51 protein-coding genes, 1 tRNA gene, 2 rRNA genes and 1 pseudogene (2 of these 55 only partly in view) are annotated in these 57011 nt (G+C 58.3%); 20 read left to right on the forward strand and 35 right to left on the reverse strand.

The annotated features are described in order from the left end of the window. Together KQP88_RS08695 and rrf are read left to right on the forward strand one after the other, a co-directional pair. A 23S ribosomal RNA gene (locus KQP88_RS08695) occupies positions 1 to 1402 on the forward strand; it begins 1491 nt to the left of the window's first position. 152 nt (positions 1403 to 1554) lie between these two features. After that, positions 1555 to 1670: ribosomal RNA gene (gene rrf, locus KQP88_RS08700) — 5S ribosomal RNA — on the forward strand. Between the two features lie 188 nt (positions 1671 to 1858). Here the strand turns inward: rrf and queD are convergent. Next, complete coding sequence (gene queD / locus KQP88_RS08705; protein WP_122316063.1) at positions 1859 to 2215, reverse strand: 6-carboxytetrahydropterin synthase QueD; 357 nt, start codon at positions 2213 to 2215, stop codon at positions 1859 to 1861. A 196-nt stretch (positions 2216 to 2411) separates the two neighbouring features. On the opposite strand from queD, the gene KQP88_RS08710 reads away from it, so the two are divergent. The 6 genes and pseudogenes from KQP88_RS08710 (at position 2412) to KQP88_RS25570 (ending at position 6812) form a co-directional block, all read left to right on the forward strand. Beyond that, entirely contained in the window at positions 2412 to 2720 is a 309-nt protein-coding gene (locus KQP88_RS08710) for a PepSY domain-containing protein (RefSeq protein WP_200993187.1), read from the forward strand. Further along, a complete protein-coding gene (locus KQP88_RS08715; protein ID WP_200993186.1) occupies positions 2720 to 3028 on the forward strand; it encodes a PepSY domain-containing protein in 309 nt (102 codons plus the stop codon). The genes KQP88_RS08710 and KQP88_RS08715 overlap by 1 nt, the downstream gene beginning before the upstream one ends. Further along, entirely contained in the window at positions 3028 to 3696 is a 669-nt protein-coding gene (locus tag KQP88_RS08720) for a response regulator transcription factor (RefSeq protein WP_200993185.1), read from the forward strand. The genes KQP88_RS08715 and KQP88_RS08720 overlap by 1 nt, the downstream gene beginning before the upstream one ends. Then, positions 3693 to 5015, forward strand: a complete 1323-nt coding sequence (locus KQP88_RS08725; RefSeq protein WP_200993184.1) for an ATP-binding protein — start codon at positions 3693 to 3695, stop codon at positions 5013 to 5015. Before KQP88_RS08720 ends, KQP88_RS08725 begins: the two co-directional genes overlap by 4 nt. 117 nt (positions 5016 to 5132) lie before the next feature. Then, a pseudogene (locus tag KQP88_RS25565) lies at positions 5133 to 5954 on the forward strand (cache domain-containing protein); the annotation flags it as partial. Between the two features lie 102 nt (positions 5955 to 6056). Continuing rightward, complete coding sequence (locus KQP88_RS25570; RefSeq protein ID WP_407681831.1) at positions 6057 to 6812, forward strand: methyl-accepting chemotaxis protein; 756 nt, start codon at positions 6057 to 6059, stop codon at positions 6810 to 6812. A gap of 225 nt (positions 6813 to 7037) precedes the next feature. Here KQP88_RS25570 and nuoN read toward each other — a convergent pair whose 3' ends face one another. The 22 genes from nuoN to KQP88_RS08840 form a co-directional block, all read right to left on the reverse strand. After that, positions 7038 to 8501 carry an NADH-quinone oxidoreductase subunit NuoN gene (gene nuoN, locus KQP88_RS08735; protein ID WP_200993182.1) on the reverse strand — a complete coding sequence of 488 codons (1464 nt, stop codon included), beginning with the start codon at positions 8499 to 8501 and terminating at the stop codon, positions 7038 to 7040. A 7-nt stretch (positions 8502 to 8508) separates the two neighbouring features. Then, positions 8509 to 10041: an NADH-quinone oxidoreductase subunit M gene (nuoM, locus tag KQP88_RS08740; protein ID WP_095068636.1), complete on the reverse strand. Its 1533-nt coding sequence runs from the start codon at positions 10039 to 10041 to the stop codon at positions 8509 to 8511. Positions 10042 to 10080: 39 nt separating this feature from the next. Then, complete coding sequence (nuoL, locus tag KQP88_RS08745) at positions 10081 to 11934, reverse strand: NADH-quinone oxidoreductase subunit L (protein WP_095068637.1); 1854 nt, start codon at positions 11932 to 11934, stop codon at positions 10081 to 10083. After that, complete coding sequence (gene nuoK / locus KQP88_RS08750; RefSeq protein ID WP_025259471.1) at positions 11931 to 12239, reverse strand: NADH-quinone oxidoreductase subunit NuoK; 309 nt, start codon at positions 12237 to 12239, stop codon at positions 11931 to 11933. Before nuoK ends, nuoL begins: the two co-directional genes overlap by 4 nt. After that, positions 12236 to 12745, reverse strand: coding sequence for an NADH-quinone oxidoreductase subunit J (nuoJ, locus tag KQP88_RS08755; RefSeq protein ID WP_025259472.1), 510 nt, complete (start codon positions 12743 to 12745; stop codon positions 12236 to 12238). Before nuoJ ends, nuoK begins: the two co-directional genes overlap by 4 nt. A gap of 10 nt (positions 12746 to 12755) precedes the next feature. Further along, on the reverse strand, positions 12756 to 13304 hold the full coding sequence (gene nuoI / locus KQP88_RS08760) for an NADH-quinone oxidoreductase subunit NuoI (RefSeq protein WP_003223795.1): 549 nt from the start codon (positions 13302 to 13304) through the stop codon (positions 12756 to 12758). Positions 13305 to 13315: 11 nt separating this feature from the next. After that, positions 13316 to 14323 carry an NADH-quinone oxidoreductase subunit NuoH gene (nuoH, locus tag KQP88_RS08765; RefSeq protein WP_198729177.1) on the reverse strand — a complete coding sequence of 336 codons (1008 nt, stop codon included), beginning with the start codon at positions 14321 to 14323 and terminating at the stop codon, positions 13316 to 13318. Beyond that, a complete protein-coding gene (gene nuoG, locus KQP88_RS08770; protein ID WP_216705406.1) occupies positions 14320 to 17034 on the reverse strand; it encodes an NADH-quinone oxidoreductase subunit NuoG in 2715 nt (904 codons plus the stop codon). The genes nuoH and nuoG overlap by 4 nt, the downstream gene beginning before the upstream one ends. Positions 17035 to 17167: 133 nt before the next feature. Beyond that, positions 17168 to 18523, reverse strand: coding sequence for an NADH-quinone oxidoreductase subunit NuoF (gene nuoF / locus KQP88_RS08775; RefSeq protein ID WP_216705407.1), 1356 nt, complete (start codon positions 18521 to 18523; stop codon positions 17168 to 17170). Then, positions 18520 to 19017: an NADH-quinone oxidoreductase subunit NuoE gene (gene nuoE, locus KQP88_RS08780; RefSeq protein WP_025259477.1), complete on the reverse strand. Its 498-nt coding sequence runs from the start codon at positions 19015 to 19017 to the stop codon at positions 18520 to 18522. Before nuoE ends, nuoF begins: the two co-directional genes overlap by 4 nt. A gap of 2 nt (positions 19018 to 19019) precedes the next feature. After that, positions 19020 to 20801 (reverse strand): NADH-quinone oxidoreductase subunit C/D, encoded by a 1782-nt coding sequence (gene nuoC, locus KQP88_RS08785; protein WP_200993179.1) that lies wholly within the window; start codon positions 20799 to 20801, stop codon positions 19020 to 19022. Between the two features lie 72 nt (positions 20802 to 20873). After that, positions 20874 to 21548, reverse strand: coding sequence for a NuoB/complex I 20 kDa subunit family protein (locus KQP88_RS08790; protein ID WP_025259479.1), 675 nt, complete (start codon positions 21546 to 21548; stop codon positions 20874 to 20876). 10 nt (positions 21549 to 21558) lie between these two features. Continuing rightward, positions 21559 to 21972 (reverse strand): NADH-quinone oxidoreductase subunit A, encoded by a 414-nt coding sequence (locus KQP88_RS08795; RefSeq protein WP_216705408.1) that lies wholly within the window; start codon positions 21970 to 21972, stop codon positions 21559 to 21561. 455 nt (positions 21973 to 22427) lie between these two features. Then, on the reverse strand, positions 22428 to 23753 hold the full coding sequence (aceA, locus tag KQP88_RS08800) for an isocitrate lyase (protein WP_025259481.1): 1326 nt from the start codon (positions 23751 to 23753) through the stop codon (positions 22428 to 22430). Positions 23754 to 24260: 507 nt separating this feature from the next. Further along, a complete protein-coding gene (locus KQP88_RS08805; RefSeq protein WP_216705409.1) occupies positions 24261 to 25001 on the reverse strand; it encodes a secretin N-terminal domain-containing protein in 741 nt (246 codons plus the stop codon). 187 nt (positions 25002 to 25188) lie between these two features. Beyond that, a complete protein-coding gene (locus KQP88_RS08810) occupies positions 25189 to 25611 on the reverse strand; it encodes a GNAT family N-acetyltransferase (protein WP_216705410.1) in 423 nt (140 codons plus the stop codon). Continuing rightward, the gene (locus KQP88_RS08815) at positions 25604 to 26770 is read right to left on the reverse strand and encodes a ribosomal protein uL16 3-hydroxylase (protein WP_198728215.1); all 1167 of its coding nucleotides are present in this window, start codon (positions 26768 to 26770) and stop codon (positions 25604 to 25606) included. The genes KQP88_RS08810 and KQP88_RS08815 overlap by 8 nt, the downstream gene beginning before the upstream one ends. A gap of 61 nt (positions 26771 to 26831) precedes the next feature. Beyond that, positions 26832 to 28202 carry an adenylosuccinate lyase gene (purB, locus tag KQP88_RS08820; RefSeq protein ID WP_200993175.1) on the reverse strand — a complete coding sequence of 457 codons (1371 nt, stop codon included), beginning with the start codon at positions 28200 to 28202 and terminating at the stop codon, positions 26832 to 26834. A gap of 131 nt (positions 28203 to 28333) precedes the next feature. Next, positions 28334 to 28954: a high frequency lysogenization protein HflD gene (hflD, locus tag KQP88_RS08825; RefSeq protein ID WP_198728217.1), complete on the reverse strand. Its 621-nt coding sequence runs from the start codon at positions 28952 to 28954 to the stop codon at positions 28334 to 28336. After that, positions 28954 to 30084: a tRNA 2-thiouridine(34) synthase MnmA gene (gene mnmA, locus KQP88_RS08830; RefSeq protein WP_025259487.1), complete on the reverse strand. Its 1131-nt coding sequence runs from the start codon at positions 30082 to 30084 to the stop codon at positions 28954 to 28956. Before mnmA ends, hflD begins: the two co-directional genes overlap by 1 nt. Before the next feature lie 60 nt (positions 30085 to 30144). Continuing rightward, complete coding sequence (locus KQP88_RS08835; RefSeq protein ID WP_216705411.1) at positions 30145 to 30591, reverse strand: NUDIX hydrolase; 447 nt, start codon at positions 30589 to 30591, stop codon at positions 30145 to 30147. A 252-nt stretch (positions 30592 to 30843) separates the two neighbouring features. Next, on the reverse strand, positions 30844 to 33069 hold the full coding sequence (locus KQP88_RS08840) for an NADP-dependent isocitrate dehydrogenase (protein WP_200993173.1): 2226 nt from the start codon (positions 33067 to 33069) through the stop codon (positions 30844 to 30846). A gap of 442 nt (positions 33070 to 33511) precedes the next feature. Here KQP88_RS08840 and icd point away from each other — a divergent pair, with 442 nt between their 5' ends. Then, positions 33512 to 34768 (forward strand): NADP-dependent isocitrate dehydrogenase, encoded by a 1257-nt coding sequence (gene icd / locus KQP88_RS08845; protein ID WP_216705412.1) that lies wholly within the window; start codon positions 33512 to 33514, stop codon positions 34766 to 34768. Between the two features lie 80 nt (positions 34769 to 34848). On the opposite strand, the gene cspD is transcribed toward icd, so the two are convergent. Further along, the gene (gene cspD / locus KQP88_RS08850; protein ID WP_216705413.1) at positions 34849 to 35121 is read right to left on the reverse strand and encodes a cold shock domain-containing protein CspD; all 273 of its coding nucleotides are present in this window, start codon (positions 35119 to 35121) and stop codon (positions 34849 to 34851) included. Between the two features lie 225 nt (positions 35122 to 35346). On the opposite strand from cspD, the gene clpS reads away from it, so the two are divergent. Both clpS and clpA read left to right on the forward strand, forming a co-directional pair. After that, positions 35347 to 35709 carry an ATP-dependent Clp protease adapter ClpS gene (clpS, locus tag KQP88_RS08855; protein WP_025259492.1) on the forward strand — a complete coding sequence of 121 codons (363 nt, stop codon included), beginning with the start codon at positions 35347 to 35349 and terminating at the stop codon, positions 35707 to 35709. A gap of 30 nt (positions 35710 to 35739) precedes the next feature. Then, a complete protein-coding gene (gene clpA / locus KQP88_RS08860) occupies positions 35740 to 38013 on the forward strand; it encodes an ATP-dependent Clp protease ATP-binding subunit ClpA (protein ID WP_200993171.1) in 2274 nt (757 codons plus the stop codon). A 92-nt stretch (positions 38014 to 38105) separates the two neighbouring features. Here the strand turns inward: clpA and infA are convergent, their stop codons facing one another. The 3 genes from infA to aat form a co-directional block, all read right to left on the reverse strand. Next, positions 38106 to 38324, reverse strand: coding sequence for a translation initiation factor IF-1 (gene infA, locus KQP88_RS08865; RefSeq protein ID WP_002553999.1), 219 nt, complete (start codon positions 38322 to 38324; stop codon positions 38106 to 38108). Positions 38325 to 38425: 101 nt separating this feature from the next. After that, positions 38426 to 39133, reverse strand: a complete 708-nt coding sequence (locus KQP88_RS08870; protein WP_216705414.1) for an arginyltransferase — start codon at positions 39131 to 39133, stop codon at positions 38426 to 38428. A gap of 49 nt (positions 39134 to 39182) precedes the next feature. Then, positions 39183 to 39872 (reverse strand): leucyl/phenylalanyl-tRNA--protein transferase, encoded by a 690-nt coding sequence (gene aat / locus KQP88_RS08875; protein WP_216705415.1) that lies wholly within the window; start codon positions 39870 to 39872, stop codon positions 39183 to 39185. Between the two features lie 492 nt (positions 39873 to 40364). Between aat and ftsK the strand changes: the two genes are divergently transcribed. From ftsK to cysG, 6 genes are all read left to right on the forward strand, one after another. After that, positions 40365 to 42767 (forward strand): DNA translocase FtsK, encoded by a 2403-nt coding sequence (gene ftsK / locus KQP88_RS08880; protein WP_200993168.1) that lies wholly within the window; start codon positions 40365 to 40367, stop codon positions 42765 to 42767. Between the two features lie 69 nt (positions 42768 to 42836). Continuing rightward, positions 42837 to 43460 carry an outer membrane lipoprotein chaperone LolA gene (lolA, locus tag KQP88_RS08885; protein WP_200993167.1) on the forward strand — a complete coding sequence of 208 codons (624 nt, stop codon included), beginning with the start codon at positions 42837 to 42839 and terminating at the stop codon, positions 43458 to 43460. 19 nt (positions 43461 to 43479) lie between these two features. After that, on the forward strand, positions 43480 to 44802 hold the full coding sequence (locus KQP88_RS08890; RefSeq protein ID WP_200993166.1) for a replication-associated recombination protein A: 1323 nt from the start codon (positions 43480 to 43482) through the stop codon (positions 44800 to 44802). Beyond that, the gene (gene crcB / locus KQP88_RS08895; protein WP_025259500.1) at positions 44802 to 45176 is read left to right on the forward strand and encodes a fluoride efflux transporter CrcB; all 375 of its coding nucleotides are present in this window, start codon (positions 44802 to 44804) and stop codon (positions 45174 to 45176) included. The genes KQP88_RS08890 and crcB overlap by 1 nt, the downstream gene beginning before the upstream one ends. A gap of 16 nt (positions 45177 to 45192) precedes the next feature. Then, on the forward strand, positions 45193 to 46473 hold the full coding sequence (serS, locus tag KQP88_RS08900) for a serine--tRNA ligase (protein ID WP_200993165.1): 1281 nt from the start codon (positions 45193 to 45195) through the stop codon (positions 46471 to 46473). Continuing rightward, complete coding sequence (gene cysG / locus KQP88_RS08905) at positions 46474 to 47868, forward strand: siroheme synthase CysG (RefSeq protein ID WP_216705416.1); 1395 nt, start codon at positions 46474 to 46476, stop codon at positions 47866 to 47868. A gap of 121 nt (positions 47869 to 47989) precedes the next feature. Here the strand turns inward: cysG and KQP88_RS08910 are convergent, their stop codons facing one another. The 7 genes from KQP88_RS08910 to KQP88_RS08940 all read right to left on the reverse strand — a co-directional run bounded on the left by KQP88_RS08910 (position 47990) and on the right by KQP88_RS08940 (position 52267). Then, positions 47990 to 49000, reverse strand: coding sequence for a glutathione S-transferase family protein (locus KQP88_RS08910; RefSeq protein WP_216705417.1), 1011 nt, complete (start codon positions 48998 to 49000; stop codon positions 47990 to 47992). A 107-nt stretch (positions 49001 to 49107) separates the two neighbouring features. Then, on the reverse strand, positions 49108 to 50109 hold the full coding sequence (locus KQP88_RS08915) for a glycosyl transferase family protein (RefSeq protein WP_216705418.1): 1002 nt from the start codon (positions 50107 to 50109) through the stop codon (positions 49108 to 49110). Continuing rightward, positions 50106 to 50441: a TusE/DsrC/DsvC family sulfur relay protein gene (locus KQP88_RS08920; RefSeq protein ID WP_216705419.1), complete on the reverse strand. Its 336-nt coding sequence runs from the start codon at positions 50439 to 50441 to the stop codon at positions 50106 to 50108. The genes KQP88_RS08915 and KQP88_RS08920 overlap by 4 nt, the downstream gene beginning before the upstream one ends. Further along, on the reverse strand, positions 50438 to 50737 hold the full coding sequence (tusB, locus tag KQP88_RS08925) for a sulfurtransferase complex subunit TusB (protein ID WP_216705420.1): 300 nt from the start codon (positions 50735 to 50737) through the stop codon (positions 50438 to 50440). Before tusB ends, KQP88_RS08920 begins: the two co-directional genes overlap by 4 nt. Next, a complete protein-coding gene (gene tusC, locus KQP88_RS08930; protein WP_198728232.1) occupies positions 50737 to 51099 on the reverse strand; it encodes a sulfurtransferase complex subunit TusC in 363 nt (120 codons plus the stop codon). The genes tusB and tusC overlap by 1 nt, the downstream gene beginning before the upstream one ends. A 1-nt stretch (position 51100) precedes the next feature. Continuing rightward, positions 51101 to 51493 (reverse strand): sulfurtransferase complex subunit TusD, encoded by a 393-nt coding sequence (gene tusD / locus KQP88_RS08935; RefSeq protein WP_198728233.1) that lies wholly within the window; start codon positions 51491 to 51493, stop codon positions 51101 to 51103. A gap of 102 nt (positions 51494 to 51595) precedes the next feature. After that, positions 51596 to 52267 (reverse strand): Bax inhibitor-1/YccA family protein, encoded by a 672-nt coding sequence (locus KQP88_RS08940; RefSeq protein WP_117167081.1) that lies wholly within the window; start codon positions 52265 to 52267, stop codon positions 51596 to 51598. A 122-nt stretch (positions 52268 to 52389) separates the two neighbouring features. Here KQP88_RS08940 and KQP88_RS08945 point away from each other — a divergent pair. Beyond that, a tRNA-Ser gene (locus KQP88_RS08945) sits at positions 52390 to 52477 on the forward strand. A 387-nt stretch (positions 52478 to 52864) separates the two neighbouring features. After that, a complete protein-coding gene (locus tag KQP88_RS08950; RefSeq protein WP_216705421.1) occupies positions 52865 to 53884 on the forward strand; it encodes a zinc-dependent alcohol dehydrogenase family protein in 1020 nt (339 codons plus the stop codon). A gap of 435 nt (positions 53885 to 54319) precedes the next feature. On the opposite strand, the gene KQP88_RS08955 is transcribed toward KQP88_RS08950, so the two are convergent. Next, positions 54320 to 54532 carry a DUF6124 family protein gene (locus KQP88_RS08955; protein WP_198728236.1) on the reverse strand — a complete coding sequence of 71 codons (213 nt, stop codon included), beginning with the start codon at positions 54530 to 54532 and terminating at the stop codon, positions 54320 to 54322. Positions 54533 to 55046: 514 nt separating this feature from the next. Here KQP88_RS08955 and KQP88_RS08960 point away from each other — a divergent pair. Further along, positions 55047 to 57011, forward strand: partial view of a TonB-dependent siderophore receptor gene (locus KQP88_RS08960; protein ID WP_216705918.1) — the 5' portion only. The gene runs 144 nt beyond the window's last position; only the first 1965 of its 2109 coding nucleotides appear in the window; the start codon lies at positions 55047 to 55049; its stop codon lies off the right edge, out of view.

Below are 57011 nucleotides of genomic sequence, written 5' to 3' on the forward strand. Positions count from 1 at the left end.
GGTCTCAAGGCCGAGAGCTGATGACGAGTGTTCTTTCGAACACGAAGTGGTTGATGCCATGCTTCCAAGAAAAGCTTCTAAGCTTCAGGTAACCAGGAACCGTACCCCAAACCGACACAGGTGGTTGGGTAGAGAATACCAAGGCGCTTGAGAGAACTCGGGTGAAGGAACTAGGCAAAATGGCACCGTAACTTCGGGAGAAGGTGCGCCGGTGAGGGTGAAGGACTTGCTCCGTAAGCTCATGCCGGTCGAAGATACCAGGCCGCTGCGACTGTTTATTAAAAACACAGCACTCTGCAAACACGAAAGTGGACGTATAGGGTGTGACGCCTGCCCGGTGCCGGAAGGTTAATTGATGGGGTTAGCGCAAGCGAAGCTCTTGATCGAAGCCCCGGTAAACGGCGGCCGTAACTATAACGGTCCTAAGGTAGCGAAATTCCTTGTCGGGTAAGTTCCGACCTGCACGAATGGCGTAACGATGGCGGCGCTGTCTCCACCCGAGACTCAGTGAAATTGAAATCGCTGTGAAGATGCAGTGTATCCGCGGCTAGACGGAAAGACCCCGTGAACCTTTACTATAGCTTTGCACTGGACTTTGAATTTGCTTGTGTAGGATAGGTGGGAGGCTTTGAAGCGTGGACGCCAGTCTGCGTGGAGCCATCCTTGAAATACCACCCTGGCAACTTTGAGGTTCTAACTCAGGTCCGTTATCCGGATCGAGGACAGTGTATGGTGGGTAGTTTGACTGGGGCGGTCTCCTCCTAAAGAGTAACGGAGGAGTACGAAGGTGCGCTCAGACCGGTCGGAAATCGGTCGTAGAGTATAAAGGCAAAAGCGCGCTTGACTGCGAGACAGACACGTCGAGCAGGTACGAAAGTAGGTCTTAGTGATCCGGTGGTTCTGTATGGAAGGGCCATCGCTCAACGGATAAAAGGTACTCCGGGGATAACAGGCTGATACCGCCCAAGAGTTCATATCGACGGCGGTGTTTGGCACCTCGATGTCGGCTCATCACATCCTGGGGCTGAAGCCGGTCCCAAGGGTATGGCTGTTCGCCATTTAAAGTGGTACGCGAGCTGGGTTTAGAACGTCGTGAGACAGTTCGGTCCCTATCTGCCGTGGACGTTTGAGATTTGAGAGGGGCTGCTCCTAGTACGAGAGGACCGGAGTGGACGAACCTCTGGTGTTCCGGTTGTCACGCCAGTGGCATTGCCGGGTAGCTATGTTCGGAAAAGATAACCGCTGAAAGCATCTAAGCGGGAAACTTGCCTCAAGATGAGATCTCACTGGAACCTTGAGTTCCCTGAAGGGCCGTCGAAGACTACGACGTTGATAGGTGGGGTGTGTAAGTGCTGTGAGGCATTGAGCTAACCCATACTAATTGCCCGTGAGGCTTGACCATATAACACCCAAGCAATTTGCGGAAAGACAGCAGATTGCGGTGTTGTGAAGATGACGAACCGAAAGTTTGCGCCACACACACAAATTAGCGAAACACCTCTATTACACACCCATTCGCTGGCACGTACACAGTACGCACCGGCTACCGAATTTCTTGACGACCATAGAGCATTGGAACCACCTGATCCCATCCCGAACTCAGCAGTGAAACGATGCATCGCCGATGGTAGTGTGGGGTTTCCCCATGTGAGAGTAGGTCATCGTCAAGATTCAAATTCAGAACCCCCATCTGCGAAAGCAGGTGGGGGTTTTGTCTTTCTGGTCTTTGACGAAAGACGAAACAGTGGGAGGCCGCTTGCCGGCGACAGGGCCAGCAAGGTGTCAAAGTCGCTCAACGTCACTTGATTCAAGGCAATAAAAAACCACCGTAAAGGTGGTTTTATATAAGCAGGTGTCATCACTCGCCGCGATATTCACATCCACTGGTACAGGTTTCGTGGATGCGAACTGCCGAGAGCTCAGGGAGCAGGGGTTTCAGTTCGTCCCAGATCCATTTCGCCAGGTTTTCGCTGGTCGGGTTTTCCAGGCCAGGAATATCGTTGAGGTAGTTATGGTCCAGGCGCTCATACAGTGGCTTGAAGATCGCTTTGATTTCGGAGAAATCGCGTATCCAGCCAATATGAGGATCGACCTTGCCGGACAGATGGATGCCTACCCGGAACGAATGTCCATGCAGACGACCACATTTATGGCCTTCAGGCACATGAGGAAGTAGGTGTGCAGACTCGAAAGTAAACTCTTTGAAAATTTCCACTGTGTCTAAGCCCTGAATAGATGGCGATCGCGCAAGCGATAAATGCAGGGGACGAGTTTAACAGCAATGGTTTCAAACACCACGCTTCGGTAGGGCAGTCAACCAGTGATGGCATGTAGCCAGAAGGATTCAGCTTGAGTTAAGTTGATACCTTTATCTTGGTATCTGTAGAAAGCACCACCCGACGGAGCCCATAATGAAAAGACTGACCACTTTGCTGACTGCCGTAATGCTCACCGTTCCTGCCGGGTTTGCCCTGGCACGTGATATCGGACCGGATGAGGCCTTGCGCCTGAGGGATGCGGGCACCATCCAGTCTTTTGAAAAGCTTAATGAATACGCATTGTCCAAGCATCCTGGGGCAACGATCATCGAGACGGAGCTCGAAAACGAATACGGCAAGTACGTTTACCAGATCGAATTGCGCGATACCGCAGGCGTTCAGTGGGACCTGAAAATAGACGCTGTCACCGGGCAGATATACAAGAACTATCAGGATAAGTAATGAAGGTCGAAAAGCGTCTCTGCGCAATCCTTGGCTTGGGGCTGCTCTGCACTGCTGCCCAGGCCAAGGACCTGAATCAGGACGAGGCACTCAGTTTGCGACAACGCGGGGTGATCCTGCCTCTTGAGCAATTCATCGAGCAAGCGCTGAGCTATCACCCTGGCTCCAAGCTGCTTGAAGCCGAGCTGGAAGAAAAAAATGACCTGTACGTCTATGAATTCGAAGTGTTGACCACGCAAGGCGTTGTTCGCGAACTCAAGTTCGATGCGCGTGACGGACGACTCCTGAAAGACGAGGAAGATGATTGATGCGCCTGTTACTCGTTGAAGACCATGTGCCTCTGGCAGATGAGCTGATCGCTGCCCTTGGGCGTCAGGGTTATGCCGTGGATTGGCTGGCTGATGGCCGTGATGCGGTCTATCAGGGCGTCAGCGAGCCCTATGACCTGATTGTTCTGGATCTGGGGTTGCCTGGCCTTCCTGGTCTTGAAGTGCTTCAGCAATGGCGCGCCAAAGGCCTGACTGCGCCTGTGCTGATTCTGACGGCGCGAGGCTCGTGGTCCGAGCGCATCGAAGGCCTGAAAGCCGGTGCCGACGATTACCTGACCAAGCCGTTTCATCCTGAAGAGCTGCAGTTGCGCATCCAGGCGTTGCTGCGTCGTTCCCATGGGTTGGCCAACCAGCCGACTCTGGAGTCAGCAGGGCTCAATCTGGATGAAGGCCGGCAATGCGTTGTGCGTGACGGAGTGGATATCCAACTGACGTCTGCTGAATTCCGTCTGCTTCGTTACTTCATGCACCACCCGGAACAGATCCTCTCCAAGAGCCATCTTTCCGAGCACCTGTACGATGGCGAAAACGAACGTGACTCCAATGTGATAGAAGTCCATGTCAATCACCTGAGGCGCAAGCTCGGGCGTTCGGTGGTCACGACCCGTCGTGGCCAGGGTTATCTGTTCGGTGGTAATAACGCTTGAAGTCCATACAGAGGCGCCTGAGCCTCGGTCTCGTTGCAGTGCTGGTCATTGTGGGTCTGGTGATGGCCCAGACTAGCCTGTATCTGTTTGAGCTGGGCCTGCAACGCTATCTTGAGGCCGGGCTGCGCAAGGAAAGCGAAAGCCTGCTGGTCGCTCTGGTTCGTGGCCCCGTGGGTATTCAACTGGATGAGCAGCGCTTGTCTGCTGCTTATCAGCGTCCGCTCTCCGGGCACTACTTCCGCCTGGATTTTCCCGAAGGCTATTGGCGCTCGCGCTCGTTATGGGATTTCGAATTACCGAAACCCCTGGGTGCAGGTCTTCATTCCGATCTGGAGTTGGGACATACCGGGCAGTCGCTGCTTGTATGGAGCGCGGACTATCGGAAATTCGGTCAGCAGATCACAGTGACGGTTGCCCAGGATTACACCCCTGTCCGGGCAAGTTTTCAGCGCATGCAGCAAATAGGCCTGGGATTCGGCCTGGCGGCACTGATTCTGGTGCTGGTTCTGCAGCGCGTTACCGTGCGCCGGGCCTTGCGTCCTCTGGAAACCGTGCGCGAGCAGATATCCCAGCTGCAACAAGGGCAGCGCTCGCAACTGGATAACCAGGTACCCCTCGAACTTGAGCCGCTGGTTGCCCAGATCAACCACTTGCTCGCTCATACCGAAGACAGCCTCAAGCGCTCACGCAATGCCTTGGGTAACCTGGGTCATGCTCTCAAGACGCCCCTGGCTGTGCTGCTCAGCATGGCCTCGAGCGAACAACTGGATGCCAATCCTGCCCTGCGCAAAACCCTCCATGAGCAACTGGAGAACATCCGCCTGCGCCTGGAGCGTGAGTTGAATCGTGCCCGACTGTCCGGTGATGCGCTGCCGGGAGCGCGTTTCGATTGCGATGCAGAACTGTCCAGCCTGTTTTCGACACTGCGCATGATCCACGGCGAGCATCTGGACCTGATCAATGATGTCCAGAGCGGCCTGCATTTGCCCTGGGATCGTGAGGACATTCTCGAGTTGCTGGGTAACCTGCTGGATAACGCCTGCAAATGGGCTGACAGTGAAGTACGCCTGAATATCGAGCCGCAAGGGCAGGGGTTCACGCTGCTGGTCGACGACGATGGGCCGGGTATTCCAGAGTCTCAGCGTGCAGAGGTGTTCAGTCGTGGCACCCGTCTCGATGAACAGATCACCGGGCATGGCCTGGGCCTCGGGATCGTGCGCGATATTGTCGAAGCATGGGGTGGTGATCTGCAATTGCTCACCAGTCCGCAGGGTGGGCTGCGCGTGCGTATCGATCTGCCTGAGCGCACTTCTCCCTGATCTCTTGTGGCATCAGTTTTTTCCTACAAAAAGACAGGGATGATATTAACTCCCGGTTTTTTTTGCCGATACACCTTGAAAGCCCTCCCTATAAAAACAACTGAATAGGCGAATCCTATGCGTCTGAGTCTGAAAGCCAAGGTTCTGTCACTGGCTGTCTTGCCGGTGTTGTTGTTCGCTGTGGTAATCAGCGCGACCACGGTATTTATCCTTCGTCAACAAGCTGACAGAGAGGTCAGTGATACAAGGGAGCGTTTGCTGGCAGAGGCCCGGGCGACTCTTAAAAGCTACGTCGATATTGCCTTGAGCGGCATCAAGCCCATTTACGACAATGCAGCGCCCGGTGATGACGCACCCAAGGCCAATGCCATCAAGCTTCTTGCATCCGTCAGCTATGGCAAGGATGGTTACCTGTTCGGTTATGACTCCGAAATCATCCGTATTTTCCGCAGCACCAGCAGCGATGGCCTGGGCAAAAGCTTCAAGGACGTGCGTGACCCTAATGGCGTCTATCTCAACAGGGAGCTGGTAGCTTCAGCCAAGACGGGCAATCACTACACCTATTACGCCTCGGCATTGCCAGGCAAGACCGAACCGGTCCCCAAGGTCGGTTACACCGAATACCTGCCGAAATGGGACCTGGTGGTTGGCAGCTCAGTCAACCTCGATAACGTCGAAGCTCAGGTCGCTGTGGTCAAGCAGAACGTCGAGGCACGCCTGCAAGACATGCTGTACAGCATTGTCGGCATCACACTGCTGGTTCTGGTGATCATCAGCGTGATCGGCATTGTCATGACCGGCACTATATTGCGTCCCCTGCGTTTGATGAAAGATAACCTGGACGATATCGTCGCCGGTGAAGGCGACCTGACGCGCCGTCTTGCCATTACCAGCCAGGATGAGCTTGGCGAGCTGGCAGGTTCGTTCAACCGTTTCGTCGACAAGATTCATGGCATCGTTCGCCAGATCACCGAGATGACCACGCAACTTACCGGGCTGGTCAGCGAAGTCTCCGATCAGGCGCAGCGCTCGGAACAGGCCATGGACCGCCAGCGCCACGAAACCGATCAGGTGGCTACGGCCATCAACGAAATGTCTGCCGCTGCCCAGGAAGTCGCCACAAGCGCTCAAGGCGCTTCTGTTGCGGCCCAGAAGACCGACGAGCAAGGCAAGGCTGCCAAGCGTGTGGTCGATGGCAGCATCAAGCAGATCCATGCGCTGGTAGATGACATCCGCAAAAGCGGCTCATCGCTGGACAGCCTGCAGCAGGACGTATCGTCGATTGTCAGTGTGCTGGGCGTCATTCGCTCCATTGCAGAACAGACCAACCTGCTGGCCCTCAACGCAGCAATCGAAGCTGCGAGGGCAGGGGAGGCCGGTCGAGGGTTTGCGGTAGTAGCCGATGAAGTCCGGGCACTGGCCAGCAGGACTCAACAGAGTACCCAGGAAATCCAGGGCATGATCGATCGCCTGCAAAAGGGGACGGAGGAAGCGGTAGGTGCCATGCGCCGCTCCAGCGAGGCGGGCGACGGTACTTCGACACAGGCGAACGAGGCAGGACACTCGCTGGTGACCATTGGTGAGCTGATCGCGACCATCAATTCGATGAACGCCCAGATCGCCAGTGCCGCTGAAGAGCAGACAGCCGTCGCCGAGGAAATCAACCGCAGCGTCCACCAGATCGCCGTTGCAGTCGAAACGGTAGCAGACGAAACCCGTCAGGGCGCCCAGACCTCTCGCAGCCTGTTTGACCTTGGCAAGCGCCTTGGCGGACTGGTAGGCCAGTTCCGCGTCTGATCCACGTCAGCATTGCCTGTCACTTGTGGGAGGGGCCTTGGCCGCGACGACTTGCTGACAGGCAACACATTTTCAGCGCACTTCACATTGCTGTCGCGGCCAAGGCCCCTCCCACGGATTTTGGTCCAGCCACCTCTTTTTGAAATTGCTTTGATACGAACCACTTCAGTCCCGAACAAGCCAAAAAAAACCCTGCCGAGGCAGGGTTTTTCATTTCATCTTCAATCAGCCTGCAAGGGCTGCATTCAACACCAGATCCAGCAACGGTTGTGGGTACACACCCAGTACGAAGGTCAGGATGGCGACAGCCAGCAGCATCACACCGCCTGTACGCTGTGCCCAGTTGAAGGCTGCATCGTGGCGAGGCAGTTTGTTGTCGACCAGATACATCGTGACCATCACCCGCAGGTAGTAGAACACGCCAATGGCGCTACCCAGGACCAGAGCACCGATCAGCCACCACAGGTGCGATTCGACGCCAGTGGCGATGATGTAGAACTTGCCGATGAAACCGGCAGTCAGCGGGATACCCGCCAAGGACAGCATCATCAGGGTCATGACCGCAGTCAGGTACGGACGGCGCCAGAACAGGCCGCGGTACTCGAACATCGCATCGGCATCGCGACCACTGTACGGCGAGGACATCATGGTGATTACACCGAAGCTGCCCAGGGACGTCAGTACATACGTCGCCAGATAAACACCGATTGCCTCGACAGCCATGCCTTTGCTCGCGACCAGCGCAATCATCAGGTAGCCGAAATGGGCGATGGAGGAGTAACCCAGCAGACGCTTGAGGTTGTTCTGAGCCAGTGCCAGCAGGTTACCGACCACGATCGAGGCTACGGCAATGACCGCAAGGACGTCATGCAACACGCCGCTGCTGGCTGCCGGGGAAATCTGGAACAGACGCACCAGTACAGCGAACACCGCAACCTTGCTGGCCGTTGCCAGGAAAGCGGCAACCGGGGCAGGGGCACCCTCGTAGACGTCCGGCGTCCACAGGTGGAACGGAACCAGCGACAGTTTGAACGCCAGGCCCACGACCATCATGGCCAGACCCAGGCTTGCCAGCCCGCTAGGCATGCCGGTGGCGGCAATCGCCTTGCCGATACCCGTGAAGCTCAGGCTGCCTGCGTCTGCGTACAGCAGCGCCATACCGAACAGCAGGAACGCCGAACCGGCCGCCGACAGCACCATGTACTTGATGCCGCCTTCCAGGGAGCGCTTGTTGAAGAAGGCGTAAGCGACCAGACCGTAAACCGGCACCGACAACAGTTCCAGACCGATGAACAGGCCAGCCAGATGCTGGGCGCTCACCAGAACCAGACCACCGAGAGCGGCCAGCAGGATCAGCAGATAAAGCTCTTCACGGTTGCCTGGATAGCCTTTCTTGTCGTCGCCCAGGTAGGCGTGCGCCATTGTCACGCACGCCAGGGTCGAGGCAAGGATGATTGCCATGTACAGGCAGGCGAAGCTGTCGATCTGCAGCAATGGCGTCACGGCCAGTGGCGCGACTTTCAGGGCAGGGTAAATCGACAGCAAGGCCAGGTTGAGCCCTGCTACGGAGAGCAGGAATGTTTGCGAGTGATTGCGGCGCCATGCGATGGCCAGCATCACCACCACGATGGTGAGGCTGGTAATCAGCAGTGGGGCAAGCGCAATAAAGTGTTGAATCGTCAGGTCCATAGCGCTCTTACCGGGCCGAAGCGAGTTGAGTGAAGGCAGTGCCTAGCCATTGCTGCACGCCGTGCATGGTCGCTGCCGAAGTATCGAGGAACGGCTGCGGGTAAACCCCCAGCACGATCAGCAATACGGCAAGGCCCAGCACCATGATCAATTCCCGTCCATCCATGCCCTTGAGGATTTCCTCGGACTTGGAAGGGCCAAAGTAGGCGCGGTGGATCATGATCAGCGAGTAGACAGAACCGAACACCAGACCGGAAGTGGCGATGGCCGTGATCCATGGGGAGTGAACGAAAGCACCCAGCAGGATCAGGAACTCACCGACGAAGTTGCCTGTACCCGGCAGACCCAGGGAAGCGGCCGCGAAGAACAGGCTGATGGCCGGCAGGTAAGCGATGCGCGACCACAGGCCACCCATCTCACGCATGTCGCGGGTATGCAGACGCTCGTACAACTGACCGCTAAGGATAAACAGCGCAGCGGCCGACAGACCGTGGGCGATCATCTGGATCACCACGCCCTGCAGGGCGTGCTGGCTGCCGGAGTAGATACCGATCAGGACGAAGCCCATGTGCGAGACGCTGGAGAACGCGATCAGACGCTTGATATCGGTCTGGGCGAACGCCAGGAAGGCACCGTAGAAGATACCGACCAGGCCGAGGGTCATTGCAATCGGTGCGAACTCTGCCGAAGCGTTGGGGAACAGCGGCAGGGCGAAGCGCAGCAGACCGTAGGCAGCGGTTTTCAGCAGGATACCGGCCAGGTCGACGGAACCGGCAGTCGGGGCCTGGGCGTGAGCATCCGGCAGCCAGGAGTGCAGCGGCACCACCGGCAGCTTCACCGCGAACGCGATGAAGAAGCCCAGCATCAGGATGTACTCGGTGCCCGGAGTCAGTCTGGTCTTCAGCAGGTCGGCGTAAGCGAAGGTTATTACACCGGTCTGGTTGAAGTGAACCAGCACCAGACCCAGAATCGCCACCAGCATGATCAGGCCGCTGGCCTGGGTGAAGATGAAGAACTTGGTTGCTGCGTAGATTCGTGTCTTCTTGCCGTCCGACGAACTATGACCCCAGAGCGCGATGAGGAAATACATCGGCACCAGCATCATTTCCCAGAAGAAGAAGAACAGGAACAGGTCGATGGCCAGGAACACGCCAACCACACCGCCGAGAATCCACATCAGGTTGAGGTGGAAGAAGCCGACGTTGCGCTGGATTTCTTTCCAGGAACACAGCACGGACAACACGCCGAGCAGACCGGTCAGCATGATCATCAGCAGCGACAGGCCGTCCAGCGCCAGATGCAGGCTGATGCCGAAGCGTGAAATCCACTGTTGGTGGAATTCCAGGGTCCAGGTCGGGTCAGCGCCAGGGGCCGGAGACAGGGTGTAGTCACCGACGCCCCACAGCCACAGGCCGATACCGAGCAACAGAGACATGGTCAGCAGCGCGATCCAGCGTGGCAGTGTGGCGCTGACGCGCTCACACAGCCAGCACAGCAGGCCGCCGATAAAGGGGATCAGGATTAGCCAAGGCAGAATCATGACGGGCTCAATTCCTTTCGCAAATTCGCAAGGTTCATGTCAGACCGCAACCAGAACGACGGCACCAAGTACCAGAACGGCACCCACGGCTATCGAGGCAGCATACCAACGCAACTGGCCGGTCTCGGTACGGCTCATGGTCACATGGCCTCCCTTGACCAGACGCGGGATCAAACCGATGGTGCGGTCGAACGGATCGCTACGCAGCACATGGCTGATCGCCAGATAAGGTTTGACGAACAGCTTGTCGTAGATCCAGTCGAAGCCCCATGCAGCGAACCACCAGGCTGACAGGAGACGGCCAGGGCCGCTGTTGGCGATAGCGGTTACCAGACGACGCTTGCCCAGGAACAGCAAGGCCGCCAGCAGGATACCGGCCAGGGCGATGGCGCCCGAGGCGATTTCCAGACTGTGCTTGGCTTCGCCGCCCGCATGACCAACGCTCTGTGGCAGGACACCGGCCAGTGGCGGGGTGATCATGGCGCCGATGAAGGTCGACAGCACGATCAGCACCGACAGAGGCAGCCAGTGAGCAATGCCATGACCGGCATGGGCTTCGGTCTTGGCTTCACCATGGAACGCGATGAAGATCAGGCGGAAGGTGTAGATCGAGGTCATGAACGCGCCAACCAGACCTGCATACAGCAGACCGTTGTTACCGCTGGCGAACGCTTCCCAGAGGATTTCGTCCTTGGAGTAGAAACCGGCGGTCAGCAGCGGCAGGGCAGCCAGGGCGGCACCACCGACGATGAAGCTGGCGTAGGCCAGAGGCAGTTTCTTCCACAGGCCACCCATCTTGAAGATGTTCTGCTCGTGGTGGCAGGCAACGATCACCGCACCTGAAGCAAGGAACAGCAGCGCCTTGAAGAAGGCGTGAGTCATCAGGTGGAAGATCGCGCCTTCCCAGGCACCAACGCCCAGGGCCAGGAACATGTAGCCGATCTGGCTCATGGTCGAGTAGGCGAGGATACGTTTGATGTCGGTTTGAACCAGTGCTGCGAAACCTGCCAGAACCAGCGTCACACCGCCGACAACGCCGACCAGATGCAGAATGTCCGGAGCCAGGGCGAACAGGCCGTGGGTACGGGCAATCAGATAGACGCCCGCGGTTACCATGGTTGCCGCGTGGATCAGTGCCGAAACCGGAGTAGGACCGGCCATCGCATCTGCCAGCCAGGTTTGCAGCGGCAGTTGTGCGGATTTACCGACAGCGCCGCCCAGCAGCATCAGGGTTGCCAGCACGATCCAGAAGTCGCCGACCTTGAAGTGCTCGGGAGCACGAACCAGCAGTTCCTGAATGTTCAGCGTACCCAGTTGCTGGAACAGGATGAACAGGCCGATGGCCATGAACACGTCGCCGATGCGGGTCACGATGAAGGCTTTCAGTGCTGCGTTACCGTTGTTGCGGTTGCTGTAGTAGAAACCGATCAACAGATAGCTGCACAGGCCCACGCCTTCCCAACCGAAGTAGATGAACAGCAGGTTGTCGCCCAGGATCAGGAACAACATGCTGGCAATGAACAGGTTGGTGTAGGAGAAGAAGCGCGAGTAGCCAGCTTCACCGCGCATGTACCAGGACGCGAACAGGTGGATCAGGAAGCCCACGCCAACTACTACGCCGAGCATGGTGACCGACAGGCCATCCAGGTACAGCGCGAAGTTGGGGGTGAAGCCATCCACGTTCATCCATTGCCACAGCACCTGGGTGTAATGACCACCCGGCGGCGGTGCAACGTTGAATTGCCAGATGACCCAGGCCGTGACCAGAGCTGAAAGGCCGATGGAGCCGACACCGATCAGGGCTGCGAGGTTTTCCGAGATGCGTCCACGGGAGAAGGACAGCAGCAGAAAGCCGATCAGAGGAAATACGAAAGTGAGAAAGAGTAGGTTCATCCGCGCATCTCGCTGGCAGCATCGATATCGAGAGTGTGGAAGCGGCGATACAGCTGCATCAGGATCGCCAGGCCAATACTGGCCTCGGCAGCGGCGAGGGTGATCACCAGAATGAACATGACCTGTCCATCCGGCTGCGCCCAGCGGCTACCGGCAACGACGAACGCCAGAGCAGATGCGTTCATCATGATCTCCAGGCTCATCAACACAAAAAGAATGTTGCGGCGCACTATCAGGCCGACCAGGCCAAGACAGAACAGCACCCCGGCGACCGCCAGGCCATGTTCCAGAGGGATAGCATTCATTGGCTTGGCTCCTTGGTGTCGGTGCGGCCCAGATGGAAAGCCGTCACGGCTGCAGCAAGCAGCAGCATCGAGGCAAGTTCCACCACCAGCAGATAAGGCCCGAACAGGCTGATACCGACTGCCTTGGCGTCGACTGTGGTATGACCGACGCCAGCGCCGGTCGGGTTGGCGAACAAGACGTACAGCAGTTCAGCCAGCAGCAGAGTGCCAAGAATCACCGGCCCCACCCAGATACCGGGCTTGAGCCACGCACGTTCCTGCTGAACCGAGGCCGGGCCCAGGTTCAGCATCATCACCACAAACACGAACAGGACCATGATTGCGCCCGCGTAGGCGATGACTTCCAGAACGCCGGCGAAAGGTGCGCCGAGGCTGAAAAAGGTCATTGCCACCGCGATCAGCGAAATGATCAGGTAGAGCAGGGCGTGCACCGGGTTCGTGTTCGTGATCACCCGCAGGGTGGACACGACGGCGATGCCGGATGCGAAATAGAAAGCGAATTCCATCTTTACTTCCTTAAGGCAGCAAGCTCTTGACGTTGATCGGCTCGGCTTCGTTCTGTGCAGAGCCCTTGGGCTTGCCAGCGATGGCCATACCGGCGACGCGATAGAAGTTATAGTCAGGGTTCTTGCCGGGGCCGGAGATCAGCAGATCTTCTTTCTCGTACACCAGATCCTGACGTTTGAACTCGGCCATCTCGAAATCCGGTGTCAGCTGGATTGCGGTGGTCGGGCAGGCTTCTTCGCACAGGCCGCAGAAAATGCAACGCGAGAAGTTGATGCGGAAAAAGTCCGGGTACCAGCGGCCGTCTTCGGTTTCGGCCTTCTGCAATGAAATGCAACCGACCGGGCAAGCCACGGCGCACAGGTTGCAGGCCACGCAGCGCTCTTCGCCGTCGGGGTCGCGGGTCAGAACGATACGGCCACGATAGCGTGGTGGCAGATAGACCGGCTCTTCCGGGTATTGCAGGGTGTCGCGTTTGCGGAAGCCGTGACCGAACACCATCACCAGGCTGCGCAACTGGGTACCGGTACCCTTAACGATGTCGCCAATATATTTGAACATGGGTCAAATCCTCACTGAACCGAGCCTGCCGGCGTGTTCAACAACACGATCGCAGCAGTCACCAGCAAATTGATCAGGGTCAGCGGCAGACAGAATTTCCAGCTGAAGTCCATTACCTGGTCATAGCGCGGGCGCGGGATGGAAGCGCGCAGCAGGATGAACAGCATGATGAAGAACGCGGTCTTCAGGGCGAACCAGACGAAGGACAGTTGTGGCAGGATGCCGAAAGGACCGTGCCAGCCGCCGAAGAACAGGGTCACCAGCAGCGCCGAGATCAGGATGATCCCGATGTACTCGCCCACGAAGAACATGCCCCATTTCATGCCGGCATATTCAATGTGGTAGCCGTCGGCCAGTTCCTGTTCCGCTTCCGGCTGGTCGAAGGGGTGACGGTGAGTCACTGCAACGCCTGCGATGAAGAACGTACAGAAGCCGAAGAACTGCGGAATGATGAACCACAGGTTCTGTGCCTGATATTCAACGATGTCGCGCATGTTGAACGAGCCGACCTGAACCACGATGCCCATCAGCGCCAGACCCATGAATACTTCATAGGATACGGTTTGCGCCGAAGCACGCAGACTGCCGAGCAGGGCGTACTTGTTGTTACTCGACCAGCCGGCGAACAACACGGCATAGACCGAAAGACCGGCCATGGCAAAGAAGAACAGCAGGCCGATGTTCAGATCCGCCACGCCCCAGGTCGGAGTGATCGGGATGATCGCGAAGGCAATCAGCAAGGCGCTCATGGCCACGATCGGTGCCAGGGTGAAAATCACCTTGTCGGCAAACGGCGGTGTCCAGTCTTCCTTGAAGAACATTTTAAGCATGTCGGCAGCGATCTGGAACATGCCGAACGGGCCAACGCGGTTAGGACCGTAGCGGTCCTGCCACCAGCCCAGCAGGCGACGTTCGACGAAGCTCAGCAACGCGCCGCAGACCACGACCGCCAGCAGCACGACGATGGCTTTGAGGACCGCGAAGATGGTGTCGATCACATCAGGAGTGAGCCAGCTCATTGTGCTGCCTCCTGAAGTCCGTCAACCGTCTTGCCGAAGACCGCGGCAGGAATCCCTGCCAGACCTACAGGCAATGCCACCAGACCTGCACCCAGTTCTTCATTGATACGCAGTGGCAGACGCAAGGTCTTGCCGGCAACGTTCAGGGAGAGGAGGGCACCTTCGTTGACACCCAGGCGGTCGGCTTCGGACTTGGCCAGTGCAACATAGGCCGCCGGGATGCGTTCCTGGACCGGAGCGGCTTTCGAAGAGTTCTCTTCACTACCGAACAGGTGATAGAACGGCACCACTTGCCATGTGCCCTGGGCAGGCGAGAAGGCGCGTGGGACGCTGGCGAACCAGTTCAGGTTGTCGCCCTGGCTTTCGATCAGGCGAACACCCGGGTCACCGGCGCGCAAGTGACCACCGACTTCGTCCTGGAACTTGTTCCAGGCCTGAGGCGAGTTCCAGCCCGGAGACCAGGCGAAAGGTACTTGCTGACGCGGTTCGGCAGAGCCCGAGTAACCTTCCATGGAGAAGGAGAACGCGGTGTCCTGGTCTTGCGGGGTACGAGGCTCATGCACGCTGATGTTGGCGCGCATGGCGGTACGGCCGCTGTAACGCAGCGGTTCGCGAGCCAGCTTCATGCCCTTGATACGGAACGCTGCAGAAGGCGCGGCATCGATGATGCCAGCCAGTTGCGAGCTGCTTTGTGCGCAGGCAGCGGTGACGTGGTCCAGTTGGGTCCAGTCCACCGGCTTGTTCAGCAGGGTAGCGCGCAGGGCATGCAACCAGCGCCAGCCTTCGTGGACCAGGATGCTGGCGTCCAGATAAGTCGGGTCGAACACCTGGAAGAAGCGCTGGGCGCGGCCTTCCAGACTCACCAGAGTACCGTCGCCTTCGGCGAAGCTGGCCGCTGGCAGAACCAGATGTGCGCGGTCGCCCGTGGCAGTCTTCTGATGGTCGGCAACGATCACCACTTTTGCGGCGCTCAGGGCAGCATCGACCTTGGCAGCATCAGTGCGGGTGTACAGATCGTTTTCCAGCACGACGATGGCGTCAGCCTTGCCGTCGATCACGGCCTGCAAGGCGGCATCGACCGACTCGCCACCCAGCAGGGCCAGGCCCAGGCTGTTGGCTTCCGGCACGATCAGGCTGATGGAGCCTTCTTTCTCGCGCAGTTTCAGAGCCTTGGCGATGTTCGCTGCGGCTTCGATCAGGGCTTTGGAACCCAGGGAAGTACCGGCAATGATCAGCGGACGTTTGGCAGCCAGCAGAGAATCGGCAATGCGCTTGGCCAGTTCCAGGGCTTCGGCGTCCAGGCCTTCGACAGCAGGTGCGCTGGCGTCCAGAGCGTGAGCCACGGCAAAACCGATGCGGGCCAGGTCGTCTGGAGCGGCGTGTACACACTCTTCGGCAACATCGTCGAGTTTTGTTTCAGCCAGGCTGGCGATGAACAGCGGGTTCAGCGCGTGCTGGCCGATGTTTTTCACGGCAGCATTGAGCCATGGCTGTACGCGCATGGCCTCGGCCATATCTTCGGCCTTGCCCTTGACTGACTGGCGCAGGGCCAGAGCCACACGTGCAGCAGTCTGGGTCAGGTCTTCACCGAGGACGAAAATTGCATCGTGGTCTTCGATGTCGCGCAGGGTCGGGATCGGCAGCGGGCTGTCCTTGAGTACCTGAGCCACCAGACGGATACGCTCCAGTTCGCTGGCTTCGATACCCGAGTAGAAGTGCTCGGCACCGACCAGTTCACGCAGTGCGTAGTTGCTTTCCAGGCTGGCGCGTGGCGAGCCGATACCGACGATGTTGCGGCCGCGCAGCAGGTCGGCAGCCGTATCCAGCGCTGCATCCAGGCTCAGCTTGCTGCCGTCTGCCAGCAGAGGCTGACGCGGACGGTCTTCGCGGTTCACGTAGCCATAGCCGAAGCGGCCACGGTCGCACAGGAAGTACTGGTTTACCGAACCGTTGAAACGGTTTTCGATACGACGAAGTTCGCCGTAACGCTCACCGGGGCTGATGTTGCAACCGCTGGAGCAGCCATGGCAGATGCTCGGCGAGAACTGCATGTCCCATTTGCGGTTGTAGCGCTCGGAGTGAGTCTTGTCGGTGAACACACCGGTCGGGCAGACCTCGGTCAGGTTGCCGGAGAACTCGCTTTCCAGCACGCCATCTTCGACCCGGCCGAAGTACACGTTGTCGTGAGCGCCGAAAACGCCCAGATCAGTGCCGCCAGCGTAGTCTTTATAGAAGCGTACGCAGCGGTAGCAGGCGATGCAGCGGTTCATCTCGTGAGCGATGAACGGGCCGAGTTCCTGGTTCTGGTGGGTACGTTTGGTGAAGCGATAACGACGCTCGTTGTGACCGGTCATGACGGTCATGTCTTGCAGGTGGCAGTGACCGCCTTCCTCGCAGACCGGGCAGTCATGCGGGTGGTTGGTCATCAGCCACTCGACAACGCTGGCCCGGAAGGCCTTGGATTCTTCATCGTCGATGGAAATCCAGGTGTTGTCGGTGGCTGGCGTCATGCAGGACATGACGATGCGACCACGGGTGTCGTTCTCGTCGTTGTACTGCTTGACCGCGCACTGGCGACAGGCGCCAACGCTGCCAAGGGCGGGATGCCAGCAGAAATAAGGAATGTCGAGGCCCAGCGACAGACATGCCTGTAACAGGTTGTCTGCCCCGTCGACTTCGAGCGCTTTGCCGTCTACGTGGATAGTGGCCATGGTTCAAAGTTCTTCGTTGGCCCGGTGTCAGCGGGCGTGGCTAATGGAATCTTGTTATTCGTGCAACTCGAAACAGCCTGTGGGGGCGCTGTCGCACGATGGATGAAGGGCAGGGCCCTTCACCTTCAAAGGGTCATGCGCCGACGATGATCGGTCGTGCCTGGGGCGGGACTGCGGCGCTGGTGGGCGCGATGCCTGCCTCGAACTCCGGGCGGAAATATTTGATCGCGCTGCCCAATGGCTCCACGGCTCCCGGTGCGTGAGCACAGAAGGTCTTGCCTGGGCCGAGGAAACCGACCAGACCGAGCAGCGTCTCGATATCTCCGGCTTGCCCTTCGCCTTTTTCCAGCGCACGCAGGAGCTTGACGCTCCATGGCAGGCCGTCGCGGCAAGGGGTGCAGAAACCGCAGGATTCGCGGGCGAAGAACTCTTCCATGTTGCGCAGCAGGGACACCATATTGATGCTGTCATCTACCGCCATGGCCAGACCGGTGCCCATACGGGTGCCGACCTTGGCGATGCCGCCAGCGTACATTTGCGCATCCAGGTGTTCCGGCAACAGGAAACCGGTACCGGCGCCACCTGGCTGCCAGCACTTGAGTTTGTAGCCGTCGCGCATGCCACCGGCATAGTCTTCGAAGAGTTCGCGAGCGGTGACGCCGAACGGCAGTTCCCACAGGCCAGGGTTCTTCACTTTGCCGGAGAAGCCCATCAGCTTGGTGCCGTGGTCTTCACTGCCTTCGCGAGCGAGGGATTTGTACCAGTCGACGCCGTTGCCGATGATGGCCGGTACGTTGCAGAGGGTTTCGACGTTGTTCACGCAGGTCGGCTTGCCCCATACGCCGACAGCGGCGGGGAAGGGCGGCTTGGAGCGCGGGTTGGCGCGACGGCCTTCCAGGGAGTTGATCAGTGCGGTTTCTTCACCGCAGATGTAACGCCCGGCGCCGGTGTGGACGAACAGCTCGAAATCGAAGCCGCTGCCCAGGATGTTCTTGCCCAGCAGGCCTGCTGCCTTGGCTTCTTCCACTGCACGGTTCAGGTGCCTGGCGGCAGTGGTGTACTCGCCGCGCAGGAAGATGTAGCCACGGTAGGTTTTCAGTGCGCGGGCACTGATCAGCATGCCTTCGATCAGCAGATGGGGCAGTTGCTCCATCAGCATGCGGTCTTTCCAGGTGTTGGGCTCCATTTCATCCGCGTTGCACAGCAGGTAACGGATGTTCATGGATTCGTCTTTGGGCATCAGGCCCCATTTCACGCCCGTAGGGAAGCCGGCACCGCCGCGTCCCTTGAGTCCGGCATCCTTGACGGTCTGGACGATATCGTCCTGGGACATGTCGGCGAATGCCTTGCGTGCTGCCGCGTAACCGTTCTTGGTCTGGTACTCGTCGAGCCAGACCGGCTCGGCGTCGTCACGCAGACGCCAGGTCAGCGGATGGGTTTCTGCACTGCGCGCGATGCGGTTGGCAGGGCCGAAGGAGGTCAGGGTCATACGTAGCCCTCCAGCAGTTTGGCGACGCCAGCAGGCTGTACGTCACCGAAAGTGTCGTCGTCGATCATCAGTGCCGGAGCCTTGTCGCAGTTGCCCAGGCAGCAGACCGGCAGCAGCGTGAAGCGGCCGTCGGGAGTGGTCTGGCCCAGGCCGATGCCCAGCTTGCTCTGGATTTCGCCAACCACCGACTCATGGCCGCCGATGTAGCAGACCATGCTGTCGCAGACGCGAATGATGTGACGGCCGACCGGCTGACGGAAGATCTGGCTGTAGAACGTTGCCACACCTTCGACGTCGCTGGCGGGGATGCCAAGAATCTCGCCGATCGCGTAGATGGCGCCATCCGGCACCCAGCCACGTTCCTTCTGGACGATCTTGAGGGCTTCGATGGACGCCGCACGGGAGTCTTCGTAGTGATGCAGCTCGTGCTCGATGGCCGAGCGTTCTGTTTCGCTCAGGGCGAAACGGTCTGTCTGGATAAGCGTGCTGTTCATGCTTAGCGGTCCACGTCGGCCATAACGAAATCGATGCTACCCAGGTACGCGATCAAGTCCGCGACCATGCTGCCTTTGATCACCGAAGGGATCTGCTGCAGGTGCGGGTAACTTGGAGTGCGGATCCGGGTACGGTAGCTCATGGTGCCGCCGTCGCTCGTCAGGTAATAACTGTTGATACCCTTGGTCGCTTCGATCATCTGGAAGGATTCGTTGGCCGGCATGACCGGGCCCCACGAAACCTGCAGGAAGTGCGTGATCAGGGTTTCGATGTGCTGCAGGGTGCGCTCTTTGGGCGGCGGCGTGGTCAGCGGGTGATCCGCCTTGTACGGGCCTTCCGGCATGTTGCGCATGCACTGGTCGATGATCCTGATGCTCTGGCGCATTTCTTCTACACGCACCATGCAGCGGTCATAGGCATCGCCATTGGCTGCAAGCGGGACTTCGAATTCGAAGTTTTCGTAGCCGGAGTAAGGGCGGGCCTTGCGCAGGTCGAAATCACAGCCGGTGGAACGCAGGCCTGCACCGGTGACACCCCATTCCAGGGCCTCTTTGGTGTTATAGGCTGCAACGCCGATGGTACGGCCTTTGAGGATGCTGTTCTGCAGCGCTGCCTTGGTGTATTCGTCCAGGCGTTTTGGCAGCCAGTCGACGAATTCCTTGACCAGTTTTTCCCAGCCGCGTGGCAGGTCGTGGGCAACACCGCCGATGCGATACCAGGCCGGGTGCAGACGGAAACCGGTGATGGCCTCGATGACCTTGTAGGCTCTCTGACGGTCGGTAAAGGTGAAGAATACCGGCGTCATTGCACCCACGTCCTGGATGTAGGTACCCAGGAACAGCAGGTGGCTGGTTATCCGGAAGAACTCGGCCATCATGATGCGGATGGTGTCGACCTTCTCGGGCACCTTGATGCCTGCCAGCTTCTCGACCGAAAGCACGTAAGGCAGGTTGTTCATCACCCCGCCCAGGTAGTCGATACGGTCGGTGTACGGAATGAAGCTGTGCCAGGACTGACGCTCGGCCATCTTCTCGGCACCACGGTGGTGGTAACCGATGTCCGGAACGCAGTCGACGATCTCTTCGCCGTCCAGTTGCAGAATGATGCGGAACGCACCGTGAGCCGAAGGGTGGTTCGGGCCCAGGTTGAGGAACATGTAGTCCTCGTTCTCGCCGGAACGTTTCATGCCCCAGTCTTCCGGACGGAAGCGTGCGGCTTCCTCTTCCAGTTGCTGTTTGGCCAGGCTCAGGCTGTACGGGTCGAACTCGGTGGCGCGAGCCGGGAAGTCCTTGCGCAGCGGGTGACCTTCCCAGGTCGGCGGCATCATGATGCGGCTCAGGTGCGGGTGGCCCGGGAAGTCGATCCCGAACATGTCCCACACTTCACGCTCGTACCAGTTGGCGTTAGGCCAGATGCCGGTGATGCTTGGCAGGCTCAGGTCGCTTTCGGACAGGGCCACCTTGATCATCACGTCACTGTTACGTTCTACCGACAGCAGGTGGTAGAAGACGGTGAAGTCTGCATCGGGCAGGCCGCGACGATGGGTGCGCAGGCGCTCATCGACACCGTGCAGGTCGTAGAGCATGGAGTAGGGCTTGTTCACCTGTCGCAGGAACTTCAGCACCTCGACCAGGTGGGCGCGTGCAACCCACAGCACCGGCATGCCGGTACGGGTCGGCTGTGCCGTGAAGGCCTCGGCGCCAAAGCGTGTGTTCAATTCTACGACGACGTCTTGGTCGTCAGCCTTGTAAGGCGGGATGTACAGAGCGGTGTCTGCAGTCATAGGTCTCAATCACTTCGGTCAACGTACAGAATCAACCCGTTCTTGTCTTTTTTATAAGAAGAACGGGCTGGATCAGACTTCGTCGGGGCTGCGCAGGTTGGTGACCTGGATGCGCTGTTCGCGGCGCTGTTCCTTTTGCGAAGGCATTTCGGCGCGGTAAACGCCTTGATCGCCGACGACCCAGGAAAGAGGGCGACGCTCCTGGCCAATGGATTCCTGCAGCAGCATCAAGCCTTGCAGAAATGCCTCTGGGCGGGGCGGGCAGCCGGGCACGTACACATCGACAGGAAGGAACTTGTCCACGCCCTGCACCACAGAGTAGATGTCGTACATGCCACCGGAGTTGGCGCACGAACCCATGGAGATGACCCACTTGGGCTCAAGCATTTGCTCGTAGAGACGCTGGATGATCGGTGCCATCTTGATGAAGCAGGTCCCGGCAATAACCATGAAATCCGCCTGACGCGGCGATGCCCGGATGACTTCGGCGCCGAAGCGTGCGATGTCGTGGGGCGCCGTGAAGGCGGTGGTCATTTCCACATAGCAACACGACAGGCCGAAGTTGTACGGCCACAGGGAGTTTTTACGCCCCCAGTTGACCGCGCCGTTCAGCACGTCTTCAAGCTTGCCCATGTAGATGTTTTTGTGGACTTGATCTTCTAACGGATCGGAAACGGTTTCCCGTTTGCCGATTGGATACTGCTCATTAGGAGCATCCGGGTCGATCCTGGTGAGATTGTATTGCATCGCCAAAGCCTCATTGTTTTAGCTTCGCTTGCCGTTTACGGCGACCTTCAGGAGCCCAATCCAGCGCTCCAACCCGCCATAGGTAGACAAGACCTGCCAACAGAATTGCTATGAAAACGAGTGCTTCGACGAATCCGGTCCAGCCGCTTTCGCGGACGGACACAGACCAGGCAAAGAGAAAAAGGGCTTCAATGTCGAAGATCACGAAGAGCATCGCGACCAGATAGAATTTTGCGGAAAGACGCAGGCGTGCACTGCCGGTAGGCAGCATGCCGGATTCGAAAGGTTCGTTCTTGCTGCGGCCCCAGGCCTTGCTTCCCAGCAGGCTTGAGACACCGAGCATGAAGGCACAAAGACCGATAACACCGAGAAGGAAAATGGCGAAGCCCCAGTTGTGGGCAATCAAACCTGTCGTTTCGGTCATGCTGGCAGTCCTTGGAATAGAGAGCAAAGGTCTCTGTGCTTGATAAAGAGTGAGTCCGTGACGATATGTCGCAGAGGGAGCATCGGATTGATTTTATGTGCAAATACTTGGCAAGTAAATTTTCTACATCAAAATTATTTAATGAATTAATCGTAATCCGGGGACATGAAGGGCTACAGGGCTTGCTGGCCGGGCATTGCCAAGGTTTTAACCATTTATTTTTCTTAATAGGGAAAAGCAATAAAAGGAAATTTGAATGATAATTAATATCATTTGAATGGGCCTTTTTAGTTTGCCGGGGTGCAGGATGCTCCTGTTGTATTTTATTAAGTCCTTACAGTTGTATCACCGCCACCCTGATTAAAGGTTGTCCCGGATCAATGCCGGGTGCCTGCACAGAAAAAAACAGGCCGCCCGGGAGAGCGGCCTGTTCTTCTTTTTACCTGCTTCGGCGATCAGTGAAACTGCTCTTCCTCGGTGGAGCCTGTCAGTGCGGTGACCGATGAGGTGCCACCCTGAATCACGGTGGTCATGTCGTCAAAGTAGCCGGTGCCCACTTCCTGCTGGTGAGCCACGAAGGTGTAGCCCTTGGCGGCGTCGGCGAACTCCTGTTCCTGCAGCTTCACGTAGGCCGTCATGTCGTTGCGGGCGTAGTCGTGCGCCAGGTTGAACATGCTGTGCCACATGTTGTGAATGCCGGCCAGGGTGATGAACTGGTGCTTGTAGCCCATGGCCGAGAGTTCGCGCTGGAATTTGGCGATGGTGGCGTCGTCCAGATTCTTCTTCCAGTTGAAGGACGGCGAGCAGTTGTAGGAGAGCAACTGGTCCGGGTATTCCTTCTTGATGGCTTCGGCGAAGCGGCGTGCCTCATCCAGATCCGGCTTGGCCGTTTCACACCAGATCAGATCTGCATAAGGCGCGTAGGCCAGGCCGCGGGAGATGGCCTGATCCAGCCCGGCGCGCACCTTGTAGAAACCTTCATGGGTGCGAGCGCCCGTGACGAAAGGCTTGTCGTAAGGATCGCAGTCGGAAGTCAGCAGGTCGGCAGCGTTGGCGTCGGTACGGGCCAGGATAATGGTCGGTACGCCTGCGACGTCGGCAGCCAGGCGAGCGGCCACCAGTTTCTGAACGGCCTCCTGAGTCGGCACCAGGACTTTACCGCCCATGTGGCCGCATTTCTTGACGGAGGCCAGCTGGTCCTCGAAATGCACGCCCGCCGCACCGGCTTCGATCATGCTTTTCATCAGCTCATAAGCGTTCAGCACGCCGCCAAAGCCTGCCTCGGCATCGGCCACGATCGGTGCGAAATAGTCGATATAGCCTTCATCGCCCGGGTTCTTGCCGGCTTTCCACTGGATCTGGTCGGCACGGCGGAACGAGTTGTTGATGCGCTTGACCACGGTCGGAACCGAGTCCACCGGGTACAGCGACTGATCGGGGTACATGGATTCGGCGGAGTTGTTGTCGGCTGCAACCTGCCAGCCCGAGAGGTAGATCGCCTGTATGCCAGCCTTGACTTGCTGCACCGCCTGGCCGCCGGTCAGGGCGCCCATGCAGTTGACGAAGTCCTTGTCCGGGCGGAAAGACGGCTTGGCACCTTGCGTGACCAGATTCCAGAGCTTGTCTGCGCCCATTTTTGCGAAGGTGTGTTCAGGTTGAACCGAGCCACGCAAGCGGACGACATCAGCAGCAGAATAAGTACGGGTCACGTTTTTCCAGCGCGGATTTTCAGCCCAGTCTTTCTCGAGAGCCGCTATTTGTTGTTCGCGTGTCAGTGCCATGGAGATAAACCTCATTGTCAGGTTTTGGTTGGAAGATCCTGCTCCGCCAAAACGCCTCGTTTATCGAAGGCACGGTAAATGGCTGCTCGCTGCTCAGAGGTCGGCAATGGGCGCGGTGGCGACGGATGAGCGAAGGGCTCAAGAGGGGAAGGAGAAAGTCCGGATGGCCTGAGTGGGCACTTGGGCTCGTGGATGCCTTTGTGCTTCGCTCGCAGGAGCTGTCCGATCAACCGTCAACGCTTCCGTCCCTTGGGACAACTTCGTTCCAGTCGTAACCTTGTCAAACGGCCTTGTGGGCAGTCTCGACAGGAATCGGCTCAGGCTTAGAGCGTCGATCCTGAGGCTTTTTGAAGGCCTCTGATTAGCGGGAGCGAGGCAATCATGCCTCGCTGTTTTTTACTCGTCAAACGTTTTGTAGTGCTTTTTTATATTCACTACATATCTGTCTGGATGCGACCACCGGGTCACGAAAAGCCCTGCCAGTGCTGGCTTTCAGGCTATTACTGATTATTCAAGGCTTTCGACCTTGACCCGCAGAGTCATGTCATCGCGGCCCTGGGTGGAATAGCGTTGAGCGATGCCGCGCTGATCGGCCACGGATTGATCGCTCGAAGCCGCGAGAGTGATCCACTCGCCCAGGCGACCGCTGACCTGGCTGTCAGTGCTCTGCACCTTGATGGCGTCCGGCCGTTCCTGGCTCAGACGGTCACGATTGGTGCTGATGTTCAGGTGGACGATATCGCCGGTGACGCTGGCCGTGACATAGAAACCCTGGGTGACATTGCGATATTCGGTATTGCTCTGCGGGTAGCCATAACCGTCTGTGCGGGTGGTGGTCAGGGGGACGCTCTGGCCGGTCTGGATCAGGGCTGGCGTGCCTTCGGTGGCTTGCACCTGCTGGACGCCGCCGTCACGGCTGGAGGTGCCGTAGCTGATGATTCTTGAAGGATTGGCGCCGTTGGTGGTGCTGACGGCATTGTCGCTGGTGTCGACGCTGATGAGCAGGCGCTTTGGAGCGGTATCCAGTTGCGAGATCAGGGCGCGAAGTTCTTCGATCTTGCGCGTTTCGGCATTGACGATCAGCTGATTACCGTAGGCGCTGACCGAACCGTCCGCACCGAGAAAGGATTTGGCGACGGGTAGCAGGTCTGCGCTGGTGCGGTAGTTGAGCGGGACGATTTCGGTGGCTGCCAGCGTGCAGGTGCTGAACGCGACAAGCAATGAGGTGAGCAGGGTACGTAACAGCATGTCCAATCTCCGCGAGGGGCGCGTAAAAACCGAGTGTGCCACTTTGTCGGCCAGGGGTGTGTACAAGTTGAACGGGCAGATGGCAAAACGCCCCGGCATTTCCAGTCTGAGCATAGTCATGCCGCAGGAAAATGACGGGGCGTTGCGTTATGTAGTGCCTTTTAAAACGCCTACATAGTGGTCTGGATCAGGCCTCGCGCACCATATCGACGTGCGGCAGTCCGGCTTCGAGAAACTCGTCGCTGACCACGGTGAAACCAAAACGCTGGTAGAACGCAACGGCTTGAACCTGCGCGCTGAGTTTCTGCTGCTTCAGGCCACGGTTCTGTGCTTCGTCGAGTATGGCTGTCAGCAGCATTTCACCGGCTTTCAGACCGCGCCAGTCCCTGAGGACCGACAGGCGACCGATTTCGCCGTCCAGCAGCAGTCGTGCTGTGCCGACGGCATAGTCGCCCTCACGGGCCAGAAAATGTATGGCGTCGCTATCCTCCGAGTCCCATTCCAGTTCCGGTGGTACCGATTGCTCGGCAATGAACACGGCTTCACGAATACGCCGGATATCGGCGTTATTCTTCTGCCAGTCCGCGACGGATACGGTGATTTTATTCATCGGCAAATCCCAGGCTTCCTTGTTTTACGAGTTCGCAAATCAGATTGCGACCCTCTTCATCGGCCAACCATTGGCCGAGGTTTTCGCTGTGCAGCGAATCGGCCGCACAAATCAATTTAAGCAGTTCGCGCAGGCTGCCCGGCAAAAGACGACTCTGGCCGCTGGCAAACAGTAGCAGATCGTCATCCACTTCAGACCAGGCCAGACGTGCGCTTGGGTTACGAATGAGAACTGCGCCCTGTTCCAGGCTGTCGAGCAGGTCTTCTTCTTCCAGTTCCGGGCCTGTGACCAGTTCCGGGTAGCGAGGCTCGGTCATGAACTGGCCAAACCAGGTCAGCAGCAGGCGTTCGTCGCTCATGTGCTCGGCCAGCAGCGCCTTGAGGCGATCAAGGGCGTCGTGCTGGATCTGGTGCGGATCGCTGACCGGCTGTGCGTCGGCGTCGGTGTAGCGCTCTTCGTCCGGGATGAACTGGCTGAGGAAGTCGGTGAAGTGGGTCAGGACTTCGGCAGCGCTCGGGGCGCGGAAACCTACGGAGTAGGTCAGGCAGTCGTCCACGGCAACGCCGCAGTGGGCGAGACGTGGTGGCAGATACAGCATGTCGCCGGGTTCCAGGGTCCACTCTTCGGTGGTCTGGAAGTCTGCGAGGATACGCAGGTCGGCGTGCTGCAGCAGCGGGCTTTCGGAGTCGCACATCTGGCCGATCTGCCAGTGGCGCTTGCCATGACCTTGCAGCAGGAAAACGTCGTAGTTGTCGAAGTGCGGACCGACGCTGCCGCCCGGTGCGGCGTAGCTGATCATGACATCGTCGATGCGCCAGCTTGGCAGGAAGCGGAAGTTCTCCAGCAATTCGCTGACTTCAGGTACGAACTGATCCACAGCCTGGACCAGAAGGGTCCATTCGCGCTCGGGCATCTTGCTGAAGTCGTCTTCGGAAAACGGACCGCGACGCAGTTCCCATGGACGCTCGCCGTTTTCGATGATCAGTCGGGATTCGACTTCTTCTTCCAGGGCAAGGCCGGCCAGCTCGTCAGGATCGATCGGGCTTTGGAAGTCCGGCATCGCCTGACGGATCAGGAGGGGCTTTTTCTGCCAGTAGTCACGCAGGAAAACACGCGCGCTCATGCCGCCCAGAAGTTGAAGAGGAATATCAGGATTCATTTGTAAGCCCTTGAAATGAAAACGCCCGGCACAGCCGGGCGTGTGCAAAAGTTGCTGCGGGTCAGATGCGCTTGGCTTGTGCCACGGCATTGCCGATGTAATTGGCCGGGGTCAGCTTCTTCAGCTCGGCCCTGGCCTCGGCTGGCATGTCCAGACCGTCGATGAAAGTTTGCAGCGCTTCAGGGCTGATGCCCTTGCCACGTGTCAGTTCTTTCAGCTTTTCGTACGGGTTTTCGATGTTGTAGCGACGCATGACGGTCTGGATCGGCTCGGCCAGAACTTCCCAGCAGGCGTCCAGATCGGCAGCGATACGCTGTTCGTTCAGTTCCAGCTTGCCGATGCCCTTGAGGCTGGCTTCGTAGGCAATGACGCTGTGAGCAAAGCCCACGCCCAGGTTGCGCAGCACGGTGGAGTCGGTCAGGTCGCGCTGCCAGCGGGAAATCGGCAGTTTGCTCGCCAGGTGCTGGAACAGTGCGTTGGCGATGCCCAGGTTGCCTTCGGAGTTTTCGAAGTCGATCGGGTTGACCTTGTGCGGCATGGTCGACGAGCCGATTTCGCCCGCGATGGTGCGCTGCTTGAAGTAGCCCAGGGAGATGTAGCCCCAGATATCGCGATCGAAGTCGATCAGGATGGTGTTGAAGCGTGCAATGGCGTCGAACAGCTCGGCGATGTAGTCATGCGGTTCGATCTGGGTGGTGTAGGGGTTGAAGCCCAGGCCCAGTTCGTCTTCGATGAAGGCGCGTGCGTTGGCTTCCCAGTCGATGTCTGCATAGGCCGACAGGTGGGCGTTGTAGTTGCCTACCGCACCGTTGATCTTGCCCAGCAGAGGAACTGCTGCGATCTGGGTGATCTGGCGCTCCAGTCGATAGACGACGTTGGCCAGTTCCTTGCCCAGGGTGGTCGGGGAGGCTGGCTGGCCGTGGGTGCGCGACAGCATCGGTACGTCGGCGAAGCGCTGGGCCAGTTCACGGATGGAGTCGGCGATCTGGCGCATCAGCGGCAGCATGACGTTGTCGCGACCTTCGCGCAGCATCAGGGCGTGGGACAGGTTGTTGATGTCTTCGCTGGTGCAGGCGAAGTGGATGAACTCGCTGACCTTGTCCAGCTCAGGCAGCTTGGCAGCCTGTTCCTTGAGCAGGTATTCCACGGCCTTGACGTCGTGGTTGGTGGTGCGTTCGATTTCTTTCACGCGCTCTGCGTGTTCCACGGAAAAATCTTCAGCCAGCGCATTGAGAATGGCGTTGGCCTCTGCGGAAAACGGCGGTACTTCGCTGATTTGCGGGTGAGCTGCCAGGCGCTGGAGCCAGCGAACTTCAACCATCACGCGAAAGCGGATCAGGCCGTATTCGCTGAAAATAGGGCGCAGGGCCTGGGTTTTGCCGGCGTAGCGGCCATCAACAGGGGAAACCGCAGTGAGCGAAGAAAGCTGCATGGGGTGGTCTCGAACAGTCGGGCAACGAAAAGGGGCGCATATCATACATGAAATTTCAGTCCGACTGGGTCGGACTGACCAGCGTAGATCGCGTCGTGCCTGGTGGGTAAGGGTCGCAGTTGCGTGGCGGGTCAGCCGTGCATCAGCGGATAGAGTTCTTTCAATAACTTGCGTCGGCTGAAGACCAGCTGCCAGCGGTGACCGCCAACTTGTCGCCACAGACGTGCCGAGCGAATACCGGCCAGCAACAGGGCGCGGATCTTCGAGGCATTGTTGGGTTGCTGCAGGTTGCGCATGTCGCCATGAACCTGAATGCGCTGGCGAAGGGTGCTCAGGGTGTCCTGATACAGCGCACCGGTGGCAGCGATCACGTTTTCATGGGCGATGCCAAAATGCTCGGCCTGTGACTGGATCTGCGGCAGGCGCTTGCCGATCACTTCCAGCATGTCATCGCGCTTGGCCAGTTGCCGCTCAAGACCGAGCATCGACAGCGCATAACGCAGTGGCTCGCGCTGCAGGGTCGCGGGGTCGCGCTCCAGGGCGCTGACCATGGCGCGATAGCCTTCGCGCAGATTCAGGTCGTCGCCGCCGTACACGTCCAGGGTGTCCTTGGGGTCCAGCACCAGCAGGCTGCCGATCATGCAGCTCAGCCCGGCTTCGCTGACCTGTCCGGTCTTGGCGATCCGGTCGACCAGTATGGCGGCCTGGAATACGCCGCCCAGAGCGATCAGTTGCTCCTGAATAGGGGTCATCAACGCTTGTCCTTGCTCTTCCAGGGTTCGGCTATTTCGATCACGCCGCCCCCCAGGCAGATTTCGCCGTCATAGAACACCACGGACTGACCGGGTGTCACGGCGCGCTGCGGTTCATCGAATAATGCGCGGTAGCCATCGGCGGTCTTTTCCAGCGTGCAGTGCTGGTCGCCCTGGCGATAACGTACCTTGGCGGTCAGTTTCTTCGGGCTGCTCAGGTCGATGGGGTTGACCCAGTAGATCTGCGATGTGACCAGCGCTTGGGAAAACAGCCATGGATGATCGTTGCCCTGGCCGACGATCAGTTCGTTGTGTTCCAGATCCTTGACCAGTACATACCAGGGATCATCGCTCGCGTCCTTCAATCCGCCGATACCCAGGCCCTGGCGCTGACCGATGGTGTGGTACATCAGGCCGTTGTGGCGGCCGATGACTTCGCCTTCGGTGGTCTTGATCTCGCCGGGCTGGGCAGGGAGGTACTGGCGCAGGAAGTCCGTGAAGCGGCGTTCGCCGATAAAGCAGATGCCGGTGGAGTCTTTCTTCTTGGCCGTCGCCAGACCGTGTTTCTCGGCAATTGCGCGTACTTCCGGTTTCTCCAGCTCGCCGACCGGGAACAGGGTGCGGGCGATCTGCTCGCCGCCCACCGCGTGCAGGAAATAGCTCTGGTCCTTGTTCGGGTCCAGGCCCTTGAGCAGTTCGGTACGGCCGTCGATATCGCGGCGGCGTACGTAATGGCCGGTGGCAATCAGGTCTGCGCCCAGCATCAGGGCGTAGTCAAGGAAGGCCTTGAACTTGATTTCCCGGTTGCACAGGATATCCGGGTTAGGCGTGCGACCTGCCTTGTACTCTTCCAGGAAGTGCTCGAACACGTTGTCCCAGTACTCGGCAGCGAAGTTGGCGGTGTGCAGCTTTATACCGATCTTGTCGCACACGGCCTGAGCGTCTGCCAGGTCTTCGCGGGCAGTGCAGTATTCCGTTCCGTCGTCTTCTTCCCAGTTCTTCATGAACAAGCCTTCCACCTGATAACCCTGCTCCATGAGCAGGACAGCGGAAACGGATGAGTCCACGCCGCCGGACATGCCGACTATGACGCGCTTGTTTTCTGGATTGCAGTGGGCTGGATCACGCATGGGAATTCAATGGGTGGCCTTGAAAAGGACGCGATTCTATCAGGCTGCGGGCGTCGAGTCTCACGCCTTGTCGCGCAGCAGGGCAAGACTGAAGTGTTCGGCGTTCAGATAATCGTCCACGCAGCGCATGACCAGCTCACTGCGCCAGCGGTGCTGCTGGGCTTGGAGTTCATCGCGTGTCAGCCAGACCGGGCCGACGATGCCTTCATCCAGAGGGTACTCGGGATGATGGCGCAGGGCCTTGGCTGCAAAGCAGATGCGCTGGTAGGTCACGCCATTGCTGGGCGCTGTATACAGGTAGATGCCGATCACGCTGGTCAGTTCGACATCCCAGCCGGTTTCCTCCAGGGTTTCGCGCACGGCGGCGTGTTGCAGGCTTTCGTTCGGGTCCAGATGTCCGGCAGGTTGGTTGAGTACCTTCTGTCCGCCCTTGATTTCTTCGACGAACAGGAAACGGCCCTGATCCTCGACGATCGTGGCGACGGTAACGTGGGCTTGCCATTCCATAATGTGGCTACTCGTGTATTGGGGTAGGAGGGGTAATACCCATCAGTCAAGGCACAAACAAATCTGTAGGAGGCAGCTTGCTGGCGAAAGGGCCAGTGAAGCCGGTAGATATTCTGCGTCTGTCGCACTGTATTCGCCAGCAAGCTGCCTCCCACGGGTATGCAGGAGTGCAGCTTTTCTCTGGTCGCAAATGCAAAAGCCCCGGTGCGTGGCCGGGGCTTTTGCAGGTCATGTGTCTGACCGGTTTACCACTTACAACGCGGCGATAGCTGCGTTCAAGGTTGCGCTAGGGCGCATGGCTTTGCTGGTCAGTTCAGGGTTGGTGAAGTAGTAACCACCGATTTCCACTGGTTTGCCCTGGACAGCGTTGAGCTCGGCAACGATTTTTTCTTCGTTGTCGGTCAGTGTCTTGGCCAGCGGAGTGAACTGCGCCTTGAGGGCGGCGTCGTCGTTTTGAGCGGCCAGAGCCTGTGCCCAGAACAGGGTCAGGTAGAAGTGGCTGCCGCGGTTGTCGATGCTGCCGACTTTGCGCGAAGGCGACTTGTTGCGATCCAGGAACTCACCGGTAGCCTGATCCAGAGTCTTGGACAGAACCAGCGCTTTAGGATTGTTGTAGGCATTGCCCAGGTGCTCGAGCGAAGCGGCCAGAGCCAGGAACTCGCCCAGGGAGTCCCAGCGCAGGAAGTTCTCTTCGACGAACTGCTGAACGTGCTTCGGAGCCGAACCGCCAGCGCCGGTTTCGAACAGGCCACCGCCATTCATCAGCGGCACGATCGACAGCATCTTGGCGCTTGTGCCCAGTTCCATGATCGGGAACAGGTCGGTCAGGTAGTCGCGCAGTACGTTACCGGTCACCGAGATGGTGTCCTTGCCGGCGCGGGTGCGTTCCAGGGTCAGCTTCATGGCTTCGACCGGCGACAGGATCTGGATGTCCAGGCCCGAAGTGTCGTGGTCGCCCAGGTACTTCTGGACTTTCTTGATCATGACGCTGTCATGGGCGCGAGCCGGGTCGAGCCAGAAAATCGCCGGGGTGTTGCTGGCGCGGGAGCGGTTGACGGCCAGTTTGACCCAGTCCTGGATCGGCGCGTCCTTGGCCTGGCACATGCGCCAGATGTCGCCGGTTTCGACGTTCTGTTCCATCAGCAGGTTGCCCTGGCTGTCGGTTACACGAACCACGCCATCGGTCTTGATGTGGAACGTCTTGTCGTGAGAGCCGTACTCTTCGGCTTTCTGAGCCATCAGGCCGACGTTCGGCACGCTGCCCATGGTGGTCGGATCGAAGGCGCCGTTCTTCTTGCAGTCTTCGATGACGGCCTGATAGATGGTCGCGTAGCAGCGATCCGGGATAACAGCCTTGGCATCGTGCAGTTGACCGTCGGTGCCCCACATCTTGCCGGAGTCACGGATCATTGCAGGCATCGACGCGTCGACGATGACGTCGCTCGGTACGTGCAGGTTGGTGATGCCTTTGTCGGAGTTGACCATCGCCAGTTGTGGGCGAGTGGCGTAGACCGCCTGGATGTCAGCCTTGATTTCAGCTTGTTTGTCGGCTGGCAGGGCGCCGATGCGGTCATACAGATCGCCGATGCCGTTGTTCAGGCTGAAGCCGATTTCCTTCAGGATGTCGGCGTGCTTGGTCAGCGCGTCCTTGTAGAACTCGTCGACGATCTGACCGAACATGATCGGGTCGGAGATTTTCATCATGGTGGCTTTCAAGTGCACCGAGAACAGCACGCCTTGCTTCTTGGCGTCTTCGATTTCGGCGGCAATGAAGCTGCGCAGGGCTTTCTTGCTCATGACCGAGCAATCGATCACTTCGCCAGCCTTGACGCTGGTTTTCTCTTTCAGGACGGTGGTTGTACCGTCTTTGGCGATCAGCTCGATCTTGACGCTGTTGTCAGCCTCGACCAGAGCGGCTTTTTCGCTGCCGTAGAAGTCGCCGCTGCTCATGTGAGCAACGTGAGCCTTGGAGTCGGCAGCCCAGGCGCCCATCTTGTGCGGGTGCTTGCGAGCGTAGTTCTTGACCGAGAGCGGGGCGCGGCGGTCGGAGTTGCCTTCACGCAGAACCGGGTTCACGGCGCTGCCCTTGACCTTGTCGTAACGGGCGCGGGTTTCTTTTTCCGCGTCGGTGGACGGCGTTTCCGGGTAGTCAGGGATCTTGAAGCCTTGTTCCTGCAGCTCTTTGATGGTCGCCTTCAATTGAGGGACCGAGGCGCTGATGTTCGGCAGCTTGATGATGTTGGCTTCTGGCGTGGTGGCCAGTTTGCCCAACTCGGCGAGATGATCCGGCACCTGCTGATCGGCACCAAGCGATTCGGGGAAGCTGGAAAGAACACGGCCCGCCAGGGAGATATCACGTGTTTCGACGTCGATATCGGAAGAGGCTGTAAATGCTTCGATGATTGGCAGAAGCGAGTAGGTGGCGAGTGCCGGAGCTTCGTCAGTGAAGGTGTAGATGATCTTCGAGCGGTTGGACATTGGTATTAACTCTCTGTTTTGCTGAGCATGCACAAAATCTCGATATGCGCAGGGTATGCACTCTTGCCCAAAGTTCGGTCATGGGCCCAAGTCGAGGTTTATTCGCGGTGATGTTGGGTGCATCAGTCGAGCGTCAAGCTGCCGGGCGTGGCCATGGTCACTGCCCGACGCATATATAAGGCTGAAAGTCTGGTTCCAGACACTTCTGCCTTTATGACTCTGCGGTCACGTCGCGAGTATATCAAACCCTTGGCGCCAAGCATTAATGCTATGCGTGCTATCGAATGGCGACTATTCGCCGTTGGTCGAACGAATGCGCTCAAGATCAGGGCTTTCGGGCGTTTTCGGGGGTACCGGACTGGCGGGCTTTGCCTGTATTCCGGGGGCTGGCCTAGGCTTAATTGCCGTCAGGATGTCCATTCAGCCCGCACCGGAGTCCAGCATGACATATCAGAAAACAAGAATCCCCGCCGTCGGTGAGAAGATCACTGTCAACGCAGACCACTCCCTCAACGTTCCCGATAATCCCGTCATTCCCTATATAGAAGGGGATGGTATTGGCATCGATATCACACCGGTCATGATCAAGGTGGTCGATGCAGCCGTCAGCAAGGCCTATGGCGAAAAGCGCAGGATTTCCTGGATGGAGGTCTATGCCGGAGAAAAGGCGACCCGGATTTACGACCCCGACACCTGGCTGCCTCAGGAAACCCTGGATGCGGTGCGCGAGTACGTGGTTTCCATCAAGGGCCCTCTGACCACGCCGGTCGGCGGCGGCATTCGCTCCCTGAACGTTGCCTTGCGCCAGCAGCTGGACTTGTATGTCTGCCTGAGGCCTGTGCGCTGGTTCGAGGGTGTGCCCAGCCCGGTCAGGAAACCCGGCGATGTGAACATGACGATCTTTCGCGAAAATTCCGAAGATATTTATGCCGGCATCGAGTGGAAGGCTGGATCTCCCGAAGCGACCAGGGTCATTCGTTTTCTCAAGGAGGAGATGGGTGTCACCAAAATCCGCTTTGACGAGGATTGCGGCATCGGGGTCAAGCCGGTTTCCAGGGAGGGTACAAGGCGCCTGGCGCGCAAGGCGTTGCAGTATGTCGTGGACAATGATCGCGACTCGCTGACCATCGTGCATAAAGGCAACATCATGAAGTTCACCGAAGGGGCCTTCAAGGAGTGGGCCTATGAAGTGGCTGCCGAGGAGTTTGGCGCGACTCTGCTCGATGGCGGGCCATGGATGCAGTTCACGAACCCCCGGACCGGCAAGGAGGTGACCGTCAAGGATGCCATTGCCGATGCAATGCTTCAGCAGATCCTGTTACGTCCTGCCGAATATGATGTCATCGCAACATTGAATCTCAATGGTGACTATCTTTCCGACGCACTGGCAGCGGAGGTCGGGGGAATCGGAATTGCGCCGGGTGCCAATCTTTCGGATACCGTGGCGATGTTCGAGGCGACGCACGGCACAGCGCCTAAATATGCAGGCAAGGATCAGGTCAATCCGGGGTCTTTGATTCTGTCTGCCGAAATGATGTTGCGGCATATGGGATGGGTTGAAGCGGCCGATCTGATCATCAAAGGCACCAATGGAGCCATTGCGGCAAAAACTGTTACTTATGATTTCGAGCGGCTGATGGAGGGCGCAACGCTGCTTTCATCGTCGGCGTTCGGCGATGCCCTGATTGCGCATATGTAGCTCGATGCGCTGGGCCAGCAGCCAGTTCAGTCACCCTGAACTGGCTGTTTATTCATGGCTGGCGTTTGTGGTGGTCTGTCTCAGGCCGACACATTAGCTGGCTTTTGTACTGCGCTTGGAGCATCTGCGGCCGTTGGAGCGGTAGCTGTGGGCGCAGACGAGATATTCACGGCATGCAATCCCTTGGGTCCCTGAATAATCTCGAACTGGACCTGCTGGCCTGCCTTGAGCGTTTTGTAGCCATCCATTTGTATGGCCGAATAATGAGCAAACAGATCTTCATCTCTGCCATCGGCAAGGATAAATCCATAGCCTTTTGCATTATTGAACCACTTGACTTTACCACTGAGCATAGCCATATCCCTCTGCAAAGGACTCCGTCTGGAGTATCATCCACCTCAATCCGCCTGGCCTAAAAAAATTTTGGTTGACTGCGCGGACCCTTTTTACCCAATGTGGGCTCTATTGTTTGTAACACCGATTAGCTGATAGTCAAGGTCATGCAGCGGTCTATGTAAAAACCGGCCAGACTGCGACTAAATTATTCAATCCGCTCTTTACACGAACCTTTCTTTACCATGCATGCAATCAGCAAGATTCGACTAACATTCAATCAGGACGGTCCGCAGTCACACGAGGACGACTCAGCTGGCATTGCGTTGCAGGACGCCAAGCCCACCCTGCAGGCGCCACCGATGTACAAGGTGGTTTTGTTTAACGATGATTACACCCCTATGGATTTCGTCGTTGAGGTTCTTGAGGTGTTTTTCAACCTGAATCGTGAGCTGGCTACCAAGGTCATGCTGGCCGTCCATACAGAGGGGCGGGCAGTATGCGGATTGTTTACCCGCGACATAGCCGAAACCAAGGCAATGCAGGTCAATCAATACGCCCGGGAAAGTCAGCATCCACTACTCTGTGAGATCGAGAAGGACGGTTAAACGCCGGCCACTTGGGTATGAGGTGAAGCTATGTTAAACCGTGAGCTCGAAGTCACCCTCAATCTTGCCTTCAAGGAAGCTCGTTCAAAGCGTCATGAATTCATGACGGTCGAGCATCTCCTGCTGGCTCTATTGGATAATGAGGCTGCAGCCACTGTCTTGCGTGCCTGCGGCGCAAACCTCGATAAGCTCAAGCATGATCTGCAGGAGTTCATCGACTCCACAACCCCACTGATCCCCGTCCATGACGAGGATCGTGAAACCCAGCCGACGCTCGGGTTCCAGCGCGTGTTGCAACGTGCAGTCTTCCATGTGCAGAGTTCCGGCAAGCGTGAAGTGACCGGCGCCAACGTACTGGTAGCGATTTTCAGTGAGCAGGAAAGTCAGGCCGTCTTCCTGCTCAAGCAGCAGAGCGTGGCCCGGATTGATGTCGTCAACTACATCGCCCACGGTATCTCCAAGGTCCCAGGGCATGGCGAACACTCTTCTGAAGGTGAGCAGGATATGCAGGACGACGAGGGTGGTGAGGCTTCTTCCTCAGGCAATCCTCTGGATGCCTATGCAAGCAACCTGAACGAACTGGCGCGCCAGGGGCGCATCGATCCATTGGTCGGTCGCGAGAACGAAGTCGAGCGCGTTGCTCAGATTCTCGCCCGTCGTCGCAAGAACAACCCTCTGCTGGTCGGTGAAGCGGGCGTCGGCAAGACGGCCATCGCTGAAGGCCTGGCCAAGCGCATTGTCGACAATCAGGTGCCAGACCTGCTGGCCAGTAGCGTCGTCTATTCCCTTGACCTTGGGGCCTTGCTGGCCGGTACCAAGTATCGTGGCGATTTCGAGAAGCGTTTCAAGGCGCTGCTCAATGAACTGCGCAAACGGCCTCATGCAATCCTGTTCATCGATGAAATCCACACCATCATCGGTGCGGGTGCAGCTTCCGGCGGGGTAATGGATGCTTCCAACCTGCTCAAGCCGCTGCTGTCTTCCGGTGATATCCGCTGCATCGGTTCGACCACCTTCCAGGAGTTCCGCGGGATCTTCGAGAAGGATCGTGCCCTGGCGCGTCGCTTCCAGAAGGTCGATGTCTCCGAGCCATCGGTTGAAGACACCATCGGCATTCTTCGTGGGCTCAAGGGTCGCTTCGAGCAGCACCATAGCATCGAGTACAGCGATGAAGCGTTGCGTGCAGCTGCAGAGCTTGCTTCGCGCTACATCAATGACCGGCACATGCCTGACAAGGCCATCGACGTCATCGACGAAGCTGGCGCCTTCCAGCGCCTGCAGCCGGCCGAGCGTCGGGTCAAGTGCATCGATGTGCCGCAGGTTGAAGATATCGTCGCGAAAATCGCGCGTATTCCTCCAAAGCACGTCAACAGTTCCGACAAGGAGCTGCTGCGTAACCTGGAGCGCGATCTCAAGCTCACGGTCTTCGGTCAGGATGCTGCCATTGACTCGCTGTCCACGGCCATCAAGCTGTCCCGTGCCGGTCTGAAGTCGCCTGACAAGCCTGTAGGTTCCTTCCTGTTTGCAGGGCCTACCGGTGTCGGCAAGACGGAAGCGGCTCGTCAGTTGGCGAAGGCGCTGGGTGTCGAGCTGATTCGCTTTGACATGTCCGAATACATGGAGCGTCATACCGTTTCGCGTCTGATCGGTGCGCCTCCGGGCTATGTCGGTTTCGATCAGGGCGGTCTGCTGACTGAAGCCATTACCCGTCAACCGCATTGCGTATTGCTGCTCGATGAGATCGAGAAGGCGCATCCTGAGGTCTTCAACCTGCTTCTGCAGGTCATGGACCACGGTACGCTCACCGACAACAACGGCCGCAAGGCGGACTTCCGCAATGTGATCGTCATCATGACCACCAACGCCGGTGCCGAGTCGGCAGCGCGGGCTTCGATCGGGTTCACTCATCAGGATCACTCGTCCGATGCAATGGAAGTGATCAAGAAGAGCTTCACGCCGGAGTTCCGCAACCGTCTGGACACCATCATCCAGTTTGGCCGCCTCAGCCACGAAGTCATCAAGAGCGTGGTCGACAAGTTCCTCACCGAGCTTCAGGCACAACTGGAAGACAAGCGTGTACTGCTCGAAGTATCCGACGCGGCCAGAAGCTGGCTGGCGCAGGGTGGCTACGATGCGGCAATGGGGGCTCGTCCGATGGCTCGCCTTATCCAGGACAAGATCAAGCGTCCCCTGGCTGAGGAGATCCTGTTCGGTGAGTTGTCCGAGCATGGTGGCGTTGTGCATATCGATATCAAGGATGGCGAGATCACCTTTGATTTCGAGACAACGGCAGAGATGGCCTGATGGCAGTCCTGTCTGGTACTCGGAAATGAGTGCCAGACAAGCGAACAAACAAAAACGCCCGGCATGTGCCGGGCGTTTTCGTCAGTACTAGCTTAGCGGGCGCGGTAGGTGATACGCCCTTTGCTCAGGTCATAAGGCGTCAGTTCGACGCGGACCTTGTCACCGGTAAGAATACGGATGTAGTTCTTGCGCATCTTGCCGGAGATATGCGCGGTTACGACGTGCCCGTTTTCCAACTCCACACGAAACATGGTGTTGGGCAGGGTGTCGACGACAGTGCCTTCCATTTCGAAGCTGTCTTCTTTCGACATGCAGTAAAGCCCTCGGTATACAAATGAGTGGCCCGGTGCAAGTGGCGCCAGGCAAAAGCGGCGTGCATTGTGCCCGAAAAAACCTCTTTAAGCCAAGGGCTTCAATACAGAGTGACCCATCTTTGATTGGTCAACAGCTCGATGGGGCGATATTGGGTCTTGTAATTCATCTTTTTACAGTTTTTGATCCAGTATCCCAGGTACACGGCATGCAACTGAAGCCGGGCTGCTTCGGCGATCTGCCACAAGATGGCATAACGCCCAAGACTGCGCCGTTCTTCATCGGGTTCATAGAAGGTATAGACCGCTGAAAGGCCGTTGGGCAAAAGATCGGTCACTGCGACTGCCAGCAGGCGCTGATCCAGCCGGAACTCGTAAAAGCGCGAGAAGGGCAGGTCCCTTACCAGAAAAGTGGAAAACTGGTCGCGACTGGGTGGGAACATGTCGCCATCGGCGTGGCGTTGCTCGATATAGCGTTGATAGAGATCGAAGTGCTCTTCGGTGAAGACCGGCTTGGTGCTGCGTACCTCAAGGTCGGTGTTGCGTTTGAGGATGCGTTTTTGCTGCCGGTCGGGCACGAAGAGATTCACCGGGATGCGCGCCGGCACACAGGCGCTGCAATTCTGGCAGTGAGGGCGATAAAGATGGTCGCCACTGCGGCGAAAGCCCATGTCCGACAGGTCGGCATAGACTTGCACGTCCATGGGTTGGCTGGGGTCCAGAAACAGTGTGGTCGCCTGCTCTTCGGGCAGGTAACTGCAAGTGTGGGGTTGAGTGGCATAAAACTTAAGCCGCGCCAGCTCTGTCATGATAGCCCCCCGTTATCAGAATCCATGAATAAGAGTGTATGCCAGCCTTTCAAACTCGCCTAGGCAACCAGTCGGCGTTATTGGGCTGATCCAGATGCCGGTGCAGGTAGTCGGCAAATGTCTGGCGCGGGATCGAGCGGGCACCGAAGCTGTGCAGATGCTGGGTCGGCATCTGGCAATCAATCAATACGAACCCCCAGGCATTCAGGCGTTCCACCAATGTGGCGAAGCCGACTTTCGAGGCGTTGTCGGCGCGGCTGAACATGGATTCGCCGAAAAACAGCTGCCCCATGGCCAGGCCATACAGCCCGCCCACCAGTGTGTCCTGGTCCCAGACCTCGACGCTGTGGGCGTGTCCGCGCCGATGCAGCTCCCTATAGGCCTCCTGCATCGAGCGGGTGATCCAGGTTTCGTTGGCGTAGCTGCGAGGTTCGGCGCAGGCCTGTATGACGGATGCGAAGTCCTGGTCGAACGTCACCCGATAACGCTCCTGGCGCATGAGTTTGCCCAGGCTGCGTGACACATGAATCTCGGCTGGTGGCAGAACGGTGCGTGGATCGGGTGACCACCAGAGAATGGGCTGCCCGTCCTGAAACCACGGAAAACAGCCATGCCGGTAAGCCTGTATCAACCGGTCTGCCGACAAGTCGCCACCCGCGGCCAGCAGGCCGTTGGGTTCGCGCAGGGCTTTTTCCAGAGGTGGGAAAACAAGGCTGTTGCGTTGCAACCAGGTCAGCATGGCATCAGAACTTCGCGGTAGGGGAGGGCGCACGGGTGGTCATTTGCAACTCTGTACAATAAATGCGGTCACAACCGGTCGCCATTATGGTGTGTGTCGCAAGGTTTCGGTAGTACAGGTAAAAGATGATAGCCCGATAGCCTTCGATCTTCTGTCTCACTGATAGAATCACCTCATAAGCCTTTGTCACAAAAGAGAATGCATGCTCAAATTGAACGTCATGAGGAAGGCTATGGCCCGTTATGGTCAGTCCCTGTATGAAAACGACGATCATTGGGCGTTAAAAGCCGCTGTGAAGAGCTTTCCTACAGACCTTGGGACCTACAAAGCCGTACAATGCCGACTTTGCGCGTTATCATTCAGGTCATCTGTTCTGCGGGTGTTTCAGAGGTTCGCGATCCCGTTTTCGGCTGGAACCGGTCGATACCGTTCAGCAGCCGTTCATAGTCAATCAACGAGATGTTCGCGCTTGAGCGCAGGAAATAAAGCGTTTTGAAAAAATCCACCACAGCACCCAGCTCTGTTCCGCTCTGGCGGCAGCAACTGCATTATCGGCTCAAGGAAGGTGCACTGATTGCCTTTGGTGCCTTGTGCCTGTACCTGATGATGGCTCTGTTGACCTACGATCAGAGCGATCCGGGCTGGAGCCATACCAGCAGCTCCGCGCAAGTCCAGAACGCCGCAGGCCGTGCGGGTGCCTTCTGCGCCGATATCCTGTTCATGGTCGTGGGCTATTTCGCCTATATTTTCCCGTTGTTGCTGGCCATCAAGGCCTGGCAGGTCTTCAGTCAGCGTCACGAGCCGTGGCAGTGGAGCGGCTGGCTGTTCTCCTGGCGCCTGATCGGTCTGGTATTCCTGATTCTGGCCGGTGCAGCGCTGGCGCATATCCACTTTCATTTTGCGGCAGGCTTTCCGGGCTCTGCGGGTGGCGTGCTGGGTGAAGTGCTTGGCGATCTGGCCAAGAAAGCCCTCAACATCCAGGGCAGCACGTTGCTGTTCATTGCCTTGTTCCTGTTCGGCCTGACGGTATTCACCGACCTGTCCTGGTTCAAGGTCATGGATGTGACCGGCAAGATCACCCTCGACCTCTTCGAACTCATCCAGAGTGCCGCCAACCGCTGGTGGGTCGCTCGTACCGAGCGTAAGCAGATGGTCGCGCAGTTGCGTGAAGTCGACATGCGTGTCGACGAAGTGGTGGCGCCGGTTGTTCCCGATCGTCGTGAGCAGGTCAAGGCCCGTGAACGTCTGATCGAGCGTGAAGAATCCCTGAGCAAACACATGACCGAGCGCGAGAAACACGTGCCGGCGGTCATTGCTCCGGCACCTGCCAAGGCGCCCGAGCCGAGCAAGCGTGTCCAGAAAGAGAAGCAGGTGCCGTTGTTTGTCGACAGCGCCATCGAAGGCACCTTGCCGCCTATCTCGATTCTCGACCCGGCCGAAAAGAAACAGCTCAACTATTCGCCGGAATCTCTGGCTGCCGTGGGCCATCTGCTGGAAATCAAGCTCAAGGAGTTCGGTGTCGAGGTGTCGGTGGATTCCATCCATCCGGGGCCGGTCATTACACGCTACGAAATCCAGCCTGCCGCCGGGGTCAAGGTCAGCCGTATTGCCAACCTTGCCAAGGACCTTGCACGCTCTCTGGCCGTGACCAGCGTCCGTGTGGTCGAGGTGATTCCCGGCAAGACCACCGTCGGTATCGAAATCCCCAACGAAGACCGTCAGATCGTGCGGTTTTCCGAGGTGCTGTCCTCGCCCGAGTACGACAATGCCAAGTCGCCGGTTACCCTGGCGCTGGGTCATGACATCGGTGGCCGTCCGGTCATCACGGATCTGGCGAAGATGCCTCACCTGCTGGTGGCCGGTACGACCGGTTCCGGTAAGTCCGTGGGCGTGAACGCCATGATCCTGTCGATCCTGTTCAAGTCCGGCCCGGAAGACGCCAAGCTGATCATGATCGACCCGAAAATGCTTGAATTGTCGATCTACGAAGGCATTCCGCACTTGCTGTGCCCGGTCGTGACCGACATGAAGGATGCCGCCAACGCCCTGCGCTGGAGCGTTGCCGAGATGGAGCGCCGCTACAAGCTGATGGCGGCCATGGGCGTGCGTAACCTTGCCGGCTTCAACCGCAAGATCAAGGACGCCGAGGAAGAGGGCAACCCGATTTCCGACCCGATGTATCGTCGTGAAAGTATCCATGACGAAGCGCCGTTGCTCACCACTTTGCCGACCATCGTGGTGGTGGTCGACGAGTTCGCCGACATGATGATGATTGTCGGCAAGAAGGTTGAAGAACTCATTGCCCGTATCGCCCAGAAGGCCCGTGCCGCCGGTATTCACCTGATCCTGGCAACCCAGCGCCCGTCGGTGGACGTCATCACCGGTCTGATCAAGGCCAACATCCCGACGCGCATGGCCTTCCAGGTATCGAGCAAGATCGACTCGCGGACCATCATCGACCAGGGTGGCGCCGAACAACTGCTTGGCCATGGTGACATGCTGTACATGCCGCCGGGCACCAGCCTGCCGATTCGTGTGCATGGCGCGTTCGTATCCGACGAGGAAGTCCACCGTGTGGTAGAAGCCTGGAAAATGCGTGGCACGCCAAACTACAACGACGATATTCTGGCTGGTGTCGAAGAGGCCGGTAGCGGCTTCGATGGCGGCAGCGGTGAAGGCGGTGACGACAGCGAGAGCGATGCCTTGTATGACGAGGCAGTGAAGTTCGTTCTTGAAAGCCGTCGTGCATCGATTTCGGCTGTGCAGCGTAAACTCAAGATTGGCTACAACCGTGCTGCGCGGATGATCGAGGCGATGGAAATGGCAGGTGTCGTGACAGCCATGAACACCAACGGCTCGCGTGAAGTCATTGCACCCGGCCCGATGCGCGACTGATTTAATCCCATAGCGCAGGCAGCGTGCCAGACACGCCGTCTGCGCTTCATGAATCCAATGAGGAATCCCATGCGTCTTATCCGCATGTTATTGGCAACTGCACTGACTTTCTCCGCGATCCCGGCCCATGCCGACAGCAAGGACGTGGCGCGCCTGACCCAGTTGCTGGAAAAATCCCAGACCCTGACTGCCCGTTTTTCCCAGTTGACGCTGGACGGCAGCGGCACGCAATTGCAGGAAACCTCGGGTGAAATGACCCTGCAGCGTCCAGGCCTGTTCAACTGGCACACCGATGCACCCCAGGAGCAGTTGATGGTCTCCGACGGCAAGAAGGTTTCCCTCTGGGACCCGGACTTGCAGCAGGTCACCATCAAGACCCTGGATCAGCGCCTGACCCAGACGCCAGCCTTGTTGCTGTCCGGTGATGTATCGAAGATCAGCGAGAGCTTTGATATCACGGCCAAGGAAGCGGGCGGTGTGATCGACTTCGTCCTGAAGCCCAAGACCAAGGACACCCTGTTCGATAACCTGCGTCTGTCCTTCCGCAATGGCATCATCAACGACATGCAGTTGATCGACAGCGTGGGCCAGCGCACCAATATCCTGTTCACCGGCGTCAAGGCCAACGAGCCAATCGCCGCCAGCAAGTTCAAGTTCGACATTCCCAAAGGTGCCGATGTCATCCAGGAATAAAGGGGCTTAACCTCAGATCATGGACCTGTTTCGTAGCGAACCGATAGCTCAGCCACTGGCTGCACGCCTGCGTGCGACCAATCTGGACGAGTATGTCGGTCAGGAGCACCTGCTCGCTCATGGCAAGCCTCTGCGTGAGGCGCTGGAGCAGGGCGCTCTGCACTCCATGATCTTCTGGGGCCCGCCGGGTGTCGGTAAAACCACCCTGGCGAAGCTGCTGGCCAAGGTGTCGGATGCGCATTTCGAGACCGTTTCGGCCGTGCTGGCCGGGGTCAAGGAAATCCGTCAGGCCGTCGAAGTGGCCAAGCAGCAGGCCGGGCAATACGGTCGCCGTACCATCCTGTTTGTCGATGAGGTCCATCGCTTCAACAAGTCGCAGCAGGATGCCTTCTTGCCATACGTTGAAGACGGCACGCTGATTTTCATCGGCGCGACCACTGAAAACCCTTCATTCGAGCTGAACAACGCCTTGCTCTCGCGAGCGCGGGTCTATGTGCTCAAGAGCCTCGACGAAGCCGCCTTGCGCAAGCTGGTGCATCGGGCGTTGAACGAAGAGCGCGGCTTGGGCAAACATCAGTTGAGCCTGAGCGATGAAGGCTTCGAGATGTTGATGGCGGCGGCTGACGGTGACGGTCGGCGCATGCTCAATTTGCTGGAAAACGCCTCCGACCTTGCCGAAGATGGCTCGCAGATCAGTGTCGACCTGCTGCAAAGCCTGCTGGGTGACAGCCGTCGTCGTTTCGACAAGGGCGGTGAAGCGTTTTACGACCAGATATCGGCGCTGCACAAATCCATTCGTGGCTCAAACCCCGATGCGGCCCTGTACTGGTTTGCACGGATGATCGATGGTGGCTGCGACCCGTTGTATCTGGCGCGTCGCGTGGTGCGCATGGCCAGCGAAGATATCGGCAATGCCGACCCTCGCGCCTTGCCGCTGTGCATGTCCGCCTGGGATGTGCAGGAACGGCTTGGCAGCCCCGAAGGCGAGCTGGCGGTGGCCCAGGCCATTGTCTACCTGGCCTGCGCGCCCAAGAGCAATGCGGTGTACATGGGGTTCAAGGCGGCGATGCGCGAAGCCACCGAGCATGGCTCGCTGGAAGTCCCGCTGCATTTGCGCAACGCACCGACCAAGCTCATGAAGCAACTGGGCTATGGCGAAGAATACCGCTATGCCCACGACGAACCCGATGCCTACGCGGCCGGTGAAGACTACTTCCCTGAAGATCTGGAACCCCGCGAGTATTACAAGCCGGTGCCTCGTGGCCTGGAGCTCAAGATCGGCGAAAAGCTCAAACATCTGGCTTCATTGGACGCCGCCAGCCCTCGTCAGCGGAGAAAGTAGTGATTCAGACAATTCTTGCGGTGTCCGTAGCCGGTATCGCTGGTACATTATTGCGCTTTGCTGCAGGAACCTGGGTAAGCGCCAACTGGCCGCGGCACTTCTATACGGCAACGCTGGCGGTGAATATCGTCGGGTGCCTGATAATCGGCGTGCTTTACGGCCTGTTTCTGATTCGCCCGGAAGTGCCCATCGAGGTTCGTGCCGGCTTGATTGTCGGCTTTGTAGGCGGTCTGACGACCTTTTCATCCTTTTCACTGGATACGCTGCGCCTGCTGGAAAGCGGGCAAGTACCGATGGCGCTGGGCTATGCGGGTATCAGCGTGTTCGGCGGGCTGCTCGCAACCTGGGTTGGCCTGTCCCTGACCAGACTTTGATAGACGAGAGAACGATATGCTCGATTCCAAACTGTTACGTACCCAACTTCAGGACGTAGCGGATCGCCTGGCTTCCCGTGGTTTCACACTGGACGTAGCGCGCATCGAATCGCTGGAAAACCAGCGCAAGACGGTACAGACCCGCACCGAGCAGTTGCAGGCCGAGCGTAATGCCCGTTCCAAATCCATTGGTCAGGCCAAGCAGCGCGGCGAAGACATCGCGCCCTTGATGGCAGATATCGACCGCATGGCCGAAGAGCTCAACAGCGGCAAGAAAGAGCTGGACGGTATTCAGTCCGAGCTGGACGCCATGCTGCTGAGCATGCCGAACCTGCCTCACGAGTCCGTGCCGGTGGGCGCTGACGAAGACGAGAACGTCGAAGTGCGTACCTGGGGCACGCCTGCTTCCTTCGATTTCACCGTTCAGGACCACGTTGCCCTGGGTGAGAAGTTCGGCTGGCTGGACTTCGAAACCGCCGCCAAGCTGTCCGGCGCCCGCTTTGCTCTGCTGCGCGGCCCAATCGCCCGTCTGCACCGCGCCTTGGCGCAGTTCATGATCAACCTGCACATCAACGAACACGGCTACGAAGAGGCGTACACGCCTTATCTGGTCCAAGCGCCTGCCTTGCAAGGCACCGGTCAGTTGCCGAAGTTCGAGGAAGACCTGTTCAAGATCTCCCGCGACGGTGAAGCGGATCTGTACCTGATCCCGACGGCAGAAGTGTCGCTGACCAACATCGTTTCCGGCGAAATCCTCGACCCGAAACAACTGCCTCTGAAATTCGTTGCCCACACGCCATGCTTCCGCAGCGAAGCCGGTGCTTCGGGTCGCGATACCCGCGGCATGATTCGCCAGCACCAGTTCGACAAGGTCGAGATGGTACAGATCGTCGCTCCGGACCAGTCGATGGAAGCGCTGGAAGGTCTGACCGCCAACGCCGAGCGCGTCCTGCAACTGCTTGAGCTGCCTTACCGCGTGCTGGCTCTGTGCACTGGCGACATGGGCTTCAGCGCCGTCAAGACCTACGACCTTGAAGTCTGGATTCCGAGCCAGGCCAAGTACCGTGAAATCTCGTCGTGCTCCAACTGCGGCGACTTCCAGGCGCGTCGCATGCAGGCCCGCTGGCGTAACCCGGAAACCGGCAAGCCGGAACTGGTTCATACCCTGAACGGTTCGGGGCTGGCGGTTGGCCGTACCCTGGTCGCGGTGCTGGAAAACTACCAGCAGGCTGACGGTTCGATCCGTGTGCCTGAAGTGCTCAAGCCTTACATGGGCGGCATCGAGGTCATCGGTTAAATGGAATTCCTGCCGCTGTTCCACAATCTGCGTGGCAGTTGGGTGCTGGTCGTCGGTGGCGGCGAGATTGCCTTGCGCAAGTCTCGCCTGCTGGCCGAAGCCGGTGCGCTGTTGCGGGTGGTTGCGCCCGACATCGAAGAACAACTGCGCGAACTGGTCGAGCGCAGCGGTGGCGAATTGATCCTTCGCGGTTACAGCGAAGGCGATCTGGACGGCTGTGTGCTGGTGATTGCCGCCACCGACGATGAACCCCTCAATGCCCAGGTGTCCCAGGACGCCAGGCAGCGTTGTGTTCCCGTCAATGTGGTGGATGCGCCTGCCTTGTGCTCGGTCATCTTCCCGGCCATTGTCGACCGCTCACCTCTGGTGATTGCGGTCTCCAGTGGCGGCGATGCACCTGTGCTGGCGCGTTTGATCCGCGCCAAGCTGGAAACCTGGATACCTTCGACCTACGGTCAGTTGGCCGGGCTTGCGGCGCGCTTTCGCAATCAGGTCAAAGGGCTGCTCCCGGACGTGCAGCGGCGTCGGGCGTTCTGGGAAGATGTTTTCCAGGGGCCTATCGCCGACCGGCAACTGGCCGGGCAGGGCAGCGAAGCCGAACGGCTGCTGATTGCCAAGATCGCAGGCGATGCTCCCAAGGCGCAGGGTGAGGTTTATCTGGTGGGTGCCGGTCCTGGTGATCCGGACCTGCTGACCTTCCGTGCCTTGCGTCTTATGCAGCAAGCCGATGTGGTGCTGTATGACCGTCTGGTGGCTCCAGCCATTCTTGATCTTTGCCGTCGTGATGCCGAGCGTGTCTACGTGGGCAAGCGTCGCGCCGAACACGCTCTGCCTCAGGACCAGATCAACCAGCAACTGGTTACCCTGGCCAAAGAGGGCAAGCGCGTTGTACGTCTGAAGGGCGGTGATCCGTTCATCTTCGGCCGTGGTGGCGAAGAGATCGAAGAACTGGCTTCCCATGGCATTCCGTTCCAGGTCGTGCCGGGCATCACGGCGGCCAGTGGTTGCGCGGCTTATGCCGGGATTCCGCTGACCCATCGCGATTATGCCCAGTCGGTGCGGTTCATCACCGGGCACCTGAAGGACGGCACCAGCAATCTGCCTTGGGATGATCTGGTTTCGCCTGCGCAAACCCTGGTGTTCTACATGGGTTTGATCGGGCTGCCGATCATCTGCGAACAACTGATCAAGCATGGTCGGTCGGCGGATACACCGGCTGCATTGATCCAGCAGGGCACGACTTCCAACCAGCGCGTCTTCACGGGCACCCTGGCCAACCTGCCTCAACTGGTGGCAGAGCATGAGGTTCATGCTCCGACACTGGTGATCGTGGGTGAAGTGGTCGTGTTGCGCGAAAAACTGGCCTGGTTCGAAGGCGCCCAAGCCAGCGTCTGATGCTTCGGATAGCCCATGTGGGAGGCAGCTTGCTGGCGACTTCAGTGTACAGACGCAGAATGTCTGCCGGTTTTGATGCCTTTTTCGCCAGCAAGCTGCCTCCTACAAGTCCGTTTGCGCCTTAACTGATCGGCATTGCCTCGTAGATTCCCTTGCCCGGCAAGCGCTCGCGATCATGGCTGGCTTCCAGATTCAATGCCGGGCCTTTCGGGATAATGCCTGTCGGATTGATAGTGCGATGGCTGGCGTAGTAATGGCCTTTGATGTGCTCAAGGTCTACTGTTTCGGCAATCCCCGGCCATTGATACAACTCCCGCAGCCAGTTGCTCAGGTTGGGATAGTCGGCGATGCGCCGCAGGTTGCACTTGAAGTGGCTGTAATACACCGCATCGAAACGTACGATGGTGGTGAAGAGCCGGACATCGGCTTCGGTCAGGTATTCACCCGCCAGATAGCGATTTTCTCCCAGCAGCTTTTCCAGCACATCCAGCTCGGTGAACAAGGCATCGAAGGCTTCTTCGTAGGCACCTTGTGAAGTGGCAAAGCCTGCCCGGTACACACCGTTATTGACGTTGGGGTAAATCTGCTCGTTGAGCATGTCGATCCTGGCTTGCAGTGTGCTCGGGTACAAGTCCAGACGATTGCCGGTCAGCTCGTCGAACGCCGAGTTGAACATGCGGATGATTTCCGCCGACTCGTTGCTGACGATACGCTGCTGCTGTTTGTCCCACAGCACAGGCACCGTGACGCGGCCAGTGTAGTTGGCATCGTCTGCGGTGTAGCGCTGATGGAGAAACTGCAGGTTGTCGAGTTGATCGCCCGTCGAGCCGGTCTGTGGGTCGAAGGTCCAGCCGTTTTCCAGCATCAGCCAGCTGACCACCGAGACATCGATCAGGTTTTCCAGGCCCTTGAGCTTGCGCAGGATCAGTGTCCGGTGAGCCCATGGGCAGGCCAGGGACACATACAGATGGTAGCGACCGGCCTGGGCTGCAAAGCCGCCTTCACCGCTTGGCCCGGCTTTGCCGCTGGCCGTGACCCAGTTGCGACGTTGGGCATTCTCTCGCTGGAATGCCCCGTCCTTGCTGCTTTCGTACCACTGGTCATGCCAGCGTCCTTCGATGAGAAGGCCCATGTCTGACTCCAATCTGTAAATGAATATAGGTTGTGAGTCAGTCTAATCGGGTTGGTTCGACAGAAAAGCGCAAACAATGGGCTTTCATGATCGAGTAAATCGATAGGTTACAGGGCCTTGTCCCGACGATCCCAGAAGACTTGAGCCTGCTCGAAAGCTTCCTCACGCGCAATACCGAGCCCGCGCAACGCCAGGGCGATGGTGGAAATCAGGGCGAGTTGCGGATAACTGTCCTCTGTTTCGCCACGCCACAGGGTCACCAGTTGCTGGGGATCCAGCGTTGCAGGCTTGACGTGGCGCCTTGGCGAGAGCGCAGGCCATTCCTCGTCCCAGGCTTGCCCATTGCTGGTGCCATACAAGTGGCTGATGGTGTCGGGGTTGATCTCGATTTCGCCGCCATCGCCTTTGACGACAATGGCATTGTCTCCCAGCAGCGTGCTGGCTTCGCGATGCACGCTTTGATAGCCGGGGTGAAAGATACTTTGCAGGCCGCAGCGGGCATTCAGCGGGTTGAGGACCCTGGCCAGCGAGTGAATCGGCGAGCGCAGGCCCAGGGTGTTACGCAGATCGATCATGCGCTGCAACTGTGGAGCCCAGTCACCCAGCGGGATAAACGCCAGATTGTGTTGCTCCAGTGCGCCTTCCACCGCCTGCCAGTTGCGGCAGAGCGGGATATCCAGCAGGCCGAGCAACTGCTCCGTATACAGCCGCCCCGCGGTATGCGCGCCGCCGCCATGGAGCAGCACCTTGATGCCGTTCTGCGCCAGGCACTTGGCAGCCAGCAGATACCAGGGCAGGTGACGCTTCTTGCCGGCGTAAGTCGGCCAGTCGATATCCACCTGCATGGGCGGAGCGGTCAGGCGTTCGCGGACGGCTTCGGTGAAACCGGCCAGTTCTTCCGGGCTCTCTTCCTTGTGGCGCAATAGCATCAGGAAGGCGCCGAGTTGCGTGTCCTCGACCTTTTCGTCAAGCAGCATGCCCATGGCTTCCCGGGCTTCTTCGCGGGTCAGGTTGCGGGCGCCGCGCTTGCCTTTGCCCAGAATGCGGACGAACTGGGCAAAAGGATGCTCGGCAGGTGTTTCTGTGACGAGGGGAGCGTAATCGTTCATATGCAATTGGTCGGCTTCGGCAGGCCCGCCAGCTTGGCGGCCAGTTTGGCGGGAGTGCCATTGAACAGGCGGTTGAGGTGCATACTGTTGCCTTTCTCCGGCCCCAGCTTGAGTGCCGTGTACTTGATCAACGGGCGCGTGGCAGGCGAGAGCTGAAATTCCCCGTAGAAATTGCGCAGCAGCTCCAGGATTTCCACATGCTCGGGACTCAAAGCGATACCTTCCTCGCTCGCCAGCGCATGGGCCACTTCCAGGGACCAGTCGTTCAGGTCCTGTAGAAAGCCATCCTTATCCAGCGCAATGCTGCGTTCGGCCACGATCAACTGTTTCATAACCACGTATTGACCTTGTCAAAGCGGATCGAGAGCTCGACGAAGCCTGGGTAATCCACAGCCGTTGCACCTTCAGGCAACAACAGATTGCGGGCTTTCAGGTCTTCATCCAGCGCGAACAGTTTGAGGGCGGGCAACTGTTTTTCCAGCGCCAGTCGCGGGGCGCTGGAGGGCATCAGTGCGTAAGTCGCATCGCCGCAGAGCAGAAGGCCGTCGTCCGGCCCCAGCAGGCTCAGGCAGCTTTCCAGACGGGTGTCGGCAAAGGGCGAGTGAGAAAGAACGTGCAAGGTAGCCATCAGATCGTTATCACTTGGTCGTAGCGGTCAATAAGGGCCGATAAATCGGCTCTGGCGGACAGATGATGGATGTCGTCAGCCAGTTCGTCATGGGCCATGCCGCGTGCTGCCAGGCTCTGGCCGCAGGCATAGACCTCTTCCACGCCAAACATCGACAGCGCTTTCAGGTTGGCGGTGAGGTCTTTCTGTTGGAGGGCCGAGGCGTTCTGCTGCGCAAGCAACTGAAACACGCCGTCGTCCATGAACAACAGGCCCACCGGCAAATCATAGGCGCCGCCCGCCAGTACGATATCCAGCGCTTCCCGGGCGCTTGGGCCTGCCCACGGTGCCTGACGGCTGATGATCAACAGTGACTTGGCCATTTCAAGGCCCTCCGAAACAGATCAGTCGATCCGCCGATTGCACGGCATCGTGCAACTGGCCCAGTCCGGACAATTCCCAAGGCTCGAGGAGATTGGCGGATGGGCGCTGATAGCGTTCGGCTTCCTCTGCATTCAGCACGCCACGACGCAGAGCGGCAGCGATGCACACCACGCCATCAAGCTGGTGCGTGGTGATGAAGTCACGCCATTGTCTGGGCAGATCCTGCTCATCCTGTGGCGACACGACATTGGCCGAAGCACTGTGAACGCCATCCTGATAGAAGAACAGACGCACAATCTCATGGCCGCCTGCCAAGACCGCCTCTGCAAACTGCAGGGCGCGACGGGAAGAGGGCGCATGGGCCGCGGAAAAAAGGGATATGGCGAATTTCATTGTCGGCTCTGTCGGCGGAACATGCGCAATGATAAAGAATTCACGGACGCTGGACAGCAAAAAGCCCGCGAAGGCGGGCTTTTTGTTGACGCCGTATGGCTATCAGTCGTCGCGGCTCATGATGCCGAAGATCTGCAACAGGCTGACGAACAGGTTGTAGATCGATACATACAGGCTGACAGTCGCCATGATGTAGTTGCGCTCGCCGCCATGGATGATGGCGCTGGTCTGGAACAGAATGCAGACAGAGGAGAACAGCACGAAACCTGCGCTGATCGCCAGTTGCAGACCGCTGATCTCGAAGAACAGGCTGGCCAGTACGGCACCCATCAGAACGAAGAAGCCGGCAGTGATGAAACCACCCAGGAAGCTCATGTCCTTGCGGGTCATCAGTACATAGGCCGACAGACCACCGAACACCAGAGCCGTCATCGCAAACGCCGAGCTGACAACTTCAGCGCCGCCCGACATGCCCAGGTAGCGGTTGAGGATCGGGCCCAGCAGGAAACCCATGAAACCGGTCAGGGCGAACGTCGAAACCAGGCCCCACACCGAATCACGCAGCTTGTTGGTGAGGAAGAACAGGCCATAGAAGCCGATCAGCACCACGAAAATGTTCGGGTAGCCGACGCGCATCTGCTGGGCTACGAATGCCATGACGCCGCTGAAAGCCAGGGTCAGAGCGAGAAGACCGTAAGTGTTGCGCAGGACACGACTAACCTCTAGCTGGTCGGCCTGCATGCCGGTTTTAAGGGCGTAATCCTGTTCGCGCATTGCGAAACTCCTTCCTGTTGAAATGTTGAGTTGCAAAGATCATAACAGAGGCGCTGCAAGTGACCACCCAGAGAGTTTGACAGCTTGTTTCATTCCGGTATTATGGCGCCCGCAACGCAAGTGGAAGTATGGCCGAGTGGTTTAAGGCAGCAGTCTTGAAAACTGCCGACTGTAACAGGTCCTAGAGTTCGAATCTCTATGCTTCCGCCATATTCGATACGTCAAAGCCCTGATTATTCAGGGCTTTTTCGTTTCTGGGGTTTGGTGCCAGCTCTTCGCGAATGAGCGGAGCGCCGCCCGATTCGCTCCCACAAACTGATGTTGATCACTCAAGGCCTGCCCGTCACTTGTGGGAGGGGCCTTGGCCGCGACGACCAGCTTGAATGCAACACATTTTCAGCGTCCAGACGGGCTGTCGAATTCATTCGCGAAAAACCACCTCAACCTTGTATATCCCTCAGGGTTACCGCTGGATCGGAAGCGGCACCTTCCCCGAGGGCCAGTGTCTGCTGATGGCGGCTTCACGCCTGCAACCTTGCCTCAAATCCGTTACCCAAGGTTCGACACGCACTTATTCACGACACAGGGGATGACCCGATGAAAGCTTTCCAGATAGGCGCCCAGAATGGTTTGGACTCGCTGACCGCGACCACCCGTCCCGAATTGTCTGCCGGGGCAGGCGAAGTCGTCATCGCCCCGCGACTTGTGAGCCTCATCAGCCGGGATGTCCAGATTCTTCGGGGGGTATACGGTCCCATGCAGGCCCCCGAACGTATCCCGGTGTCTGAAGGCGTGGGAGAAGTCATTGCGGTCGGTGAAGGTGTCGAAGATTTCAAACCGGGTGACCGAGTCATCTGCGGTCATTTCCCCAACTGGTTGGACGGGGCGTTTCGCGCTGACGTGTTCAGCCATGATGTCGGTGTCAGCCACGATGGCTGGCTTGCTGAAAAAATTGTACTCCCGGCTGCGGCGTTGATCCGCGTCCCGCAAGCGTTGGCGAATAAAGATGTCGCTGCCCTCGCGTCCGCCGGGCTTACCGCCTGGAACGCTCTGGTCGAGGTGTGCAAGGTCAAGCCGGGCGAACTCGTTCTGTGTCTGGGCACTGGGGGAGTGGCGCTGGCGGCATTGAAAATCGCCAAGGTCCTGGGCGCACGGGTGGCGATGACCTCATCAAGCGATGAGAAGCTGGAGTTTGTCCGCCAGCTCGGAGCGGACATCACAGTAAATTACCGTACCCACACCGACTGGGCCGCCCAGTTGATGCTGCTTACCGAGAACGCAGGTGCCGACGTGATCATCGAGACGGGCGGTCAGGATACTTTGGGGCAATCCATCGCGGCAGCGGCCGTGAATGGGCGTATTGCGGTGATAGGTGTAACCCCAGGACAGAAGTCGCCGATACCTGACTACGTATCGCTCATCCTCAAAAACGTGACGATCCGAGGCATCGCCAACGGCAACCGGAAAATGTTCGAAGAGCTGCTACGCGCCATAGAAGTGAATGGCATTCAAACCGTAGTCGCCAAGACTTTCAAATTCGACGACGCGCCAGAGGCGTATGCCTACTTTGCGGCTGCACAGCACGTTGGCAAGGTTCTGATCGAGTTCGATAACTAAATGACGGACACCTACAGCGCCCACGATCATGCCAATAATAATCAGGCAGAGATTCTCATCAGCAGCCAATGCGCATGCTTTGGCTGTTACGCGGTTTTCCCTGCGCCAGAGGTCGCGCGATGGACGGACTCAACGGCATGGTGCCCCAAATGTGAGGCATTCGGCACCTTGCTGGGGGATGCCTCAGGGTTACCGCTTACTCGGGAGTTTCTGGAGTCTGTCCATGATCACTGGATAGGCCCGCAAGAGTGGCTGGATGAGCTGGCCGAGCAGACCCATAAGGTTGCGACTGCACTCTATAAGCCTGCCGATGTGAGGAAAAACCGGCCTTGGTGGAGGTTCTGGTAATGGTGGTTGTGTGTTTGCTGCGAGCTCTTCGCGAATGAATTCGCACACATAGCCCGTGTAGGAGCGAATTTATTCGCGAAAAACCGCCTAACGCACCTCCACCCAAGCCAACGACCTTTCCAGCTCAGCCTTGGCCATGCCAATCAAATGCACCACCGAAAACGCCAGGTCGCGTTTCGGGCCGTTGAGGCTGTCTCCGGTTTCGTAGGCGGTGGCTGCTGCGCAACGCAGCAGGGCGCTGACGTGCAGAAGGGATTCTTCGAGGTTTGTGTTCGGTGGATCAGATATTACTTTGATCATGAAGGCTGCCTGTAAGGTAAGGCCACCTGCCATTCGCTGCTAAACGAACAAGGGTGGCGACTTTGACGCGGGTTAGCAGACCGGGGCAACCTACAAATCCGGCGCACTCGAAAGTGCCCCACGCAAAGCCGCCATAAGCGGTGCTTGCGCGTTGTATGTCACCCACAGGCTGCTAAACCCGATCACTGATATTCAGCGACGACCGCAGCCTAGAGCCCGAAATCACCTCGCGCAAGGCCTCGGGATTTTCTCGGAAACTTCATGCGGAGGAAAGGGAAAAGGGTGTCGGACTGGACGGTGGAAAACGGGTTTTTCGTTAGCGGACGTAAAAAATCGCGCATGATTTTTCGGCCATTCACGCAATGCGCCGGGCAATCCCCAATCCTGCTCACCATCCCCGGTAGCCACCCTAAAAAATATTTTCAAAAAAAAGGTGAGGTAACCACATCTGCCAACCGTGTAGGTAAATGGGAATTATTCCTTTTACTATGTCGGAGTCATTTACGTGGCCAATATGCTTTTCCGCCTGAACGCTTCTGTTCTTCTCTGTACTGCGTTGCCTTGCCTTGCGATGGCCGCCGAGTCTGCCACTGAGCTTCCTGCCAGTGTCATTGAGTCTACTTCCGACCAGGAAAGCTATACGCGCACAGATACCTCCACGGCGAGCAAGGGAACCACGCAGATACGGGACGAGGCGCAAAGCGTCAACACGGTTGCCGCCCAGACTCTCGATGACTATCAGGTCAAGGATCTTATCGATGCCATGCGCTTTGTCAGCGGCGTCACTCAGACCAACACCCTGGGTGGCACCAAGGATGCGTTGATCAAGCGCGGGTTTGGCAGTAACGATGACAACTCGATCATGCGCGACGGGATTCGCTCGGCCATTGGCCGTAACCTGGGGGCAACCACCGATCATGTGGAGGTGCTCAAGGGGCCGGCTTCGTTGATGTACGGCGCGCTGGAGCCCGGTGGGCTTATCAACGTCATCAGCAAGCAGCCGCAGTTCAGCCGCAGCACGACGCTGACCGGCTCTGCTTTCAGCGAGGGCGGTGGTTCGTTCGGTCTGGACACGACCGGCCCGCTGGGCGATACCGGCCTGGCTTATCGTTTGATCGCTGAGCGCGGTCACGAAGATTACTGGCGTAACTATGGCGTTGACGAGCACACGCTCATTGCGCCGTCGATTGCCTGGGTGGGCGAGCGGGCGAGTGTTTCCCTGGCCTATACCTACAACGATTACTCCAGCCCGTTCGATCGCGGCACGGTGTTCGTCAATGGTCGTCCGGCAGACATCAGTTATCGCGATCGTCTGGATGAGCGCTGGGCCAAGACGGTGGGCATAAGCCAGAGCACGACCGCGAAGTTCGAGTACCAACTCAATGACGCATGGCGCAGCCGGCTGACTTATGGCTGGACTCAGGATCGCTACAGCCTGGCGATAGCCCAGCCGAATGCGCTGACCGGCAATAACCTGCGCCGGATCGCCAACGGCGGGCATTATGATTACGAAAGCCGTTATACCGCTCTGGATCTGATGGGCGACCAGCAGTTGTTCGGTCAGCGGCACGAGATCACGGTCGGCGTGGATAACGAATCGCTGGATAAATACCGTGGCAAAACCTACCGCAATGCCAACACCGCCGCAGGCAACCTCAATATCCAGAACCCGGTATATGGCAACCTGGCGGAGCCTGCGACCATCAGTGCTGCGCAGAGCAATGCGGAAAATAACCTCGTCACCACTTCGGTGTATTTCAAGGACAACTGGCACCTCAATGATCGCTGGATTCTGGTCTTCGGTGGTCGTCAGGAGCACTGGGATCAATACAGCGATCAGGGGCTGGGCAGTTCCTATGCGCCAGGTGCCGATTCAAATGGCGATAAATTCATTCCCTTCGGCGGGATCGTCTATCAGCCGACCGAGACCGTCGCGCTCTATGCCAACTACAGTCGTTCGTTCGTGCCCAACGATGCCGATGATGCGGGTAACAGCTTCAAGCCTACCGAAGGTCGCAGCTACGAAGTGGGGATCAAATACACCCCTGTCCAGGCACTCAACGTGAATCTGGCGGTGTACGACATCGTCAAGAAAAACCTGGTCAACAGCGTCCTGCAGAGCAACGGCGACAGCCTCGACGAGGCCGTGGGCAAGGCGGGCTCCCGCGGTATCGAACTGGATGTGACCGGTGAGTTGTCCGAGAACTGGAGCATGATCGGCACCTATGCCTACAACCGCACCAAGGTGCTGAAGAACCAGGAGTCGCCAGAGCAAGAGGGCAATCGCCTGCCGAATGCGCCCATGCACACTGCCAGCCTGTACCTGACTCACCACCTCGCGCTGCCGGCTGAAACCGGCAAGTGGCATGTCGGTGCCGGTGCCCGATATGTAGGGGAGCGTCCGGGGGATAATGCCAACAGTTTCTGGATGGACAGCTACACCGTGGCCGATGCCTTTGTGCGCTGGGATCTGCCGACC

It is taken from the genome of Pseudomonas lijiangensis (genome assembly GCF_018968705.1).
Lineage (GTDB): Bacteria > Pseudomonadota > Gammaproteobacteria > Pseudomonadales > Pseudomonadaceae > Aquipseudomonas > Aquipseudomonas lijiangensis.

Bases quoted from the DNA above. Each gene is read 5' to 3' on its own strand.
- tusD (WP_198728233.1), bottom strand. From the start codon at position 51,493: ATGAAATTCGCCATATCCCTTTTTTCCGCGGCCCATGCGCCCTCTTCC.
- hflD (WP_198728217.1), bottom strand. From the start codon at position 28,954: ATGACCCCTATTCAGGAGCAACTGATCGCTCTGGGCGGCGTATTCCAG.
- cspD (WP_216705413.1), bottom strand. From the start codon at position 35,121: ATGCTCAGTGGTAAAGTCAAGTGGTTCAATAATGCAAAAGGCTATGGA.
- KQP88_RS08840 (WP_200993173.1), bottom strand. From the start codon at position 33,069: ATGTCCAACCGCTCGAAGATCATCTACACCTTCACTGACGAAGCTCCG.
- mnmA (WP_025259487.1), bottom strand. From the start codon at position 30,084: ATGCGTGATCCAGCCCACTGCAATCCAGAAAACAAGCGCGTCATAGTC.
- nuoJ (WP_025259472.1), bottom strand. From the start codon at position 12,745: ATGGAATTCGCTTTCTATTTCGCATCCGGCATCGCCGTCGTGTCCACC.
- purB (WP_200993175.1), bottom strand. From the start codon at position 28,202: ATGCAGCTTTCTTCGCTCACTGCGGTTTCCCCTGTTGATGGCCGCTAC.
- aceA (WP_025259481.1), bottom strand. From the start codon at position 23,753: ATGGCACTGACACGCGAACAACAAATAGCGGCTCTCGAGAAAGACTGG.
- nuoC (WP_200993179.1), bottom strand. From the start codon at position 20,801: ATGACTGCAGACACCGCTCTGTACATCCCGCCTTACAAGGCTGACGAC.
- KQP88_RS08950 (WP_216705421.1), top strand. From the start codon at position 52,865: ATGAAAGCTTTCCAGATAGGCGCCCAGAATGGTTTGGACTCGCTGACC.
- KQP88_RS08955 (WP_198728236.1), bottom strand. From the start codon at position 54,532: ATGATCAAAGTAATATCTGATCCACCGAACACAAACCTCGAAGAATCC.
- nuoK (WP_025259471.1), bottom strand. From the start codon at position 12,239: ATGAATGCTATCCCTCTGGAACATGGCCTGGCGGTCGCCGGGGTGCTG.
- nuoI (WP_003223795.1), bottom strand. From the start codon at position 13,304: ATGTTCAAATATATTGGCGACATCGTTAAGGGTACCGGTACCCAGTTG.
- lolA (WP_200993167.1), top strand. From the start codon at position 42,837: ATGCGTCTTATCCGCATGTTATTGGCAACTGCACTGACTTTCTCCGCG.
- nuoF (WP_216705407.1), bottom strand. From the start codon at position 18,523: ATGACCCTGACCTCCTTCGGCCCTGCCAACCGCATCGCGCGCAGTGCA.
- KQP88_RS08795 (WP_216705408.1), bottom strand. From the start codon at position 21,972: ATGACCGAAACGACAGGTTTGATTGCCCACAACTGGGGCTTCGCCATT.
- KQP88_RS08910 (WP_216705417.1), bottom strand. From the start codon at position 49,000: ATGGGCCTTCTCATCGAAGGACGCTGGCATGACCAGTGGTACGAAAGC.
- nuoM (WP_095068636.1), bottom strand. From the start codon at position 10,041: ATGATTCTGCCTTGGCTAATCCTGATCCCCTTTATCGGCGGCCTGCTG.
- clpA (WP_200993171.1), top strand. From the start codon at position 35,740: ATGTTAAACCGTGAGCTCGAAGTCACCCTCAATCTTGCCTTCAAGGAA.
- cysG (WP_216705416.1), top strand. From the start codon at position 46,474: ATGGAATTCCTGCCGCTGTTCCACAATCTGCGTGGCAGTTGGGTGCTG.
- icd (WP_216705412.1), top strand. From the start codon at position 33,512: ATGACATATCAGAAAACAAGAATCCCCGCCGTCGGTGAGAAGATCACT.
- KQP88_RS08835 (WP_216705411.1), bottom strand. From the start codon at position 30,591: ATGGAATGGCAAGCCCACGTTACCGTCGCCACGATCGTCGAGGATCAG.
- KQP88_RS08790 (WP_025259479.1), bottom strand. From the start codon at position 21,548: ATGCAATACAATCTCACCAGGATCGACCCGGATGCTCCTAATGAGCAG.
- nuoH (WP_198729177.1), bottom strand. From the start codon at position 14,323: ATGAGCTGGCTCACTCCTGATGTGATCGACACCATCTTCGCGGTCCTC.
- KQP88_RS08720 (WP_200993185.1), top strand. From the start codon at position 3,028: ATGCGCCTGTTACTCGTTGAAGACCATGTGCCTCTGGCAGATGAGCTG.
- KQP88_RS08810 (WP_216705410.1), bottom strand. From the start codon at position 25,611: ATGAATAAAATCACCGTATCCGTCGCGGACTGGCAGAAGAATAACGCC.
- KQP88_RS08890 (WP_200993166.1), top strand. From the start codon at position 43,480: ATGGACCTGTTTCGTAGCGAACCGATAGCTCAGCCACTGGCTGCACGC.
- KQP88_RS08805 (WP_216705409.1), bottom strand. From the start codon at position 25,001: ATGCTGTTACGTACCCTGCTCACCTCATTGCTTGTCGCGTTCAGCACC.
- nuoG (WP_216705406.1), bottom strand. From the start codon at position 17,034: ATGGCCACTATCCACGTAGACGGCAAAGCGCTCGAAGTCGACGGGGCA.
- aat (WP_216705415.1), bottom strand. From the start codon at position 39,872: ATGCTGACCTGGTTGCAACGCAACAGCCTTGTTTTCCCACCTCTGGAA.
- KQP88_RS25570 (WP_407681831.1), top strand. From the start codon at position 6,057: ATGGACCGCCAGCGCCACGAAACCGATCAGGTGGCTACGGCCATCAAC.
- KQP88_RS08940 (WP_117167081.1), bottom strand. From the start codon at position 52,267: ATGCGCGAACAGGATTACGCCCTTAAAACCGGCATGCAGGCCGACCAG.
- KQP88_RS08710 (WP_200993187.1), top strand. From the start codon at position 2,412: ATGAAAAGACTGACCACTTTGCTGACTGCCGTAATGCTCACCGTTCCT.
- nuoN (WP_200993182.1), bottom strand. From the start codon at position 8,501: ATGGACCTGACGATTCAACACTTTATTGCGCTTGCCCCACTGCTGATT.
- clpS (WP_025259492.1), top strand. From the start codon at position 35,347: ATGCATGCAATCAGCAAGATTCGACTAACATTCAATCAGGACGGTCCG.
- KQP88_RS08870 (WP_216705414.1), bottom strand. From the start codon at position 39,133: ATGACAGAGCTGGCGCGGCTTAAGTTTTATGCCACTCAACCCCACACT.
- KQP88_RS08920 (WP_216705419.1), bottom strand. From the start codon at position 50,441: ATGAAACAGTTGATCGTGGCCGAACGCAGCATTGCGCTGGATAAGGAT.
- KQP88_RS08915 (WP_216705418.1), bottom strand. From the start codon at position 50,109: ATGAACGATTACGCTCCCCTCGTCACAGAAACACCTGCCGAGCATCCT.
- serS (WP_200993165.1), top strand. From the start codon at position 45,193: ATGCTCGATTCCAAACTGTTACGTACCCAACTTCAGGACGTAGCGGAT.
- infA (WP_002553999.1), bottom strand. From the start codon at position 38,324: ATGTCGAAAGAAGACAGCTTCGAAATGGAAGGCACTGTCGTCGACACC.
- KQP88_RS08715 (WP_200993186.1), top strand. From the start codon at position 2,720: ATGAAGGTCGAAAAGCGTCTCTGCGCAATCCTTGGCTTGGGGCTGCTC.
- nuoL (WP_095068637.1), bottom strand. From the start codon at position 11,934: ATGAACCTACTCTTTCTCACTTTCGTATTTCCTCTGATCGGCTTTCTG.
- tusC (WP_198728232.1), bottom strand. From the start codon at position 51,099: ATGGCCAAGTCACTGTTGATCATCAGCCGTCAGGCACCGTGGGCAGGC.
- KQP88_RS08815 (WP_198728215.1), bottom strand. From the start codon at position 26,770: ATGAATCCTGATATTCCTCTTCAACTTCTGGGCGGCATGAGCGCGCGT.
- tusB (WP_216705420.1), bottom strand. From the start codon at position 50,737: ATGGCTACCTTGCACGTTCTTTCTCACTCGCCCTTTGCCGACACCCGT.
- nuoE (WP_025259477.1), bottom strand. From the start codon at position 19,017: ATGAACAGCACGCTTATCCAGACAGACCGTTTCGCCCTGAGCGAAACA.